The sequence below is a fragment of the Streptococcus salivarius genome, assembly GCF_002094975.1.
GTDB classification, from domain to species: Bacteria; Bacillota; Bacilli; order Lactobacillales; family Streptococcaceae; genus Streptococcus; species Streptococcus salivarius_D.
The window spans coordinates 1532573-1590243 of the sequence record NZ_CP015283.1; the positions used below are offsets into that span (position 1 = coordinate 1532573).

The window sequence follows — 57671 nt, forward strand, 5'->3', positions numbered from 1 at the left end:
TTTCGTAGCTGGAACAAAACACATCCGTGAAGCTATTCCATTCCCACGTATGTTGCACCGTATCAAACCATAAGTAAAATTCTTTAGGAGTGCAAAAGTATGAAAAGATGGTTACTTGGTCTTTTGGCCTTACTTTGTATGGTTTCAATGGTAGCTTGCATCAAGTCTGCTCCCTCACTAGAGGGTGAATGGCATGCACAAGATGCCTTAAAGAAGGATTATGCGATTGTTTTCAAGAAAGATAAGGTCAAGATTGGTGAGCAGGATTATAACTATACAGTGGATGGTCCCAAGTCTAAAGATGACTTTACCTATTATTCGCTTAAAGTAAAAGATCAGGGAAAAGAAACGTCTTATACAGTATTTTTCCCAACTAAATCCAAAGAGGTTGCTCTCTTTTTAGAACCAAATGATGAGAAAGAGCCCCTTAAGGGTCAAATGCTCTTTGCACTTAATAAAAAAGAGAAACCAGACTACTATAGCTATGTTAAAAAGTATATGAAATAAAAACGCCAACTGGCGTTTTTACTTTAAATTAAGGAGGTGAGGAAAATGTAGGCAACTCTAAGTAAGTCTTTTAGAAACAATCAAATTACATATTGAAAGTGAGAAAACGATGTTTAAAAGAACTTACAAAGGCAATATTCCACTTCTAGCAGGACTGGAATTCACATCTTATTTTGGAATCACCAGTTTTTGGATTTTATTTTTCATTCAGAATGGTCTTTCCTTACTTCAAATCGGTTTACTAGAAAGTATCTTTCATGGGACAAGTCTCTTGTGTGAGATTCCATCAGGTATGTTGGCCGATCGGTTTAGCTACAAGACCAATCTCTATTTGGCTCGCTTGGCCAGTATTGGATCCTCTGTCTTGATCTTACTTGGTCAGGGAAATTTTTGGATCTATGCGATTGCCATGATGGTCAATGCTTGGTCTTACAATTTTGACTCGGGGAGCAGTACGGCTTTCTTATATGATTCAGCAGTTGAAGCAGGTCAAAAGGACCGCTATCTTCAGATTTCTAGCTTTTTGTCTGGTGTGGCAGAAGTCACCCGAACTCTAGGTACAGTTGTTGCTGGTTTCTTTGTTCACGGAGCCTTGGCCTGGACCTATCATATTGCGATTGGCCTTTCATTAGTTTCCATTCTCTTGATTTTTCTGATGAAGGAGCCAGAAACTAAGAGTGATGAAAGAGATCGCTTAACCTTAAAACGGATATTGGTGGTGGTGAAACAAGAATGGCAGGAGAAACCGGTCTTATTTTACTGGATGCTCACCTATCAACTGCTAGGAACCATCATGTGTATGTTTTATTTTTACTACCAACAGAAAATCAGTGACCTAGCCAGTTGGCAAGTATCGCTCATCATGCTTGTTGGTAGTCTCTTAAATCTTCTAGCTGTTTATCTAGCTAGTCAAATCGGGAAAAAATGGAATAGCAATCAAGTCTTTCCAATTCTGGTTGCGCTGACAGGGTTGGCCTTGCTGTTGGTATGGTTGAGAACTCCATTCGCCTATCTAAGTGTTTATCTCTTGACCAATGCACTTTATGCGGTTTATCAACCCATTTACTACAATGATTTACAAGGCTATTTACCATCCAGTGTACGGGCAACCATGCTGAGCATCAATTCGATGATGTTTAGTCTATCCATGATTGTCATCTTCCCACTGACGGGTTGGTTCATCGATAGTTATGGATTTGTAGTAGTCTTTATCATCCTGGGCCTTGTAACGCTATTCTCTTTCCCTCTCTTACTGATTGGATTGTGGAAAATGGGCAAGATAATAAATAAAGGGACAAAGATGGATTAATATTCCAGACTTTTATTAGTCTACATAAGTTTAAATTGGATAATAGCATCTTGCTTAACAAAATCCGAACGAACTCTCTCTGCTGTGCAGGGAGAGTTTTTTTATCTGATAAATTGTGGTAAAGTAGGCACATCCTTTACAATAAGAATCGAGTCGTGTGAAATCTTTAGGTCAAATGCTCTTTGCACTTAATAAAAAAGATAAACCAGACTACTATAGCTATGTTAAAAAGTATCTGAAATAGTAGGAGAAGGATTAGCCTAGCGCTGATTCTTTTCTTTTTGGAATTATATATTTCAATTTTCAGAATATTTTGTTATAATAGCAACATATTAGTCAAAGGAGAACTATCATGGCAAAAACTATTCATACTGATAAAGCACCAGCAGCAATCGGACCTTATGTTCAAGGTAAAATCGTAGGCAATCTTTTGTTTGCTTCTGGTCAAGTGCCATTGTCACCAGAAACAGGTGAAATCATTGGTGAAACAATTCAAGAACAGACAGAACAAGTTCTTAAAAATGTTGGTGCTATTTTGGCAGAAGCAGGTACAGACTTTGATCACGTTGTTAAAACAACTTGCTTCCTAAGTGACATTAACGATTTCGTTCCATTTAACGAAGTGTATGCAACTGCCTTTACATCTGATTTCCCTGCACGTTCTGCGGTAGAAGTGGCACGTTTGCCAAAAGATGTTAAAATTGAAATCGAAGTTATCGCTGAGATTGATTAATGAAGAGAGCCTTGGCTCTTTTCTTTTTTTCTCAACTATGATAGACTATTAAAGATAAATCATTTTCGATGTTTGGGAGACACCATCGCTAAAAAAAACCATTACTGGCGTTTTTTTGGCTCCCCCAAGGGGCCTTTTTATGTGTCTCAGACATCACGAATAAAGAGGAATATTATGAAACGTCAATCAGCTTTGGTCGTCTTTAGTGGCGGTCAAGATTCTACTACTTGCCTATTTTGGGCTCTAAAACATTATGAAACAGTTGAATTAGTTACTTTTGCTTATGGACAACGTCATAGCTTGGAAATTGAAGTAGCTAAAGAGATTGCGCAAGAACAAGGGCTTAAACACCATGTTTTGGACATGTCTTTGCTTGGTCAAATTACTGAAAATGCTTTAACATCTGATATTGAGATTGAGGCAGAAGAAGGTGAAGTTCCTAATACCTTTGTGGACGGGCGTAACCATCTCTTCCTTTCTTTTGCAGCTGTTCTAGCTAAGCAACGTGGTATTACTGATATTGTTACGGGTGTTTGTGAGACAGACTTTTCTGGTTATCCAGACTGTCGTGATGTATTTGTCAAATCGCTTAATGTCACACTTAATCTAGCCATGGCCTATGATTTTGTTATCCAAACCCCACTCATGTGGTTGGATAAGGCTGAGACTTGGGCTTTGGCTGACCAACTAGGAGCTTTTGACTATGTTCGTGAAAAAACACTAACTTGCTATAACGGTATTATTGGAACTGGTTGCGGGGAATGCCCTGCCTGCCACTTACGTCAAAAAGGTCTTGAAAAATATCTAGCAGAAAGAGGAGAAGCTTAATGTTCTTTGCACCGAAAGAAATCAAAAAAGAAACAGGTGAGTCCTTGGTTTACAATCCTCACCGTACAATGGTTTCTAAAGAGTTTACTTTTGATGCTGCCCACCATCTCTTTAATTATGAAGGTAAATGTAAATCACTTCATGGTCATACCTACCATCTTCAGATTGCAGTAAGTGGCTACTTGGATGAGCGTGGCATGACCTATGATTTTGGTGACCTTAAGCGCATTTATAAGGACCATTTGGAACCTCACTTAGATCACCGTTATCTCAATGAGACATTGCCTTATATGAATACAACTGCGGAAAATATGGTTTTCTGGATTTTCCAGACGACGAGTCAACATTTGCCAGAGGAGAGAGGACTTCGTTTGGAATATGTGCGTCTTTATGAAACACCAACAGCCTTCGCAGAGTTTAGACGGGAGTGGTTGGATGACTAGAGAACGTGTACTCAAACTGCCAGTACTTGAAATTTTTGGACCGACCTTTCAAGGGGAAGGCCGAGCTATCGGGCAAAAGACCATGTTTGTAAGGACAGCAGGATGTGATTACCATTGTGATTGGTGTGATTCTGCCTTTACTTGGGATGGGTCAGAGAAGCCAACACGTATGACAGCTGATGAAGTTATTGAAGCTTTGGATGCGCTAGGAACTTACGACTATGTCACTCTTTCTGGAGGGAACCCAGCTCTTTTAGCGGCAAATATGGCTGAACTCGTTTCAAAACTCAAGGCTAGAGGAGTAACTTTGGCCGTTGAGACACAGGGTTCTCGCTGGCAGGAGTGGTTAAAGGATATTGATCAAGTAACCTTAAGTCCTAAACCACCATCATCCAAGATGGAAGTCAATATGGAAACCCTTGACTTTATTGTTTCACAACTTGATCCTGATAAAGTTACCTTTAAGGTTCCTGTTTTCGACGATGATGATTTAGCCTTTGCTAAAATGATTCAAGAACGTTATCAGCCAGATGTCATGTTTCTTTCGGCTGGTAATCCTGAACCGAAAGCAGAAGGTAATATTGTCCAACATCAATTAGATCGCCTCAAAGAGCTTTGGGAGACAGTAGCCGCTGACGACTCGTGGGGCAATGTGCGTGTTCTCCCTCAGCTTCATACTCTACTCTATGATAATGAGCGCGGTGTCTAATCTTCACATTCTATAAGCTTAGAATTGATAGTATTTTTACTTTTTTAATGATTAACATTAGAAATTTAGATTAAAAATTGACCACATAAAGGTCTATAAAAATTAACAGCAAAGGAAGAAAAATGTCACAACAAGAAGAAATGAAAAACCTCACTCTCCTTGGTAATAAGGAGACACCTTATATTTTTGAATACTCTCCACAAGTCTTGGAGTCTTTTGATAATCGTCATACTGATAATGATTACTTTATCAAATTCAACTGTCCAGAATTTACGTCACTTTGTCCTATTACTGGGCAACCTGATTTTGCCAGTATTTATATTTCTTATATTCCAGACCAGCTTTGCGTTGAGTCTAAATCTCTAAAGCTTTACCTATTTAGTTACCGTAATCACGGAGACTTCCATGAAAACTGTATTAATACCATTGGTAAAGATTTGGTGGAGCTTTTGAACCCTCGTTACTTGGAAGTTTGGGGTAAATTTACACCTCGCGGTGGTATCTCGATTGACCCTTATTATAATTACGGTCGTCCAGAAACTAAGTATGAAAAGATGGCAGAGCAACGTCTCTTTAATCACGATCTTTACCCAGAAAATATTGATAATCGTTAATATCATGCTAAAAGTCCTTATGCAAATAATGGGCTTTTTTTCTTGGTTAAACACCTGTCTTTAGGGCGTAAAAGAAACCTGATGAATTATTTTCTACAATGAAAAGTAAGGGTATTGTTAGTTTTTCATTGGTCTGTTCTTAGAAACTTCTATTATTAAAATAATTTGACAATAGAAGTTTTATTTCTTACAATTAAGGTGTAAATAGAAATGTAAGCGATTGCTTATAAAAGGTATATTTGTTTTTAAAAAAGGGGACGAAAACAATGAGAAAAAGTTTACGTTTAATTTCGTGTGCTGTTCTGGGGGCAGCCATACTAGCACCAACGGTTGTTGGTAATAATCGTGCACAGGCCGATAGTTATTATGGCCGAGGTTACTATAATAACTATTCTTATAATCCATGGTATAACAACTATTATCCAAACTATGGTTATAACTACGGATACAATGGCTATTATCCAGGCTATAATTACAATTATGGCTATAACTACGGTTACAATAATTACTATCCAAACTATAACTATGGCTATAATTATAACTATGATTATGGCTATAACAACTATAATCCTGGTTACAACAACTACAACGAATCAGGTACTTACCGCTATAGCAATGGCTATTTGTACTACATCTTGAGTGATGGTAGCTACTATGTTAACTATAACGGTCGTTGGGTTCGTGGTGGTGACTATAATAACAACAATAGTGGTTCTAACAATACACCAACGACAGGTTATGAGGTTTTGAGAAATGACCCTCACTACCGTTATGAAAATGGTACTCACTATTATTTGAAAGATAATGGCGATTATTACTATTATTCAAATGGTAAGTGGGTACTTGTTAAGGCTTCAAGCACAGATTCTGAAGCTCCAACAACTTCAACTGTAGATTCAACGTCATCAGCAAGCTCAGAAGCACCATCAACCGTAGGTTCAACTTCATCTGCAAGTTCAGAAGCGGCCTCAACCGTTGCCTCAACTTCATCTGCAAGTTCAGAAGGGGCCTCAACAATAGATTCAACCTCAGTGGGTAGCTCAGAAGGGGCTTCAACAGTAGATTCAACTTCAGCGGGTAGCTCAGAAGGAGCCTCAACAGTAGATTCAACATCGTCTGCAAGTTCAGAAGTAGCTTCAACTGTAGATTCAACGTCATCAGCAAGCTCAGAAGTAGCTTCAACTGTAGATTCAACTTCATCAGCAAGTTCAGAAGTAGCCTCAACAGTAGATTCAACTTCAGTGGGTAGCTCAGAAGGAGCTTCAACAGTAGATTCAACCTCAGTGGGTAGCTCAGAAGGGGCTTCAACAGTAGATTCAACTTCAGAAGCAGTATCGACTGGTAACTCAAGCTCTGCTGTAACGTCTGAATCTTCTTCAGCAGCAACTTCAGAGACAGGTTCAACATCAGAAACAAGTTCTGAAGCTCCTGAACTTGAAAAACCACCATATGCGCCTGAAACAAACATTGACTATGATAAGTTGCCAAAACCAACATTGCCACCAACAGATTATCGTATGTACTCAGATCCACGATTTGTAGATGACAACGGTACATATTATTACCGTGTGGCTATGACTGATGAAGAAAATGCGCGTGGTATCGATGGTTACTACAAATGGGTTGATGGAAAGTGGAAACTCTACAATGCTACTGCCAATGATGACCCTGAGCTTGACCCAGACTTCCACAAACCAGCAGGAAACGATGAATACATGTATGATGATAACGCTTCAAGTGTTAAATTGTATTCTGAAAATGTCGTTGGTACTGGTAAAGCAGGTGAAGCTTTGCCATTCCAAAATGTGGATGAATTCAAAGATTATGTTATCAAGAATCTTGCTCCAAAATTCTTAGATAATTCTGGTTGGGATTGTAAGGTAACTTGGGAAATTGAAGATGTTGATAACTTCAATGCTTCTAAAGGCAGTGCTTGGGCACGTGATTATGTGATTACAGCCAACCTTAAGAGTGGTGTTGATGACAAAGATTATAAAGACGTTGAATTTGGTTATGTTAAATTTGTTTATCATGTAGAACCAACTGAAAACTCTGATTATGTTGAAGTGGACTCAGCTAAGGCTGCCTTTAATGAAATCAATGCTCAACGTACAGCTGCCGGTTTACCAGCGCTTACATGGTCTGATGATCTTTACAATAGCACAACTCTTCCACACGCCAAAGATATTTCACATACTTACAACAGTGACGGTATTGTTTACCGTCGTGAATCTGATGGTTCAGTTGTTGCAAATAAATGGTTGAGCAGTGGTATTCGTGAACTTCTCATGAGTCCAGATGCTACTCAAGCTGCAGTGGCTTGTGTTGTCGCAGGTGATGGTACTTACTACTGGACTTTGAATTACCAATAAGAAGATGTTAAATTAATTGTCCCAATAATGAGGAGTCTGAGGTTAGTCTTGGACTCTTTTCCTTTATCTATTGAACGTTTAAGCTTTCAATATGGTATAATAGAGCCTAGAAAGAAGGCGAAAATATGCAGGTTAAGAGAGTTCAGGATTATATCTCTAAAGAGTGGTTCGATGAAACCGATGGCTCCTATTTCGAACGTCTAAATAGTCGTTTGCAAATACTTTTGAAAAAAAGATTACCCTGATTTAAGAGGACATGATTTTATTAGTAATATCAGTCTTTTGGATTATAGGTTAGTTTTTCTTGATGAAGTTATTGCTAATGCTAATGAGAAAAACGAACATGTTCGGGAAACCGTTCACGATGTGACCAAGAGTTTATTGTACGAGGATCAAGACATCCAAGAACAATTGGATAGTAGGATCACTTTTGGTCAAAAAGTAGCGGATGAAGTGGCCCGATTTGGTGGATCTTGGACTTTTATCTTGTCATTCGTTGCTTTTATGGCTATTTGGATGGGGCTTAATGTTGTTCAACCTTTTGGGATTGCCTTTGATAAGTATCCATTTATTCTGTTGAATCTGGCCTTGTCCACTTTAGCGGCCGTTCAGGCACCATTGATTATGATGAGTCAGAATCGAGCATCGGATTATGACCGTTTACAAGCGAGTAACGACTATCACGTCAATACCCAGTCTAAGGAAGAAATTCGACTTCTTCATGAAAAAATTGACCACTTGGTTCAACAAGACCAATCAGATCTTCTGACAATTCAAAAATTGCAGACAGAAATGATTATGGGGGTTAGCCAACAAGTTGAGAAGATGTCAGACGATATTCGTGCCTTGAAAGAAGAAAGACTAGAAAGGGAGTCTCATGGGAACGAAAAAAATTAATTTAGTTGTTGTAACAGGGATGAGTGGTGCAGGTAAGACTGTGGCCATTCAATCCTTTGAGGATATTGGATACTTCACCATTGATAATATGCCACCTTCTTTGGTACCTAAGGTTATCGAATTGGTAAAACATAGTGAAGAGACAGATAAGATTGCTCTTGTCATTGATATGCGCAGTCGCTTGTTCTTCGATGAGATCAACGATATTCTGGATAAATTGGAAAGCAATGAGGAACTTAATTTCAAGATTCTATTCTTGGATGCCACGGATGGTGAATTGGTTTCTCGCTATAAAGAGACACGTCGTAGTCACCCACTGGCAGCAGATGGCCGTGTTTTGGATGGCATCAAGCTAGAGCGTGAGCTTTTGTCACCGCTTAAGAGTTTGAGTCAGAACGTGGTTGATACGACAGAATTAACACCACGCCAGCTGCGTAAGGCTATTTCTGAACAGTTCTCATCTGAACAAGACCAATCTTCTTTCCGTATTGAAGTTGTGAGTTTTGGTTTTAAATATGGATTGCCATTGGATGCAGATTTGGTTTTTGATGTTCGTTTCTTGCCAAATCCTTATTATGATCCTGCACTTCGTAACCTCACAGGTTTGGATAAAGAGGTTTTTGATTATGTCATGAACCATAAGGAATCAGAAGAGTTTTACAATCACTTGACACAGCTTATTAAACCAATCTTGCCTGGCTACAAAAGAGAAGGTAAGTCTGTTCTCACTATTGCTGTTGGGTGTACAGGTGGTCAGCACCGTAGTGTAGCTTTTGCACATCGTCTGGCCCAAGATTTAAAAAATGATTGGACAGTCAATGAAACACATCGTGATAAGGATCGACGTAAGGAGACAGTGAATCGTTCATGAGAAAACCAAGAATTACAGTAATAGGTGGGGGAACTGGTATCCCAGTCATTCTTCGTAGTTTGCGTTATAAGGATGTTGATATCACTGCTGTGGTAACTGTAGCTGATGATGGCGGTTCTTCGGGAGATTTGCGTGATATCATGCAACTGACACCTCCAGGGGATTTGCGTAATGTTTTGGTAGCTATGAGTGATATGCCTAAACTTTATGAAAGAGTTTTCCAATATCGTTTTGATAAAACCGATGGTGCTTTGGCTGGTCATCCACTCGGAAATCTAATCATCGCTGGAATTTCAGAAATGCAGGGCTCTACCTATAATGCCATGCAGCTTCTGACGAAATTTTTCCACGTTACAGGCAAAATTTATCCTGCTAGTGAGACAGCCTTGACGCTTCATGCCGTTTTTCAAGATGGTCATGAAGTAGCAGGGGAGAGTAGTATTGCCCAGTACGATGGCATGATTGAGCGCGTTTATGTGACCAATACCTATAATGATGAAGAGCCTAAGGCCAGTCGTAAGGTTGTAGATGCTATTATGAATAGTGATATGATTGTTTTAGGTCCTGGATCTCTTTATACATCGATTTTGCCCAACCTGGTGATACCAGAGATTCGTCAGGCTCTTATCGAGACCAAGGCTGATGTCACGTACATTTGTAATATTATGACTCAGTACGGAGAAACGGAGCAATTCTCAGATGCCGACCATGTGGCTGTTCTTAATCGTCATCTTGGCTCTGATGTGATTGACAATGTCTTAGTTAACATCAAGAAAGTGCCTAAGGAATACATGGCTAGTAATAAATTTGATGAATACCTTGTTCAGGTTGAGCATGATTTTGAGGGCTTACGTCGTGAAGCTAAAACAGTTGTGTCTTCTAATTTTTTGCGACTTGAAAATGGTGGTGCCTTCCACCATGGTGACTTGGTAGTGGATGAGCTCATGCATCTAGTGAGGAACAAGTCATGAGTTTCACAATTAAGGTTAAAGAAGAGATAATTGCTGCTTCAAGCAAAGACAAGGCTGAGTTGTCAGCATTGATTAAGATGTCTGGTTCGGTTGGATTGACTAATCAAGGCTTGACTCTTTCCATCTCAACAGAAAATGCAAAGATTGCGCGACATATCTACCAATTAATGGAAAGTCGTTATCAGAGTAATCCTGAATTGAGACATCACAACAAGACTAATCTCAAGAAAAATCGTGTTTACACGGTTTTTGTCGCTGACCATGTCAATGATATTTTGTCCGATTTACAATTGGCAGATTCTTTCTTTGGCTTTGAAACAGGTATTGAAACATCAGTAATGGAAGATGACGAAGCTGGAAGATCCTATTTACGAGGCGCTTTTTTGGCGACTGGAACAGTACGTGATCCTGAAAAGGGACGTTATCAATTAGAAATTTTTTCCGTTTACCAAGACCATGCAGAGGATTTAGCTTCTCTCATGAAAAAATTTATGCTCGATGCCAAGGTTTTGAGTCATAAAAATGGTTTTGTGACCTATCTTCAAAAAGCTGAGGACATTATGGATTTTCTCCTTGTTATTGGTGCAATGAATTCTAAGGATGTCTTCGAAGAGGTCAAAATTATGCGAGAAACCAGAAATGATCTGAATCGTGCCAATAATGCGGAAACAGCTAATATTGCTAGAACGATTAGTGCTAGCATGAAAACAATTAATAATATTATCAAGATTATGGATACGGTTGGCTTGGAGATTTTACCGGTGGAGCTGCGCCAAATTGCCCAACTTCGTATTGCCAACCCAGATTACTCTATCCAGCAGATTGCAGATAGTATAGAACCTCCTCTGACCAAGAGTGGTGTTAACCATCGTCTCAGAAAAATCAATAAGATTGCGGACGATTTGTAAGTAGAAAGGAAGCTTTTATGGCTTGTACAACGATTTTAGTAGGTAAGAAAGCCTCATATGACGGCTCTACCATGATTGCACGTACTGAGGATTCTCAATCAGGCGTTTTTACGCCTAAAGAATTTCTCGTCGTGCCCCCTGAAGACCAACCGCGTCATTACCAGTCTGTGCTTAGCAATTTTTCAATTGATTTGCCAGATAATCCTCTACGTTATACTTCTGTCCCAGATGCGCTTGGGAAAGACGGTATTTGGGGTGAAGCTGGTATTAACTCAGCTAATGTTGCCATGAGTGCAACAGAAACAATCACGACCAATGCGCGTGTTCTCGGTGCAGATCCTCTTGTTAAAGATGGTTTTGGAGAAGAGGATATGTTGACTTTGGTCTTGCCATATATCAAGACGGCGCGTGAAGGTGTCCTTCGTTTGGGACAACTCCTTGAAACTTACGGAACTTATGAGTCAAATGGTATTGCTTTTTCAGACACTGAAGAAATTTGGTGGTTGGAAACAATTGGTGGTCACCATTGGATTGCAAGACGTGTTCCAGACGATGCCTATGTAACTAACCCAAACCAACTTGGTATCGATCACTATGAGTTTGAAAATCCAGACGACTATCTTGCCTCACCAGACATTCGAAACTTCATTAATAAACATCACCTAGATTTGACTTATTCTAATGAACACTTTAATCCACGTTATGCTTTTGGTAGCCAACGAGATAAGGATCGTCATTATAATACACCACGTGCCTGGGCTATGCAGAAATTTTTGAACCCAGAAAAAGACTATGATCCAAAATCATTCTTTATTCCATGGTGCCAAAAACCATACCGTAAAATTACAGTTGAAGATGTTAAATACGTTTTGAGTCTTCATTACCAAGATACACCTTATGACCCTTATGGACCTCAAGGAGATGCGGTAAGTCAACGCCAATTCCGTCCAATCGGTATTAACCGTACTAGTCAAACAGCTCTCTTGCAAATGCGTCCTAACAAACCATCAGAAACAACTGGTATTCAGTGGTTAGCCTATGGATCAATGCCATTCGGTACAATGGTGCCATTCTGGACTCAGGTCGGAACAACACCTGCTTATTTCCGTCAAACAACTGATAAAGTAGATACAGGTAATTTCTACTGGAGTAATCGCTTGATTGCTGCTATCTGTGATCCTCATTTCCAACAGCATGAAGCTGATTTAGATGCCTATGTAGAAACAACTATGGCTCTTGGCCATGCCATGATTAATCATGTTGATACCGCTTTGGCTAATGATGAAAGTATTGATTTTGAAGCAGAAAATCAAAAAATTAGTGATAAGATTCAGTCAGAAACAGATAAACTATTGGCAAAAGTCTTAGATGATGCAAGTAACTTGATGACCAATCGTTTTTCTATGAGTGATTAAAGTCATCAAAAAAGCCTTTCCATAAAATTGGAAAGGTTTTTTAGTATTCTAAACATTACTTGTTTTCTTCATCTAGTTTCGAGAGAATCTGATAAAGTGTAATGAAAAAGAAAAGATTGACTGAAATGAGAAGGCCTGATGCCCATGGCAAATCGCTTTCTAAATTTCGAAGAGGTGAATTCCAAGCAAAGTGTGCCGCAAAAGCACCGCAAGCATAAAGAATACCAATAAGACTGTACTTGGAATTAATGAGTTTTTGACGTGAACGCCATATAAGGACTAGCCCTATAGCAAGGAAGGACGTGTAAAGCCAGTGAGACGATACAGCACCAATAGTTCGACCAAGAATCCCTGAAACCGTATAAGAAAAACCATCAGGCAAATCTGAAAGAATATAGGAGAAATCTTCACTAATCTGGAAGCCAAGACCTGCCGTAATAGCGACAAGCAAGAGCCCCTTGTAACTTTTTGTTGGCACCATATAGATAGCAAAGAGAAAAGCAGCTAGTTTGAGGGGTTCTTCAACTAGGGGGGCCATAAGGGCATCCTCAAAGCGGTAGAAGAAACTCTTTGAAGAAAGATGAGCAGTCACCCAGTCGTGAGAAATGGTATTGGCATAACCAGCTATCCATCCTGTAATAAAGACTCCACCAATTAGAGCAAATATGAGAACAAGTGGTTTCACCTGCCATCTCTTACCTAAGTATCGAACCAGAAATATTCCTGGTAGGATATAACATAAGGCAATTAGTGTTGATAGTCCAATAATACCGTATGCTGAACCAGACAAGGCACCTGAGGTGTATGATTGTGTATCATAAGTCAGGCCAATGGATGCAAGCAATAAAAAAAGATATAGGGTTAATTTACGAAACATGTATAACCTACTTTCCAAATGATATTTCCAGTATATCAAATAATTCTTTTTCATCGAAATATTTCAATTTTTTTATTTTAGTACTTGCAAAATAAATGAAGTGTGATATACTTAACCAGTAAACTATTAACTGGTTAAGTATTTTGAAAGGAATATCATGAAAAAGAAACGCATTTTTGGCCTAGCAGGAATAGCAGCAGTTGTTTTAGCTGCTGGTGCAGGTATTTATTATACGACTAGTCACCACGGTTCAAAAGGAAATAGCGACTTGAAGGTTGTGACCAGCTTTTACCCTGTTTATGAATTTACAAAGCAGGTTGTTGGCGATGAGGGAGAGGTGTCTTATCTTATTCCCGCTGGTAGTGAAGCCCACGATTTTCAACCATCTACTAAGAATGTCGCTGACATTGAAAAAGCAGATACTTTCGTCTACCTAAATGAAAATATGGAAACCTGGGTTCCAAAAGTTGAAAAGTCTATCAACACTAAAAATACAAAAATCATTAAGGCAAGTCAAGGCATGGTTCTCTTACCTGGAATAGAGGAAGAAGATCATGATCACGGTGGAGAAGAGCATCACCACGAATATGATCCTCATGTTTGGCTCTCACCTAAACGTTCTCAAAAATTAGTTGAAACTATTAGGGACGGTTTGATTGCTCAACACCCAGATAAAAAAGCAGTCTTTACAACCAATGCTGAGAAATACCTTAAAAAATTAAAGACTTTGGATAAGGAGTATACTGAAGCCTTAAGTCAAGCGAAACAGAAAAGTTTTGTTACCCAGCACTCAGCTTTTGCCTACCTTGCTTTAGATTACGGTTTGACACAAGTACCAATTTCAGGTGTTTCAGCTGAATCTGATCCATCTGCAAAACGTATCGCTAGCCTTTCTAAGTATGTCAAAGAATATGACATTAACTATATCTACTTTGAGGAAAATGCTTCAAGTAGCGTTGCCAAAACCTTAGCTAATGAAGTAGGAGTTAAGACAGCAGTTTTAAATCCAATTGAATCACTAACTAAGGAACAGTTGAAAAAAGGTGAAGATTATGTCAGTGTTATGACTGAGAACCTAAAGAATCTTCGTTTAACAACAGATGTTGAAGGGAAAGCTATCCAACCTGAAACAGGAAGTGATGATAAGAAAACAGTCCAAAATGGTTACTTTGATGATAAAGATGTTAAAGATAGAGAACTTTCTGATTGGTCTGGTGAGTGGCAATCGGTCTATCCTTACCTCCAAGATGGTACTTTAGATCAAGTATTTGAATACAAATCTCTATTGAATAAGGATAAAACCGCACAAGAGTACAAAGAATACTACACTAAGGGCTATCAAACAGATGTTTCTAAAATTGCTATTGATGGTAAAAAGATGACCATGACTTTCACAAAGAATGATGGAAGTAGCGTGACACACACTTATCGTTATGATGGTTATAAGATTTTGACTTATGCTTCTGGTAAAAAAGGTGTCCGTTATCTCTTCACAGCAACTGACAGTCAAGCTGCTGACAATCCTTACCAATATGTCCAATTTTCAGATCATCAAATAGATCCAACAACTTCAGCACATTTCCATATTTTCTTTGGTAATAGTAGCCAAGATGAGATTCTAAAAGAGATGGATAATTGGCCAACTTACTATCCTGGAAAACTTAGTGGTTTGGAAATTGCCCAAGAAATGGTTAGTCATTAATACTAGAATTGCACTCATTCGTGAGTGTTTTTCTTTTTTTAAAAAATCTTTCATTTCTTAAACTCTTAGAAAATTGCTAGTGTCATTATTTTTAAACAGAAATTTAAAGCATGGTATTTTTTCTAAAAAAATCCTGTAAAAAATTAAATAATTACTACATTTTTTCATTCTTTAGTGGTACAATAATAGTACGATTTTCAGATGACCAGGAGAGACCCATGAACCAGTATTTAGTAGCGATACATTATATTCAACTGCTTCAAGCAGAACTCGATATTCTAAATCATGATGCACGCTTGCTTTTTGATTTAAAGATTGAACCGAATCTTGCTAAACGAGAGCTTGCTGACTTGAAAGTATCCCTATCTAAATTATCTGACAAAAACCTTTATATCGAAGGTACAATCTGGTATCAACCAAGTTTGTTTGCAATCATTGATCAAAATTTAGGGGTTATTGATGACTGGCTCAAGGAATTAGATGACTTCTTTGAATTTACCTATAGTACAACAGTTTTTACTGTTTTGAAAGAAAATGAAAATCGAAGTTACGACTTATTACTTGGTCTCTATAGCCGTCTTGAATACGTTATTTCAGAAATAAAAAATTGCCGTTAGTCCTTAACGGTTTTTAGTTTGTAATGGATTTACAATTTAGATTATAAACATCAAATAATTTGACAAAATCTCCAAATATATGTAGAATAAATTTGATAACGCTCTAATAAAAAGATTCTTAAATTAAAGGAAAATAATGAAGAAGTGAGTAATCAGGGGTTGAAATCAGGGGATTTTTTGAAATATTATTTGGTGAGCCTTAGTTCACTTAGTGTTTTGTGCCTTATTTTTTATGGACTCTATTCTCTAAACGGGCTTATGCCTTTGTCTTTAGATGGTTCTTCACATATTGATGTGAAACATTATTCTGGACAGGCACCTACATCAGTAAAAAAAGACGGTGTTTATAGGGTTCAGGATATTAGCGGTGAAACTAAAAGTTATCAAGTTGATTTGAAAGTAACAAACGATGGGGACAAGGTTATTCAAACCTATGTCTTTGAGTATAAAAAATGATTCTATAATAAAAACTCACAAACTTAGCAAGATTGTGAGTTTTTTAGATGTCTTTTACCAAAGTCCTAATACCTTTTGCATGAGAAGAGAAGCAAGACTGATTAATAACCAACAGACTCCTCCCACTAGAAGTGCTGAGCCTCCTTTAGTGATTAGTTTTTTGAGATTTGTTTGGAAACCAATAGCTGTCATTGCCATAATAATCATAAATTTCGAAAGGTCTTTTAAAGGTGAAAAGACGGCAGGTGTTACACCGAGTGACATTGAAACAGTTGTAATCAGTGAGGCCAAAAGGAACCAAAGGATAAAGTTAGGCACTGCTTTGGTTAGCGAGAATGCTTCCTTTGTATTGTTCTTTCGCGACTGCCATACAGAAAGCCCAAGAGTTATAGGGATGATAGCAAGTGTTCGAGTCAACTTAACAATTGTCGCCTGCTCCAGAATGGATGTTCCATAATTTCGAAAGGTCTTTTAAAGGTGAAAAGACGGCAGGTGTTACACCGAGTGACATTGAAACAGTTGTAATCAGTGAGGCCAAAAGGAACCAAAGGATAAAGTTAGGCACTGCTTTGGTTAGCGAGAATGCTTCCTTTGTATTGTTCTTTCGCGACTGCCATACAGAAAGCCCAAGAGTTATAGGGATGATAGCAAGTGTTCGAGTCAACTTAACAATTGTCGCCTGCTCCAGAATGGATGTTCCATGTAAGCTATCCCAGGAACTAGCTGTAGCAGTTACAGAAGAAGTATCGTTGACAGCTGTTCCAGCAAATATGGCAAAGCCTTGATTACTAAGTCCCAACCAGGATCCCAAGTGAGGGAAGAGTAAAGCCGCTAAGATGTTAAAAAAGAAAATTACAGAGATTGCTGTTGCAATAGATTCATCTTTAGCCTTGATTACAGGAGCGGTTGCAGCGATAGCAGATCCCCCACAAATAGAGGAACCAACACCTACTAAAGTAGCAATTTCACTATCTAGCTTGAACACGCGATGGACGACATAAGCAGTAAGCAGTGCCGTAGTAATAGTCACTAGAATAATGGGAAGTGATGTTACGCCAACCTTAAAGACTTGGGAAAGATTTAGTCCAAATCCAAGAAGAACAACAGCGTATTGTAATACTTTTTTAGAAGTGAATTGCATTCCTGTTTTAAGTTTCTGAGAATCTCTTAGAATAATTCCTAGCAGAAGACCTATAAATAAACCAAGGACAGGCCCACCAATAATAGGGAATAAGTTTCCAAGGAACCATGCTAGGAGAGATATAAGTATTGCAATACTTAATCCGGGTAAGAATTCTTTTATTTTCATTCATCTATCTCCTTAAAATTTGACTATATTATAGCTTATTATAAATATGATGTAAAGGTGATGTTTGCTTTATTTATCAAGGAAAATAGTTCTGAAAGTTGCGACTTGTCAGTTTTTCTGATAGAATAGTATTAAAATATTATAATCAAAAATCTTATGAAGGAAGGGTTGTATGTATCGTCATTTAAAGAAGTATATGATTTTTACCGTGGGAGCTTTTATGTGTTCACTTTTTTTGGTTCTAGCTTTTACAACAGATAGAAAAAATGATAACAGTGTTAATGCTAAAGCTGAAGCTGCTTACAATCAAACTACGACGGCTTTTATTGATAATATCGGAGAGACTGCTAGACAGATTGGTCAAGATTACAATATCTATGCTTCTGTTCTAATTGCTCAAGCCATTCTGGAATCAAATTCAGGTCAGTCAGGTCTGAGTCAAGCTCCTTATTACAACTTCTTCGGGATTAAAGGCACTTATAATGGGAATTCTGTGACCATGCGTACATGGGAAGACGATGGTACAGGGAAGACTTATGAGATTGATGAACCTTTCCGTTCTTATGGAAGTCTAAGCGATTCTTTAGCCGATTATGCTGCTTTGATGACGTCATCAACTTATGCTGGCACATGGAAATCAAATACAAGTAGTTATGCAGATGCCACTCAAGCATTGACAGGAACTTATGCAACTGACAGTCTTTACGCTTCTAAATTAAATAGCATTATTGCATACTATGGTTTGACTGCCTATGATCAAGCTCCAGTTACCCAAGCAACTGGTTCAACAAGTGGCCTTGTTTGGAACAGCTATAGGGGCTCATATACAGATGCTGAGACCTTATCTATAGATGAGGCTTGGGCAAGCTATAAAAATTATAAATAACAATGAGAGTCGAAAGGCTCTTTTTTTGTGCACTAAATTGGACAGTTTGGGTGATAAAAAGTCCCCAACATTAACATTCTGTGCTGGGGACTAACATCTATTAGTTGTCAAAAGTGACTTCTTTAACGAGGTTATCTAGGAATTTTTCTCCCATTTTAGAGAGGGTTGCCTTTTCATGCTTCAAGTAAACAATATCAATTTCATCATCAATATCAAGCGGGATAGAGACAATGTTATCTCCATTCAAATTACTATTTAAAATACCTGTAGCAATGGTGTAACCATCCAAACCAATTAATAGGTTGAAGAGTGTCGCGCGGTCTGAAACCACGATGGATTTTTTATGGGGAATCTGAGAGAGGATTTCTTCAGAATAGTAGAAGGAATTATGAATCCCTTGGTCGTAACTAAGGTATGGGAAGTCTTCTAAATCTTCTAAAGAAACAACTTCATGCTTAGCCAAGGGATTTGACTTGCTGACAAAGATATGTGGTCTAGCTTTGAAGAGACTGGTATATGTGAGACGGTTGTCGTCAAACATCTTAGTCAAGACATCTCGGTTATAGCTGTTAAGGAAGAGAACACCAATTTCTGAACGGAAGTTCTTAACGTCCTCAATAATTTCGTAAGTACGTGTTTCACGTAAGAAGAGTTCGTAACGTGTCATATCAGCTCTTTTGAGAAGTGAGACGAAAGCATTGACAACAAAAGCGTAGTGTTGAGAGGAAACACTAAACAATTCACGTGTTTCTGTGTGACTCTTGTAACGTTCTTCCAAGAGATTCGTTTGTTCCACTACCTGACGGGCATAAGAGAGAAATTCAACGCCATCCTTGGTTAAGGTGATTCCTTTAGGGTTACGGATAAAGATATCAATTCCCATTTCTCTTTCCAAGTCACGAACAGCATTTGAAAGACTTGGTTGTGTGATGAAAAGTTGTTTTGCGGCTTCATTCATTGAGCCGGTTTCGACGATTTTGATAATATAATGTAATTGTTGAATTCGCATAGCCTTATTATAGCATATTTTAAGGATTATTCCTTAGGATAAGAGGCGAGTAAAAGGTCTTTTTAGGACTATACCAATTTTTATACTTGACAATGTCAAATATATGGAATATACTGTCCTCGTCAAGCTTTTTAAAGAGCTTATTGACTATACCAATTTTAAATAAAGGAGACATGACCTCTTTGATTTGAGGTTATTATTAAAAATATGTGTGGAATTGTTGGTGTTGTAGGTAACACAAATGCAACTGATATCTTGACTCAAGGACTTGAAAAGCTAGAATACCGTGGTTATGATTCAGCTGGTATCTTTGTAGCTGGCGATGCATCTAGTCAATTAGTTAAGGCTGTTGGCCGTATTGCGGAACTTGCTGCTAAAACTGAAGGAGTAGAAGGTACAGCCGGTATTGGACATACTCGTTGGGCAACTCATGGTAAACCAACAGAGGACAATGCTCACCCACACCGCTCAGAAACAGAACGTTTCGTTTTGGTTCACAATGGTGTTATTGAAAACTATCTTGAAATTAAAGAAGAATACCTTTCTGGTCACCATTTCAAAGGTCAAACCGATACTGAAATTGCAGTTCACTTGATTGGAAAATTTGTTGAAGAAGATGGTTTGTCAACTCTTGAAGCATTCAAGAAAGCTCTTCACATTATCCGTGGATCATATGCCTTTGCCCTCATGGATTCTGAAGATGCCTCAACAATTTACGTGGCAAAAAACAAATCACCACTTTTGATTGGTCTTGGTGATGGCTATAACATGGTCTGCTCAGATGCCATGGCTATGATTCGCGAAACTAATCAATACATGGAAATTCACGATCAAGAGTTAGTTATCGTGAAAGCTGATAGTGTTGAAGTTCAAGACTATGATGGCAATGTAAAAGAACGTGATAGCTATACAGCTGAACTTGACCTATCTGATATTGGTAAAGGCACATACCCTTACTACATGCTCAAAGAAATCGATGAGCAACCAACAGTGATGCGTAAGCTTATCCAAGCCTACACAGATGATAAGGGGCAAGTGACTGTAGATGCTGATATTATCAAGGCTGTTCAAGAGGCTGATCGTATCTATATTCTTGCGGCAGGAACATCATATCATGCTGGTTTTGCTTCTAAGAAGATGCTCGAAGAGTTGACAGATACACCAGTTGAGCTTGGTATTTCTTCTGAGTGGGGTTATGGTATGCCACTCCTTAGCAAGAAACCTCTCTTTGTTTTTATTAGCCAATCAGGTGAAACAGCAGATAGCCGTCAGGTTCTTGTTAAAGCTAACGAGTTGGGTATTCCAAGTTTGACAGTGACAAACGTTCCGGGATCTACTCTTTCTCGTGAAGCTGACCATACAATGCTTCTTCATGCTGGCCCAGAAATTGCCGTAGCTTCTACTAAAGCTTACACTGCTCAAATTGCAGCTCTTGCCTTCTTGGCTAAAGCAGTCGGTGAAGCGAATGGTAATGAAAAAGCTAAAGCATTTGACTTGGTACATGAATTGTCACTTGTAGCACAATCTATCGAATCAACACTCTCTGAAAAAGAAGTTATTGATGAGAAAGTAGCAGCTCTTCTTGCAGAAACACGTAATGCTTTCTATATTGGTCGTGGTCAAGATTACTACGTTGCTATGGAAGCTAGTCTTAAATTGAAAGAAATCTCATATATTCAATGTGAAGGTTTTGCAGCAGGTGAGTTGAAACACGGAACGATTGCTTTGATCGAAGATGGTACACCTGTTATTGCCCTCTTGTCTGACGCTGTTCTTGCTAGCCACACTCGTGGTAATATCCAAGAGGTAGCAGCACGTGGTGCTAAAGTGTTGACTATTGCTGAGGAAAATATTGCTAAAGAAGGCGATGACATCGTTCTTAATAACGTTCACCCTTACTTGTCACCAATTTCAATGGTTGTACCGACACAATTGATTGCTTATTTTGCAACACTCCATCGTGGACTCGACGTCGATAAACCACGTAACTTGGCTAAATCAGTTACTGTTGAATAAAAATACCAACATCTCTTACAGTGTAAGGGATGTTGTTTGTTTTTATCGTTTTCACCCTTGCTTAATTGAGAAATCTAAAGTAGAATAGTATCTATATCACAATCTTAGGAGAGAATTATGTCATTACCAAATTGTCCAAAATGTAACTCAGAGTATGTTTATGAAGATGGAATCTTGCTTGTATGTCCTGAATGTGCCTATGAGTGGGATCCAAACGAAGTTGCAGAAGAAGAAGGACTTGTGGTTCTTGATAGCAATGGCACACGTCTTGCTGACGGTGACACTGTTACAGTTATCAAAGATTTGAAAGTTAAAGGTGCGCCAAAAGATATTAAACAAGGTACACGTGTTAAAAATATTCGTTTGGTTGAAGGTGACCACAACATTGATTGTAAGATTGATGGTTTTGGTGCTATGAAACTTAAATCTGAATTTGTTAAGAAAATCTAAAATAAGCTTTAGGGACACTAGACTTAAGTATAGTTTGTTTCTTAGGACCGATTATTTAAGTCTCTCAGGAGTGTGACTATGAACTCATTTAAAAAGTGGGTCTAGTCGCACTCCTTTTTACTATTTTCAAAATCTTATATCATTTTTTTAAAAAATTTGGTATAATATTCAGTAATACTAAATAATTATAGGAGTTTATATGTCATACGTTTTGGAAGTATTACCAGCCCTTTTGAACGGTGCGGTAGTCACACTTCAAGTATTCTTCATTGTTATCGTACTGTCGATTCCATTAGGGATTGTACTTGCTTTCTTAATGCAGATTAAATTCAAACCTTTAAATTGGTTACTAACCCTTTATGTTTGGATTATGCGTGGAACGCCCCTCCTTTTACAATTGATCTTCGTTTATTATGTTCTTCCAAGTGTTGGGATTGTCTTTGACCGTCTGCCAGCTGCTATTCTTGCTTTTACGCTTAATTATGCAGCTTATTTCGCAGAGATTTTCCGTGGAGGAATCTTGGCTATTCCGAAAGGACAATACGAAGCAGCGAAAATGCTTAAACTTAGTCCTTTCCAAACTATCCGCTACATTATCCTTCCTCAGGTGGTCAAGATTGTCTTGCCAAGTATTTTTAACGAGATTATTAACTTGGTTAAGGATTCATCATTGGTTTATGTGCTTGGGGTTGGAGACCTTCTTTTGGAAAGTCGTACCGCTGCGAACCGTGATGCGACCCTAGCACCGATGTTTGTGGCTGGGGCTATCTATCTTATCCTTGTGGGTGTGGTGACTGTGGCTTCGAAACACATCGAAAAGAAATTCAACTATTATAAATAGGAGACCTTATGTTAGAATTAAAAAATATTTCCAAGCAATTTGGTCAACACAAAATTTTTGATAACTATAACCTAACTGTCGAAGAAGGGAAAATCTTAGCTATTGTCGGACCATCTGGTGGTGGTAAAACGACTCTCTTACGTATGTTAGCAGGACTTGAAACCATTGATTCAGGGCAAATTATTTATGAAAATGAAGAGATTCCTTTGGATCAGATGGAAAGTCGTAACTTGCTAGGTTTTGTCTTCCAAGATTTCCAACTGTTTCCGCACCTGACAGTCTTAGACAACCTAACACTTTCGCCAATTAAGACGATGGGAATGTCTAAGGAAGATGCCCAGAAAAAAGCTCAAGCCCTACTTGACCGTTTAGGTCTGGGAGCTCACGGAAATGCTTATCCTTACTCTCTTTCTGGGGGACAAAAACAACGTGTTGCATTTGCGCGTGCTATGATGATTGATCCGAAAATTGTCGGTTATGATGAACCAACATCAGCTCTTGACCCTGAGTTGCGTCAAGAAGTTGAGAAATTGATTTTGCAGAATCGTGAGACTGGGATTACGCAAATCGTTATCACTCACGATATGCAGTTTGCACAGCACATCGCCGACGAGATTGTCACTATCAATCCAAAATAGTGAGGATTTTCCATGAAAAAAATAGTAAAAACGATTTTTCTAGGCTGTCTTGTCATTTTGCCTTTGTTTGCGCTATCAGCTTGTAGCTCGCGCTCACATTTTGCAACTCAGAAAGACCAGTGGCAAACCTATACCAAAGAAAAGAAAATCAAAATTGGTTTTGATGCGACCTTTGTTCCTATGGGATATGAGGAAAAGGATGGTAGCTATGTTGGTTTTGATATTGATCTTGCCACTGCAGTTTTTAAATTGTATGGTATTGATGTCGAATGGCAGGCTATTGACTGGGATATGAAAGAAACAGAACTGAAGAATGGGACAATTGACCTCATTTGGAATGGTTACTCGGTCACGGATGAGCGTAAGCAGTCTGCAGACTTTACAGTGCCTTATATGGTCAATGAACAAGTACTGGTAACCAAAAAGTCTTCGGGAATTGATTCTGTTGCAGGAATGGCAGGTAAGACCTTAGGTGCCCAAGCAGGCTCTTCCGGTTATGATGCTTTCAATGCTTCACCGAAGATTTTGAAGGATATCGTCGCCAACCAAAAAGCAGTCCAATATTCGACCTTTACTCAGGCCTTGATTGACCTTGATAGTGGACGTATTGACGGCCTATTGATTGACCGTGTGTATGCTAATTACTACTTAGAAAAATCAGGAGTTCTGGATCAGTATAACGTTATGCCTGCTGGTTACGAGGGTGAAAGCTTTGCTGTAGGTGCTCGTAAGGCAGATAAGACACTGATCAAAAAAATCAATCAAGGATTTAGAACTCTTTATAAAAATGGAGAATTCCAAAAGATTTCTGACAAATGGTTTGGCGAAGATGTTGCCACCGACCAAGTTAAAGGGAAAAAATAGAAGGATAACAACATTCTAGAAGGGATGTTGTTATTTTTTTGTGGAAAATACTTGAAATAAAACAAGTTATATTTTATACTAATGTTAGTTTATAAACTAACGAAAGGGCAAGCATGGGATATTTTGATTATTCAAGAGAACCGCAAAGTGATATTGCTTTTGTAGATATGAAATCTTTCTATGCGAGTGTAGAGTGTGTTGAACGTGGGTTGCACCCTCTTAAGACTTCTCTATGTGTGATGAGTAGGGCTGAAAATGCTAATGGCTTGATACTAGCCTCCTCGCCCATATTTAAGCAGGTTTTTGGTAAGTCAAATGTTAGTCGTTCTTATGACTTACCTTTTGACATTCATTCTCGTAAGTTTCACTATTATAATGCCAAAAAGCAGGGACTTCCAACGGATAGAGATTTTGTAGATTACATCGAATCTTGGGCCAAAGTTACCTTTATCGTTCCTCCTAGAATGGATCTCTATATAAAAAAGAATATTCAGATTCAACACATTTTCCAGAATTATGCCAGTGTTGAAGATATTCTTCCCTATTCCATTGATGAGGGTTTCATTGATCTCACGTCGTCACTGAATTACTTTATTCCCGATAGGACAGTTACAAGAAAAGATAAGTTAGATATGATTTCAGGGCGTATTCAAAGAGATATTTGGAGGGAAACAGGTATTTACTCGACAGTTGGGATGTCTAATAGCAATCCCTTATTGGCCAAGTTAGCTCTTGATAATGAGGCCAAACATACGGCTACTATGAGAGCCAACTGGTCCTATGAAGATGTCGAGACTAAGGTTTGGAATATCCCCCATATGACCGATTTCTGGGGGATTGGAAAGCGGATGGAGAAGCGTTTAAACAAGTTGGGGATTTTCTCTATTCGAGAACTTGCTAATAGCAATCCTGATACTCTTAAAAAGGAGTTAGGTATTGTGGGTTTAGATCTTTTTTTTCATGCCAACGGTATCGATGAGAGTAATGTTCATAAACCTTATAAACCAAAGTCACATGGCTTAGGGAATTCCCAAATCTTGCCACGAGACTATGAGCGTCAAGCTGATATTGAATTGATTCTAAGAGAGATGGCAGAACAGGTAGCTATTAGGTTAAGACGAGCCCATAAGAAAGCTTGTCAAGTTTCCATTAGTATTGGGTTTTCAAAGTTAGAGGGCAAGCGTTCGCTACAAGCACAGATGAAGATTGAACCTGCTAATAATACAAGAGTACTAATAAGCCATGTCATTGAACTCTTTAGGAAGAAATATCAAGGAGGGGCTGTTCGAAGTGTCAGTGTCTCTTATGCAAATTTTGTAGATGAAAGGCTTCAAATTATTTCTTTATTTGATAATCCAGATGACATTGATAAAGAAGAAAGACTTCAGGCAGCTATAGATAGTATTCGACAGGAATTTGGCTTTACGACAATTCAAAAAGCAACTGCTTTACAGGAGGCATCTAGAAGTCTTGCTCGAAGTAAGCTTATTGGTGGACACTCTGCTGGAGGATTAGATGGCTTAAAATGATAGACCGTAGTTACCTTCCCTTTCAATCAGCTAGGGAACATCAAGATAGGGGAATGATGAAGTGGATGGGCTTTTTCTTATCAGAACATACAAGTTCCCTACATGAAGATAAGACTAAAGAAAATTTTAGGAGTCATTTGGATGATTTAGAGAAGTTTACTTTATTAAACCAGCTTTATTCAGGTCAATTATTGGGAAATTTCCAGATAAAGGATCAAGGTAGGCGCTGTAGATGTAGTGGCTATGTGGTCGACTTGGGTTTTAATCAAGTTATCATAAAATCTTGCAAGCGATATAAATGTATTCGAACAAAGGATATATTAGAAATTAGTTTGGGGGTTGAAAACATAGATGAGGAAGAGAAAAATTTATGATGATAAATTTCAAATTGATTATTTTTCTGATAGCTATTTAAAATTTGAAGAAGACTTTTATCGCTATTCTGCCATGGATATTCCCTTAACCTTTTTGACGGATGATATTATGAGGGAGCTAGCTATCAGTCAAAAGAATTATTTTCTATTAAATAAAGAGAATGCCAGAGATGGACGCAATCAGTATTTCCATTTTGAAGTCAGCCTAGTTGATTCCAAGACACTTGTGAGACAGTATAGATATCTTGGAAATGATTGAACCTTAGCAATATCAGCAGCAGAAATAGTACTTATTGAACTATTGAACTTGTATAGAGAGTTTTGCAAGCTAAGAAATTCTTTATGTAAGCGCTATAATGAAGGTGTTAAAAGTTGTCATATGGAGGTAATTAAGATGAGAGCAGTTGTTGTTAATCAAGCAAGTACAGGTGTTGAAGTTGTTGATCATGAAAAACCAGCAGTAGTTGGTCATGGTCAAGCTTTGGTTAAAGTTGAGTACTGTGGCGTTTGCCATACTGACCTTCATGTAGCTCATGGAGACTTTGGCCAAGTACCAGGTCGTATACTAGGCCACGAAGGAATTGGTATTGTTGAAGAAGTTGGCGAAGGTGTTGAGACACTTAAAAAAGGTGATCGCGTATCAATTGCTTGGTTCTTCGAAGGATGTGGCCACTGTGAATATTGTACAACTGGTCGTGAAACACTCTGTCGTTCTGTAAAAAATGCTGGTTATAGTGTTGATGGTGGTATGAGTGACTATGCTTTGGTTACTGCTGACTATGCTGTGAAAGTTCCAGAAGGACTTAATCCAGCTCAAGCTTCATCTATTACTTGTGCGGGAGTTACAACATATAAAGCTATTAAAGAAGCTAAAGTTGAACCTGGTCAATGGGTAGCTATTTATGGTGCTGGAGGACTAGGTAACTTGGCTATTCAATATGCTAAGAAGGTTTTCAATGCACGAGTAGTAGCTGTTGATATCAACCAAGATAAACTTGATTTGGCTAAAGAATCTGGCGCTGATTTAGTGGTGAACGGTAAAGAAGTTGAAGATGTAGCAGGCTATATCCAAGAAAAAACTGGTGGTACACACAGTGCTGTTGTAACAGCGGTTTCTAAGGTTGCTTTCAACCAGGCTATCGATAGTGTACGTGCTGGTGGAACAGTCGTTGCGGTTGGTCTCCCATCTGAATATATGGAGCTCTCAATTGTCAAAACAGTTCTAGATGGTATCCGTGTTGTTGGATCTCTTGTAGGTACACGTAAAGACTTAGAAGAAGCCTTCGACTTCGGTGCACAAGGATTGGTAGTACCGGTTGTTGAAACTGTTCCTGTTGATACAGCGGTAGAAGTCTTTGATCAAATGGAAAAAGGTGAAATTCAAGGACGTAAAGTATTGGATTTCACTAAGTAAACATATCTCACTCAATATTATCGTGATTATTTGAAGAGTGGTGTGGTATAAGTCACTTAAATCATTTTTTGAAAGTGGTCTAGTAGAGAAACACCATCGATATATTTGTATCGATGGTGTTTTTGTTAGTTTATAATTTCATTAAAACGTATACTGTCCAGCACAAAAAACAGAGTTTAAGATAGATATGCATCAATGTCTTAACTGGAAAACACCTTATGAAGTATTCTATGGGGAAAGTATGCACTTAATTTGACAATTCAAGGGAAATAAAAAGACAATACTATATAATAAGTCTAGAGGCGAACTATATGAAGTATCTGAAATATAGTTTCAATTTTTTGAAAGTATAAGAAATAAGAAAATCTGTCAAAATGCTTTTAAAGCAACGATATAATACTGAAAATATAGATATTGAAAAAATCAAAGGGAATCTTCCAAATCAAGGGGTTATCTTAAATGACTAACATAACATTTTCACAAGTTCAAAAGAGTTTTCACAAGAAGTTGGTGTTAGACATTCCTGATTTTCAAGCGGATTCAGGTGAAATCTTCTCCATCGTTGGTGGCAATGGTGCCGGTAAATCGACTTTTATCAAGCTCTTGGCAGGGATTTTTTTGCAGGATAAGGGCGAGGTTCGTGTCTATGGCGTTTCTAATCGCTCCAAGAAAATCCACTCGCTGGTCAAGTTTGTCTTGGAGAGCGGGCAGGGGTTGTACAGTTATTTGACAGCTATGGAAAATCTCCAATATTTTCTAGGCTTGAATGGGATTGCCTTGTCTCATATCAAGGCAGAGGTGGATATCTTGTGTGACCAGCTGGCGTTTACCCCTTATAAGGACACGCTGGTTTCAGAACTGTCCCAGGGCAACCGTCAGAAATTGACCTTAATCTTAGCTTTAGTACAGAAACCGAAAGTACTCTGTTTGGATGAGCCGACTAATGGGCTAGATTTGCTGGCAAAAAAACAGCTGATGACTCTTTTGCAGGATTATGCTCGTTATCATCAAGCAAGTATTTTCATCACCAGTCATGACGCTAGTTTTATCGAGAAGGTCAGCACTCGGGTGGTGGTAATTCAGGAGGGGCGGCTTTATCGTGAAGGAACCTTTGAGGAGATTTTTGGTAATGTCCACCAGCATGAAGTCTATCACTTGCTTCTAGCTAAGAGTGCAGAAAGTGTACTGAGGCAAAGCTTTCCTGAGCTGGACTACAAGGTGCTTGATGATGGGATTTCGGTAGAGACCAGAAATCCAGACCTTTATCGGCTATTGCTAGAAGAAACGGAAGTCTTGCAGTTCACCCGAGAATCTGCCTCTTTGGAAGATTTGCTGTATGAGGTGCTCAAATGATGCTATCAGCGATTGGGCGAGAGTTTAGTCGTCAACTCAGCGAATACAAACAGTTCAAAGTCAATCTTCTCTTTGCCAACCTGGGAATTTTCTTTCTAGTTACGGGTTTTCTGACCTATTTTGACAGCCAGCAAGATACTTTTGAGTTGTTTATCTTGCTTTTTACTTGGTATTTTTCTAGCCACAGTATCACCCATCCAACCTATTTTATCGAGGATGAGATTGCAGACCGCACCATTATCAACGTGATTCAGAGTCGGCGGAGCATCTTTGGCATGCTTTTTATCAAAATTATCGTACAGATTTTGTTGGACTTGGTCAAGGCCATTCCTTTGTTTTGCTTGGTTGCCTTGGTTCAGCAGATTGCCTTTCCTACTGACTGGGTCGTTACATTTGTTACTTTTCTTCTGTCCTTTGTGGTTATTGCGTCCCTTTATGGTCTAGGCTTTCTCTTTGCCAGTTTTTCCTTTGTCTTTACAAAAATTTCCAGTATTACTAGCCTCCTTGCTTACGGGATTCTCTTTTTGGCTGGTTTTCAGGAACAATCGAGTCATTTGATTGCTACTTTAACTCGTTTCTTGCCTTTTCATCTCTTGGTGAGTTTTATCCGCCAACCAAGTTGGTTCGTTCTTTTATTATTACTGGGATACGGTTTGATTTACTGGCTTTTGGGTTACTTGTGCTTTCAAACTTGTTTGACCTATGCCAAAAAGAAGGGAAGTTTGTTCCATGTATAATGAAGTGAAGCGATTTTATCTCTTTCGCAAGAGACGCTGGGCGGATACCCTGTTTGACACCCTCTACCACGTCATTTTCATTCTTGGTTTTTATAGCCTTTTGAGGGGAAATTCTGACTTTCAGTTGTCCTATTTCTATTATTATTTCATCTTGACCCATGTGGTTTCCTTGGGAAATGAAGAGTTGGAGTACGAGATTCGGTCTGGGCAATCTTTTGGCACCCAGTATGCTTTGCAATCAGTGTATAGAATTTACCTGCAACGAGCAGTGGTTTACTTTGTTTGGTTGTCTTTGATTTTCTGGATTGCTTTACTTTTGATTCATCAGAGCTTACCAACTCATTTTTCTTTGAAGGTCATCAGTTTCCAAGGACTGCTCGTAGTACTGATTGGTTTCCTGATTTTCCTTGGCTATTATCTTGTCATGATTCGACTGACCATCCGTTTCCAACGGATTTCAGTCTTGGTAGATTTTCTAAACACCGTGCTCTTATTCTACTCAGGACTCGTCTTTCCAGTGGTGAGTTTTGGGAATTTGAAGAAATTATTTGATGGGATTATAAGAAATTAAGGATTCTTTTTCAATACAGAGTCCTTTTTCTATTGAGATCTTCTCTTAATTCCTATCCTCTGAGACGGTGAAGGTGATAAACTCCCACTTACAGTGGACAGTGAAAATACTATAATTCACTAGAAGTGAATTGCCGCCCAAAAGAAGTCCAAAATCTGTTGAAAAAACTAAGAGTAGTTCAACTCTATCTAAACGAAGAGAAGTCTGTGATTATCTTGCTAGAAGATATAAGATTGGTCAAACAACCATTAAATGATGAATCTGTAAGCATAAGCAAGATGTTTTTTTATTTGATAAATTGTAAAATATAGTGCAACAAAAAACTCATAGCTTTTCATTGGTGTAAACTGTAAGTAATCACATAAACAGAACTCGAGGAAAAACTATGAGCTACTCTCATCTTAAAAGCAAAAATTTTTCTGACCCCGTATCATTGCTTATTGGTTTATTTTTTAAATAAGATATAAAAAATCCCCACCAGAAAGAAATTCTGGTGGGGTATTTGGTGGGGAACCAAATATAATTAATTAGATTTTAGCGTTTTAAAACAATTCAAAATGCTGTTAAATCAATCAAGTCACTTTAAATTAGGTTTATATTTTATTCCCACTCTACAGTTGCAGGTGGTTTACTTGTAATATCGTAGACGATACGGTTAACGTGGTCAACTTCGTTAACGATACGTACAGAAATCTTTTGAAGAACTTCCCATGGAAGCTTTGCAAAGTCAGCTGTCATACCGTCAATTGAAGTGATAGCACGGATAGCGATAGTGTAGTCATAAGTACGGCCATCACCCATAACACCGACAGAGCGAACGCCTGTGTTAACAGTGAAGTATTGCCATACATCACGATCAAGACCAGCTTTGGCAATTTCTTCGCGAAGGATAGCATCAGACTCACGAACAGTTTCAAGTTTCTCTTCAGTGATTTCACCCATAACACGGATGGCAAGTCCTGGTCCTGGGAAAGGTTGACGCCAAACAACTTCGTCAGGCATTCCCATCTCAGTACCAAGGGCACGTACTTCATCTTTAAAGAGGGTATTAAGTGGTTCAATCAATTCAAACTGCATATCTTCTGGAAGACCACCAACATTGTGGTGAGATTTGATTGTTTGGGCTGTCTCAGTACCTGATTCAATAATATCAGTGTAGAGTGTTCCTTGAGCTAGGAAGTCTACACCTTTAAGTTTGCTTGCTTCGTCATCAAAGACGTAAACAAACTCGTTACCGATGATTTTACGTTTTTTCTCAGGATCGTCAACACCAGCCAAGAGATCTAGGAAGCGTTTAGAAGCATCAACACGGATAATGTTAAGGCCAAATTTACCTCCAAGCATCTCCATAACTTGGTCACCTTCACCTTTACGGAGAAGACCGTGGTCAACGAAGATACATGTCAATTGATCTCCGATAGCTTTTTGCAAAAGGACACCAACAACAGATGAGTCAACCCCACCTGAGAGGCCAAGAAGGACTTTACGGTCACCAACTGTTTCACGGATTTGTGCAATTTGCATATCTACGAAGTTAGCCATTGACCAGTCACCTTTGGCACCACAGATACCGAAAGCGAAGTTTTTCAAGATATCGTTACCATATACAGAGTGACGAACTTCTGGGTGGAATTGGATACCGTAGAAGTTTTTCTCAGTATTTTCCATTGCGGCGAATGGGCAATCTACTGAGTCACCAACAAGATGGAAACCTTCTGGAATTTCTGTAACAGCATCACCGTGGCTCATAAGAACGACTTGTTCTTCAGGAGTTCCTGCAAAGAGTTCTGATTGGGCACGAAGGCGAAGTGTTGATTGGCCATACTCACGGTTACCAGCTTCACCAGCAGGAACAACTTTACCACCAAGTTTGTGGGTCAACAGTTGCATTCCGTAACAGATACCAAGAATTGGAATACCAAGTTCAAAAATTTCTTCGTCAATACCAAAGGCATCTTCGGCATAAACAGAGTTAGGACCACCCGAAAGTACGATACCGATAGGATCGATGGCACGGACTTCATCAGCGGTAATTTTATGGCTTTTCAATTCAGAGAAAACGCCAAATTCACGAATACGACGTGCAATCAGCTGATTGTATTGGCTACCATAGTCTAGAACAATGATTTTCTGCACATCATTCAAAGTAGAAATGTCAGTCATTATTACCCTTTCTTTTTACGTCACAAATGGACTCTTATGCAATCATTGTATCACAATTTTAAGGACTTAGCACCTAGATTTATACGATAAACTGTAAGTCTTGTCGTCACCTTTACAATTCTATTAGTTTTTTTGTAAAATAGGGGTAAAGAAGGGGGTATTAGATGCTACCAGCATATATTCGCATACATGATAAGATTAAGGCAGATGTTGATGACGGCACTTGGAAAATCGGGCAACGTCTCCCTAGCGAGCGAGATCTTTGCGACACTTTTGATGTGAGTCGTATGACTGTGCGTCAGGCCATAACACTTTTAGTAGATGAGGGGATTTTAGAGCGTAAGCCAGGCAGTGGTACTTTTGTGGCTAGCAGTCGAGTTAAGGAAAAGATGCGTGGAACCACGAGTTTCACAGAGATTGTTAAATCTCAAGGTAAGAAACCGTCTAGTGAGCTTATTTCATATAAACGTGTGCATCCCAATGAATTTGAAATCAAAAATTTAGGTGTCTTACCACAGTCCTATGTGATTCGTATGGAACGTGTTCGCTTTGCGGATGATCTTCCAGTTGCCTATGAGATTGCCAGTATCCCTGAGAAAATTATCCGAGGTTTTAAGGAGTCAGAAATTACGGAACATTTCTTCAAGACACTGACCGATAATGGCTATGAAATAGGGAAAAGTCAGCAGACCATATCAGCTAGTTTGGCCAATAGTAGTTTAGCCAAGCATCTCAAGGTTAAGACTGGTGATGCTCTCTTGAGTCTGACACAGATTTCCTTCCTCCAAGACGGTCAGGCTTTCGAATATGTTCGAAGTTACTACGTTGGTGACCGTTTTGAATTTTATTTGGAGAACAATTAGAAGTCACTACTTTTTTCTGCACAAGAATCGTGCTAACACCATGATTTTATGATAAAATGAAGCTTATGGAAATTGAAAAAACCAATCGCATGAATGCCCTTTTTGAGTTCTATGCTGCACTTTTGACAGATAAGCAGATGAACTATATTGAGCTCTATTATGCGGATGATTACAGTTTGGCAGAAATTGCCGAGGAATTTGGTGTAAGTCGTCAGGCAGTATATGATAACATCAAGCGTACTGAGAAGATTTTAGAAGCTTACGAGATGAAATTACATATGTATTCAGATTACATCGTTCGTAACCAAATTTTTGATGATATCATGGAAAAATATCCAGACGATAGCTATCTTCAGGAACAAATTGCTGTGCTCAGCAGCATTGATAATAGAGATTAGATTCAAGCAGAAAGTAAGAGAGGAAATGATATATGGCTTTTGAAAGCTTAACGGAACGCTTGCAAGGCGTTTTCAAAAATTTAAGACGTAAAGGAAAACTTTCAGAGAAAGAAGTTCAAGAAGTCACTAAAGAGATTCGTTTGGCACTTCTTGAAGCAGACGTAGCGCTACCAGTCGTTAAGACATTTATTAAACGTGTTCGTGAACGTGCTGTAGGTCACGAAATCATTGATACTCTTGATGCTTCACAACAAATTATCAAGATTGTTAATGAAGAATTGACAGAGATTCTTGGGTCTGAAACATCTGAAATTGAGAAATCTCCAAAGATTCCAACAATCATTATGATGGTGGGTCTCCAAGGGGCTGGTAAGACAACCTTTGCTGGTAAATTAGCTAATAAGTTGATCAAGGAACAAGAAGCCCGTCCAATGATGATTGCGGCGGACATCTATCGTCCAGCAGCCATTGATCAGTTGAAGACTTTGGGGCAACAAATCAATGTTCCTGTTTTTGATATGGGAACAGAGACACCAGCAGTTGAGATTGTCAAAAATGGTTTGGAACAAGCGCGTGCCAATAAGAATGACTATGTCTTGATTGATACGGCTGGTCGTTTGCAGATTGACGAGACTCTCATGCAAGAGTTGCATGATATCAAGGACTTTGCTCATCCAAACGAAATTCTCTTGGTTGTGGATAGCATGATTGGTCAAGAAGCTGCTAACGTTGCCAAGGAATTCAACGAACAGTTAGATATCACTGGTGTTGTTCTTACTAAAATTGATGGGGACACACGTGGTGGTGCGGCTCTTTCTATTCGTGAGATTACCGGCAAGCCAATCAAATTTACGGGTACTGGTGAGAAAATTACGGATATCGAGACTTTCCACCCAGACCGTATGTCAAGTCGTATTTTGGGTATGGGTGACCTTCTTACCCTTATCGAAAAAGCTTCTCAAGAGTACGATGAGAAAAAATCTCTTGAGTTGGCTGAAAAGATGCGTGAAAACACTTTTGACTTCAATGACTTCATTGACCAATTAGACCAGGTACAAAATATGGGTCCAATGGAGGATTTGCTCAAGATGTTGCCAGGTATGGCTAACAATCCAGCCTTGGCTAATGTTAAAGTAGATGAGAAACAGATTGCGCGCAAACGTGCCATCGTATCATCTATGACACCTGAAGAACGTGAAAATCCAGATCTTTTGACGCCAAGTCGTCGTCGTCGTATTGCCAATGGTTCAGGGAATACCTTCATCGAAGTAAACAAGTTTATTAAAGACTTCAACCAGGCAAAACAAATGATGCAAGGTGTTATGTCTGGTGATATGGAGCAAATGATGCGTCAAATGGGTCTTAACCCAAATAATCTGCCAAAAAACATGCCAAATATGCCGGATATGGGTAATATGGACATGTCTGCTCTTGAAGGCATGATGGGTGGCGCTGGTATGCCAGATCTTGGAAATATGGATCTTAGCCAAATGCTTGGTGGTGGCCTTAAAGGTAAGGTTGGTTCATTTGCCATGAAACATGCGATGAAGCGTCAAGCTAATAAGATGAAAAAAGCTAAGAAAAAACGTAAATAAGAAACTTAGAACGCTAGGGCATTTTGCTCTAGTGTTTTTTTGAAAAATATTGACTTATATAACTATACACTGTAATATACTAATGTGTATACAGTAAAAAGGAGTAAATTATGAAACCTAAAAAGAGAATTCAAGAAATGACCTTTGCAGCTTTATTAACTGCAATTGCTATCCTTATCCCAAGTATCATGCCAATTAAACTAATCATCCCACCGGCTTCGTATACTTTGGGGAGTCATGTTCCAATATTTCTAGCTATGTTTATATCTCCCTGGGTAACTGCTTTTGTTATCTTAGCTTCTAGTTTGGGATACTTTATGGCTGGCTATCCGATTGTGGTTGTTTTTAGAGCCTTTTCACATATTATATTTGGCTTTTTAGGCGCACTCTATTTGAAAAAATTTCCACAAACGATAGAAAACCATAAATCATCATTACTTTTCAACTTTATTTTAGGACTTATCCATGCCATAGGTGAAGTTCTTGCTTGCGTGATTTTTTATTCCGTAACAGGAGAGGATTTCCAAAAACTATTCTATGTTCTCTTTGTTTTAGTTGGTTTTGGCACTATTGTCCATAGTATGATAGACTATGTTATAGCATTAACGATTTTCAAAAGTATTCGAAAAATACGCTAATTGAAAGAGGGATGGTTGGTCTATGGCTTCAAATCGAAAACAAGAATTATTGGCACTCTTAAAGGGAGCTAAAGAGGCAATGAATGGACAGAGTTTGGCGGAGCATTTTGGTGTGACACGTCAAATCATTGTTCAAGATATTGCCCTCTTGCGTGCAGATGGTGCCCAGATTATTTCAACTAATAGGGGATATATCTATAAAAGTAGCGATGACAATTCTTATGTACATCGACTATTTAAGGTGAATCATAAAGTGTCCGATATGGAGGATGAGCTTTTGGCTATTGTTGATAATGGAGGCCGTATTCAAAATATCATGATAGATCATCCAGTTTATGGAGAAATTCAGACTTTGTTGAAATTGACTTGTCGTCGAGATGTTAGTCATTTTTTAGACCAAGCCTCGTCAAATGACTTTCGCCCCTTATCTGATTTGACAAACGGTGTTCATTATCATCTTGTCGAAGCAGATAGTGAGCAAGATATAGATTATATTGAAGAGGCACTTAACCATCTAGGATTTTTAGTTAAATAATGAGATAAAAGAGAAATGTAAAAGTAGTTAGTTTCACTTGAAAACAACTGCTTTTTTTGATAAACTTATGTTAGTTTATTAACTTACGGAGGTAGCCATGTTTTCAGGACAAAGACTTAAGGAAATTCGAGAAGCACAAGGAATGAGCCAAGCATCAGTAGCTAAGCATCTAGGAATTTCACGCTCCTCTTATTTTAATTGGGAAAATGGTAAGACGAAACCCAATCAAAAGAACCTTTCGGTTTTGGCCGAACTTTTTGGTGTAGCTGAGACTTATTTTCTGTCTGAACATGAGATTGTAGAAGTCTACTTGGAACTAAATGAGGAAAATCGCCAAGAAGCTTTGCGACTCACTAAGGCTCTCCTAGAAGAGCAAGAAACAGAAAAGCAAAAAGCACCTGTTATTCCCCTTTACTCATACAAAGTTTTCGAGCGTTTATCAGCCGGAACTGGTTACACTTACTTTGGTGATGGCAATTATGATGAAGTTTTCTATGATGAAGAATTGGATCATGATTTTGCATCATGGGTATTTGGAGACTCTATGGAACCTACCTACCTAAATGGTGAAGTAGTGCTAATCAAACAAACAGGTTTTGATTATGATGGAGCTGTTTATGCTGTAGACTGGGATGGTCAAACCTATATCAAAAAGGTCTATCGTGAGGAGGACGGGCTTCGTTTAGTTTCTCTTAATAAACGTTATGGTGATAAGTTTGCACCCTATGACGAAGATCCCCGAATCATCGGTAAAATTGTCGGTAACTTTATGCCGGTTGAGGCTTAGTCAACTTTTATCGATTGGGCATCTTAAACTAAATCTGATATAATATAAGTAAAGTAAAGCCAAGTCTTTGGCTTTTTTTAAAGAGTTTAAATCATATTTTACTAAGAAAATAAAGAGGAGAGATAAACATGGCTACTATTCAATGGTTCCCTGGTCACATGTCCAAAGCCCGTCGACAAGTTCAGGAAAATCTTAAGCATGTGGATTTTGTAACAATTTTAGTGGATGCACGTTTGCCACTGTCAAGTCAAAATCCCATGCTGACTAAAATTGTTGGCGATAAACCAAAGCTTTTAATTCTCAATAAGGCTGACCTTGCTGATAGTAATCGTACAAAAGAGTGGCGTAGCTATTTTGAGAGTCAAGGAATTAAAACCTTGGCCATCAACTCCAAGGAACAATCTACAGTTAAATTGGTGACAGACGCTGCTAAGAGTCTTATGGCTGACAAGATTCAACGACTACGTGAACGCGGTATCCAGAAAGAGACCTTGCGAACCATGATTATTGGGATTCCAAATGCTGGGAAATCTACCTTGATGAATCGTTTGGCTGGTAAAAAAATTGCCGTTGTAGGAAATAAACCTGGTGTGACAAAAGGTCAACAGTGGTTGAAGTCTAATAAGGACTTGGAAATTCTGGATACTCCGGGGATTTTGTGGCCTAAGTTTGAAGATGAATTGGTCGGTTTGAAACTTGCTTTGACAGGTGCCATCAAGGACCAGCTATTGCCAATGGATGAGGTTACAATTTTTGGACTTAACTATTTTAAAACTTACTATCCTGAACGTTTAGAGGAACGCTTTAAAGGGATTGACCTTGAAGAAGAGGCACCAGAAATCATTATGGAAATGACTCGAAAACTTGGCTTCCGTGAAGATTATGACCGTTTCTATAATCTATTTGTCAAAGAAGTTCGTGATGGAAAACTAGGACGTTACACACTTGATATTGTTGGGGTCGATACTGATGGCGACAATTAAAGAAGTCAAAGAGCAATTGGCCACTTTGACAGACCTTGACGATCACCGATGGACAAGTTTTGAGGAAGATAGTCGAGCTGGTGTACAGACTGCCATTAAGCAACGCCGTAAAGCTATCCTAGCTGATATTGCTGAGGAAGAACGCTTAGAGATGATGCTCAGTTATGAAAAATCGCTTTATGCTCAGGGAGTTGAACTCATTGCAGGTGTTGATGAAGTTGGACGTGGTCCTTTGGCCGGACCAGTAGTGGCTGCAGCGGTTATCTTACCAAAGTTTTGCAAAATAAAAGGTCTCAATGACAGTAAAAAAATACCAAAATCAAAACATGAAGCTATTTATAAGCAGGTGATGAAGGAAGCGGTAGCTGTTGGGATTGGTATTAAGGACAATCATGTGATTGACGATGTCAATATTTATGAAGCAACCAAGCTTGCTATGGCTGAAGCTATTGAAAAACTTAGTCCCAAACCTGAACATTTGTTAATTGATGCCATGACTTTGGACCTACCAATAGGACAAACATCAATTATAAAAGGGGATGCTAATTCTTTATCAATTGCGGCAGCTTCTATCGTAGCAAAGGTAACCCGTGATAAGATGATGGCTGATTATGATCAGGAGTTTCCTGGTTACGCATTTGCCAAAAATGCAGGTTATGGTACCAAGGATCATTTGTCTGGCATAGATAAATTTGGTGTTACTCCAATTCATAGAAGAAGCTTTGAACCCATAAAGTCAATAATAAAAAGTAGGTGAAGTGGTGTGATTTTAGCTATTGATATTGGAGGAACCTTTATCAAGTTTGGGTTAGTTGATGATGATTTTAAGATTAGCAATCAATCTAAAGTGTCAACTCCAACAACGTTAGACGACTTTTGGTTGACTTTAGAGCATATTGTCTCGTCTCAAAAGGATATCATTTCTGGGATTGCCATTGCGTGCCCTGGAGAAATCAATAGTAAATGTGGCTTCATTTTCAAGGGCGGTCTTATCCCTTATTTAACGGCTATTCCTCTTGGGTCACGATTGACTAAAACATTCCAACTCCCTGTAAAGGTTATTAATGATGCTGATTCGGCAGCTTTGGCTGAAGCCAGATATGGAAGTCTACAAGACTTAGATTGTGGGGCTGCCTTGGTTTTAGGTACGGGTGTTGGTTTAGGACTTGTTTCACAGAAAGAGTTGCTATCACCTCTGTCAGTCACCCAATATCTGAGAGCTCCAAGTCCCCAAAGCATGAATCAAACCTCTCTGCCCTTCCAGTGGGAATTGTTTATGCATGGCTTAGTAAGTCTTGTCGATAATAAGGGGTCTGCAGTAGGCTTTATTCATGAAGCCAGTCAATTACTTGGGTTAAATCAAGACGACGGTCCAGCCGTATTCTCAGCTATAGAGGGAAATCAATCGGAAGAGCTAAATCTTTTATTTAAAGACTATTGTCATGAAATTGCTGTTCTTGTGCTAAATTTACAGAGCTTCTTTAGGCTGGAGAAAGTTGTTATCGGTGGTGGTATCAGTAGGCAAGGTACTTTAATAGAAGGAGTATGCAATGCCTATGAGGAGTTATTTAAGGATAAGTCTGAATTAGGTCTTGAGCCTATGACTATTCAAGCTTGTCATTTCCATAACGATAGTAACCTACTAGGAGCGGCGTCTTATTTTGCCTCTGAAATTGATTTGTAATCACGGAAGTTCCATAATGGAGCTTTTTTCTTTTCTGTTACGAATAATGAAAAGGAGGTATCTATATGAATAATTTTGAACTTTTTAAACTTAAAGCCGCTGGGTTGACGAATTTAAATATCTTAAATATTTTGGACTATCAAAAGACTCAAGATAGAAAATTGAGTTTACGTGATATGGCAGTGGTATCCAAGTCTAAAAATGCCGTTCTTTTTATGGAAAAATACAAGAGTTTAGATATTAAGCAACTCAAAGAACAATTCGACCATTTTCCTACGTTATCGATTTTTGATAAAGAATATCCCATTGAGCTGAAGCATACCTATAATCCTCCTGTCCTCCTTTATTATCAGGGGAATCTTGATTTACTGAGTAAACCAAAGCTAGCTGTTGTTGGGGCAAGAAAGTGTTCTGAAACAGGCAAACAGTCTGTCCGTAAAATTGTTAGTGAACTTGGGAATCACTTTACTATTGTGAGTGGATTGGCGCGTGGGATTGATACTTGTGCGCATATGGAGGCCTTGAAAAATAAGGGAAACACTATTGCAGTTATCGGGACAGGACTTGATGTTTATTATCCTAAAGAAAATAAAGCTTTGCAGGACTATATGGCCAAAAATCATTTAGTTCTTACAGAATATGGACCAGGTGAGCAGCCTCTCAAGTACCACTTTCCTGAACGCAATCGGATTATTTCTGGATTGTGTCAAGGAGTTATGGTTGTAGAAGCTAAGCTTCGCTCAGGAAGTCTGATTACTTGTGAGCGTGCCATGGAAGAAGGTAGAGATGTTTTTGCTATTCCAGGAAATATTTTAGATGGAAAGTCAGATGGATGCCATCACTTAATTCAGGAGGGTGCAAAGTGCATTACGACAGGGTTTGACATCCTTTCAGAGTTTTCTTGAAAATCAAACTTCTCCTATAGAGATAAAGTTTTTTATTGACAGTTAAAGAAAAGGAAGGTATCATGTTAGTTGCTCGGTCCAAGATGTTTCATTTTTTAATGTCTTGTGACTAGATTTTAGACAGATTAGTGGCGCAGCCAGTTTATAACATTATAAGGAAATAGTCTATGGCGACAGCAACGACAACAAAAACGAAAACTAAAACAACAAAGAAAACGACAGCCAAAAAGGCGACTAAAAAGAGAGCGACACCAAAGAAAAATTTGGTCATCGTGGAGTCTCCTGCTAAAGCGAAAACGATTGAGAAGTATCTTGGCCGCAACTATAAAGTTGTAGCCTCTGTTGGGCATATTCGTGATTTGAAAAAATCAAGTATGTCTATTGATTTTGAAAACAACTACGAACCTCAGTACATTAATATTCGTGGTAAGGGACCTCTTATCAATGAATTGAAGAAAGAAGCTAAAAAAGCCAAGCAAGTCTTTCTCGCAAGTGACCCGGACCGTGAAGGGGAAGCCATTTCATGGCATTTGTCACATATTCTTGGATTAGAGCCAGATGATAAGAATCGTGTCGTTTTTAACGAAATCACTAAAGATGCAGTAAAAAATGCCTTTGTAGAGCCACGCGCCATTGACATGGACTTGGTAGATGCTCAGCAAGCTCGTCGTGTCTTGGACCGTATTGTGGGTTACTCTATTTCACCGCTTCTATGGAAGAAGGTTAAGAAAGGTCTTTCTGCAGGTCGTGTACAATCAGTAGCGCTTAAGCTTATTATTGACCGTGAAAATGAAATTAAGGCCTTTAAACCAGAAGAATACTGGACTATTGATGGTGCCTTTAAGAAGGGTGCTAAGAAGTTTCAGGCTAGCTTCTATGGCTTAGATGGTAAAAAGCTTAAGCTCAACAATAATGAGGATGTTCAAGCCGTTCTCTCTCGTATCACAAGTGATGACTTTAACGTAGATAAAGTAGAGAAAAAAGAACGCCGTCGTAATGCGCCATTGCCATATACAACTTCATCTCTCCAACAGGATGCTGCTAATAAGATTAACTTCCGAACACGTAAGACCATGATGGTTGCTCAACAGTTGTATGAAGGAATTAATTTGGGTTCAGGAGCTCAAGGTTTGATTACCTATATGCGTACGGACTCTACACGTATCAGTCCAGTGGCACAAAACCAGGCTGCTGAATTTATTACAGAACGCTTTGGTTCTAAGTATTCAAAACATGGCAGCAAGGTGAAAAATAGTTCGGGAGCACAAGACGCCCATGAGGCTATTCGTCCGTCAAATGTTTTCCAAACACCAGAAAGCATCGCTAAGTATTTGGATAAGGATCAGCTTAAGCTCTATACTCTTATCTGGAATCGTTTTGTAGCGAGTCAAATGACAGCTGCAGTATTTGATACGATGAAGGTGACCTTGTCTCAAAACGGAGTCATTTTCACTGCAAATGGTAGCCAAATCAAGTTCGATGGTTATATGGCCGTTTACAACGATTCTGATAAGAACAAAATGCTTCCTGATATGGCAGAAGGTGATACGGTTAAGAAGGTTGTGACAACGCCTGAACAACACTTCACGCAACCACCTGCCCGCTATTCTGAAGCGACTCTGATTAAGACGCTGGAAGAAAATGGTGTTGGTCGTCCGTCAACTTATGCACCGACACTTGATGTTATTCAACGTCGTTACTATGTTAAATTAGTAGCTAAACGTTTTGAACCAACAGAACTTGGTGAAATCGTTAATAGCTTAATCGTCGAATTCTTCCCTGACATCGTGGATGTTAAATTCACTGCCGAGATGGAAGGAAAACTCGATAAAGTTGAAATCGGTAAAGAGCAGTGGCAAAAGGTTATTGATGAGTTCTTCAAACCTTTCCAAAAAGAATTGGAAAAAGCTGAAGAAGGTATTGAAAAAATCCAAATCAAGGATGAGCCAGCTGGTTTTGATTGTGACCTCTGTGGTCACCCAATGGTCATCAAACTTGGTCGATATGGTAAGTTTTATGCATGTAGTAACTTCCCAGATTGTCACAATACTAAAGCCATAACCAAAGAAATTGGCGTTACTTGTCCAACCTGTGGTAAAGGTCAGGTCATCGAACGTAAGACAAAACGAAATCGTGTCTTCTATGGTTGTGATCGCTATCCTGACTGTGAATTTACATCGTGGGATATCCCTGTTGGACGTAACTGTCCTAAATCAGGCGATTATCTTGTCGAGAAGAAAGTCCGTGGTGGCGGCAAGCAAGTTATCTGTAGTAACGAAGAGTGTGACTACAAAGAATCTATTGTTAAATAAAAAGAAAGCTATCTCAAGTTAAGTCCTGAGATAGTTTTTTTGTATTTTATCAAAAAACTGATACTTTCCTTAAATTTGTTTTTTATACTAAGGATGGAAAGAAAGGAGATTAAGTGGTTTTCTGATATTAGATAAATATAAGCTTATATTGAAAACAGAACTATTCTAAAAGAGGTGTACAAATGCAAATAACTGTTAAACAACTTTCAAAATCCTACAAAGATAAGACTATTTTAGACAACATCACATTTACAATTGAATCTGGAACAGTTTCTGGTCTATTAGGAGTAAATGGTGCTGGTAAGTCAACTCTGATGAAAATTCTTTTTGGTTTAGTCCAAAAAAGTAGTGGAGAAATTCGATTTGATGGATCATCCAAAAACAAACATTTATTAGGTGCATTAATCGAAGCACCTGCAATTTATCACAATCTTTCAGCTTTTGATAATCTAAAAACAAAAGCGTTGTTATATGATATTCCTGATTCCAAAATTTTTGAAACCTTAGAAATAATTGGACTTTCAAATACTGGAAAGAAAAAAGCCGGTAAATTTTCATTAGGTATGAAGCAGCGACTTGGGATTGGTATGGCTATTTTAACTGATCCCCAATTTTTAATTCTAGATGAGCCTACTAATGGACTTGATCCTGATGGAATTAATGAACTGCTAGACCTTATTCGTTCCTTAAAAGCAGAAGGAATGACAATTCTAGTTTCCAGTCATCAACTTCTAGAAATTAGTAAGGTTGCTGATCATATTCTTATTCTCGATAAAGGTAAGATTCAATATGATGGTGAAAACAAAAATGTAGATAGTCTTGAGAGACTCTTCTTTAAAATTGTTCATGGGGGTTAGTGATATGCAAAAGATATTCTATTCGGAATTGCTCAAATTACGACATTTAGGAACTACTAAATTCTTAATCATCATACCATTTTTAACCGTTCTTATAGCCTTTTTAATGGGAGGGTTACAGATTTTTGTTCCTTTCTCGGTTTATTGGTGGGAAGCTATCTTTTTATATCTTGTAAATGGTCTTTTGTTTATAGTCGATAGACGTTTAGAAGACCAGGCTGGGCATTTTCAAAATGTTACAAATGGATATTTCACTTGGAAAATTATCTTGATGAAAATGGTGCTTATAGGAATGAGGACATTGATTTCTAGTTTATTCTTACTTGCTTTCCTCAGTCTCGTTGCATTTATTTACACAGGTTTTATTCCAATAAATATTCCTAAAACAGCTATTTCCTTAATCTTAATTTGGATGACAACTTTATGGAACATTCCTTTACTTTACCTAATGTCTAAATACATGAGTCAATTCATCCTATTAGTTCTTAATACATTGGTTTGTCTTTTAATAGCACCCTTTATTGCTCAGAGTCCACTTTGGTTCGTTTTCCCCTATACTTATCACTATAAAATAGCTCAATTTTTATTAAATCTTAAACCATCGGGGGATATTATTGTAAATACGAATCATACTAGCATTCTTCAAGTGTTACTTACGATGATACTATCAATAGTAGTGACATTGTTTTTATCTTTTTCACTTCAAAGGAGGCAATTAAATGCTAAGGAGTGAGTTACTAAAATTTAAGAATACTTTCGGTCTTTATCTTATTCTCAGTTTTGCTGTCTTAGAGATCATTACAATTCCAATGTATGTGAGCTTCGTTCCTAATGGTTTTTCTCTAACTAATTTAGCCATATTATCTTTTTTATGCTATCCGCTATTGACATCATTTTTGTCAATTTTAGGGATTGAACAAGAAAAACACGCTAATCATTATCAAGAAATATCGAGTTATCCTAAGCAAAGACGTTTATGGTTGGCTAAACTTTTAATATCAGACATAGTCCTTAGCCTACCTTCTTTATTCAGTTGGCTTATCATAAACCTCCTTCTTATGAATAGTGTTAATGGATTTGTAGTAAGTCTATCAAGTTGGATGTTAATAGTCTTTCTTAATCATTTTCACTACTTTATACAAGTGAGTCTGAACAGTGTTAGTAATATTATAATCTCTATGGTTGAAATTATTTTTATTATTTTTGCTAGTAATAAAGTTTTCTTGTCTACTCATTGGCTTCCTATTGCTTTACCTTTCAATAGCCTTATCCTTAGTGATTGGAGCCAACTCAATTCCCTTCCTTTATGGATTGTTGGGGTGACTTTGTTATTTATATGTTTAATAGATTATAGAACCAAAAAATAATATAAGAAATAACATAGATAGTGTATTAGTCTTTCGTGGTTATCCTAAAATTTGGTTAGTAGTTTGTCGGAAAAGTAAACTATGTTAGTTAATTTGTTTTTTATACTAAGGATGAAAAGAAAGGAGAGTTATTATGAAACGTTTTAGTCTATCAGGTTTCCAACTCAAATATATAGCCCTAATTACTATGGTATTCGACCATATTCAATATTTTTTTGAATATACAGGAAAAATACCCATTTGGTTTACTATGATTGGGAGATTAGCGGCCCCCTTATTTCTATTTGCTGTGATTGAAGGTTTCGTCCATACACACAATCGAAAAAAATACTTCCTAAGGATTTATGCTTTAGCTATTTTGATGGGATTGATTCAGTTTGGATTTTATAATTTTTTACATCCTCTTGTAAGGCCAGATGGTTTCTTTCCACAAAATATGATGTTGTCATCATTCGTTATCTTGCTCGTTGCTCTTCAAGGTATCGCTTGGATTCAAGAAAGGAAATATCTAAAAGGAATCCCAACCTTACTTTTTCCAATATTACTCCCATTGCTAATGTTGCCTTTTTATCTGCTAAGTGTGAACAAACCTATGTTAGGTTTTCTACTTAAATTACTCAATTTTACAGTGCTACCAGTTCATACATTTATCAGCGATGGAGGAACGTGGTTACTTTTGACTGGTATCGCTATGTATCTTTGTCACAAGAATCTTAAGAAAGAAGTGCTTGCTTTTGTGAGTGTTAGTCTAGTTTGGGCACTAATAGCGATTGTTCTAAGTAGACCTTCTTTTCACGATTTAATGTTTAAATACATTGAATGGATGGAAATATTTGCAGCTCCCTTAATGCTTTGTTATAACGGTCAAAGAGGTAAAGGGTCAAAATATTTGTTCTATGTCTTTTACCCAACACATATTTATCTACTTTACGCCTTGTCAGTTATCTTCTATAGATGATATGATAAGGGTACTTTGTATGAAAGGAGAGGTTATGGCTCAGATACTTGTCGTTGATGATCAGGAAGATATTGTTCAATTTGTTGTAAAGGCTTTAGAGCTCCAAAATCATAAGGTGACGGGGCTTACAAGTGTTTTAGATTTGGATAAGAACTCGTTGCCACGGTTTGACTTGATTTTACTGGATATTATGATGCCTGATGTTGACGGTCTCCAGTTTTGTCATGACATTCGGGATCAGGTGGATTGTCCTATACTCTTTATTACAGCTAAAACACAAGAGGCAGATATTGTCCAGGGGTTGACTTATGGTGCAGATGATTATATTTGTAAGCCATTTGGGATTAAAGAACTTCAAGCGCGTGTGGCTGCTCACTTGAGACGTGAACATCGTGAGCGCCACCATAAGCTATTAATTGAAAATATTCAGTTTGATTTGTCTGCTCAGGAGCTTTATGTTGAGAATCAGTTGTTAGATTTGACTAGGTCAGAATATCGTATTTGTCAGTTTCTGGCTGAAAATAAGGGCCAAGTCTTTTCCAAAGAGCAAATCTACACGCATTTGTACGGCTATGAGGATAAAGGGAGTCCGACAGCAGTGGCTGAACATATCAAAAATATCCGTGCAAAGCTCAAAAATGTTGGGCAAAATCCTATTGAAACAGTCTGGGGGATTGGTTACAAGTGGCACTAATTAAAAAACGAGAACACTCTCTAAGAACAATCTTATTATCTTATGTCGTCAGTCTTACAGTTCTATCAGCAATCAGTAGCCTGCTTATTTTGTCTTTGTTCAGCTTGTCTTATCGTTTTGGCGTTGTGTTTCCAGCAAATCAGGTAGAAAGTGATTTGTCTGCTGTCAGGAATGAAATTGAAACTTCTAAGGTATTTAATCCAGATGTCTTGCCCGATGGTACTCGCTATGTCTTTTTGACTAGAGATTTTAAGCTTAAAAAGTCTAACATGCCAGTTAACTTGCAAGAAGAATCCTTACTAAATTACCAATTCAAGAATGCTCACGGTGGAATATACGGCTATTTTCAGTCTTTTGAACGGTCAGATGGCATAGTCATTGTCAATTATCAACTATCACCTCGGTACCGTAATGAGTGGATGAACCAGCATTTTCCCAATGCTGATCTATTGATGATTGGCTCAATGATGGTGTCTATCCTACTCATATTTATTACTTTAACTTTTTACTATGCTAGTAAATTGAGTCGAGAGTTGAGACCAATATTGAAGGCAACAGAGAAAATAGCAGAGCAAGACTTGGATTTTCAAACGTCCAAATCTAAAATTACTGAGTTTAACCAGGTTTTAAATGGTTTGGATCATATGCGAGTAGCACTTCGTGAGTCTTTGATGGAAAATTGGAAGTCAGAGCAAGATAAACAAAATCAGATTTCTGCCCTGACACATGATTTAAAGACACCACTGTCAGTCGCCCGCGGGAATGCAGAACTCTTAGCTATGACCTCCTTAGATGCAGAACAGACGGATTTGTTAGAGCATTTTCAAAAAGGGATTGCACAGGTTGATGCTTATGTGAGAGAGTTGTCTGAACTCAACAAAACGAGTTTGAAGAAAACCTTGACGCTTGAAGAAATTCCAGTTAAGGAATTTATTGAAGACATTTACGATCAAAGCTTGTCATTAGCTCAAACGAAACAAATCAATGTGGTATTTGACAAGAAGGAAATTGAGAAAGAAACCATAGGCAATTGGGACAGGTCCTTGTTGAATCGAGCTTTTATGAATATCGTTTCGAATGCGGTAGAGCATACGCCTAGTGGTAGTCAGTTGCTCTTAACTGCTAGGGTAGAAGATGATGAATTCAAGTTTATCTGCCTTGATTCTGGTCCTGGATTTTCCCTTGAATCACTTGAAAAGGCCACTCAGCTCTTTTATCAAGAGGATAAAAGTAGACAGAGCCGCAATCATAGTGGACTTGGTCTGACTATTGCTAATGATATTATTCGCTTACACCACGGTAGTCTTTCTCTTTCAAATGACAATGGCACAGGTGGTGCTAGAGTGACTATCATTTTACCCCTTTAAATACAGATGACTCCTAGTCGCCAGATGAGGAGTTTTTTGCTATACTACTAAGAGTAAAATGAAGAAAGATTTGTGGGGGCAGGATTCTATCTTGTTCCCGAAGAGGTATTAGTGTCATGTCTCAATCAAAAGCAGATTATATTAACGTGATTGGAGCTGGTTTGGCCGGATCCGAGGCGGCTTATCAGATTGCCAAACGTGGTATTCCAGTAAAACTTTATGAAATGCGTGGGGTCAAAGCAACACCACAGCATAAGACAACAAATTTTGCAGAATTGGTTTGCTCTAACTCTTTCCGTGGAGATAGTTTGACCAATGCTGTTGGGCTTCTTAAAGAAGAAATGCGTCGCTTGGACTCTATCATTATGCGTAATGGAGAAGCTCACCGTGTGCCAGCTGGTGGTGCCATGGCGGTGGACCGTGAAGGTTATGCAGAAGCTGTTACAGCGGAAATTGAAAATCATCCATTAATTGAAGTTATCCGTGAAGAAATCACAGAAATTCCTGATGATGCCATTACAGTTATTGCCTCAGGACCATTGACTTCTGATGCTCTAGCTGAAAAAATTCATGAGCTTAACGGTGGAGATGGCTTCTATTTCTATGATGCCGCTGCACCAATCGTTGATAAAGCGACTATCGATATGAACAAGGTTTACCTTAAGTCACGCTATGACAAGGGTGAAGCAGCTTATCTAAACTGTCCAATGACTAAGGAAGAGTTCATGGCTTTCCATGAGGCCTTGACAACAGCTGAAGAAGCTCCTTTGAATTCCTTTGAAAAAGAAAAGTATTTCGAAGGGTGTATGCCTATCGAGGTCATGGCTAAACGTGGCATTAAGACAATGCTCTATGGCCCTATGAAACCAGTTGGTTTGGAGTATCCTGAGGATTATAAAGGACCACGTGACGGTGATTTCAAGACACCTTATGCGGTTGTTCAGCTTCGTCAGGACAATGCGGCTGGTAGCCTCTACAATATCGTTGGTTTCCAAACCCACCTCAAATGGGGCGAGCAAAAGCGTGTCTTCCAAATGATTCCAGGACTTGAAAATGCTGAATTTGTACGTTATGGGGTTATGCACCGTAACTCTTACATGGATTCGCCAAATTTGTTAAAACAAACCTTCCAATCAAAATCAAACCCTAATTTGTTCTTTGCAGGGCAAATGACCGGTGTTGAAGGTTATGTTGAATCAGCTGCTTCAGGTTTGGTTGCTGGAATCAATGCTGCCCGTCTCTTTAAGGGTGAAGAAGAAGTCATCTTCCCTCACACAACAGCTATCGGTAGTCTTCCATACTATGTGACTCACGCTGAAAGTAAACATTTCCAACCAATGAATGTTAACTTCGGTATTATCAAAGAGTTGGAAGGTCCACGTATTCGTGACAAGAAAGAGCGTTACGAAAAAATTGCTGAGCGTGCTCTTAAAGATTTACAACCTTTTATTCAAGCTTAGTCAACATTAAAATCCCTTACCGAATGCGGTAAGGGATTTTTCAGATCTAAAAGTATTCAATTAACCAAAGAATTTCTTAGCGATATCTTGACCTTGTTTAATTTTAGCCCATTGTTGTGGTGTTGCCAATTCATTACCTGAGTCACATGAGGCGAAACCACATTGGTGAGAAAGGAAGAGACGCTCTTTAGGAAGGATTTGACTAGCTTTTTCAAGCAAGTCAAGAACACGTTCTTCGTCATCAAGTTCAGTTGTTTTAGATGACAAAAGTCCTAGTACAACTTCAGCCTTGCTGTCTTTGAGGGCTTCGAGAGCCTTGATGTCGCCAGCAGTATCGCTGTCCCATTCAAGGAAGAAGCGATCATAGTGTTGCTCTGCCAAGAACTTCTTAGCAATGGCTTCGTAAGTTCCTTCGGCAGCAGAACGGCTTTCATAGTTACCACGACAGTTGTGTGTCCAAACCGTTAAACCAAGTTCGTGAGCATAGTCTACAACCTCGTTATTGATAGCTACAAACTCATCAGCCAATTCTGCCAAATCAGAATTAGCTTCCGCAAAGAAACTTGCAGGGTTTGATGGGTCAAAGAGTTCCCAGAGACAGTCATCAAATTGAACGATTTTTCCACCTACTGCCTTGTATTCTTCCAAGAATTCTTTATAGGCATTAATCAAACCTTTTTTGAGGTCTTCATTAGTTTCATAGACTTGCCCAGGACCAGCCAAACGGTCAAAGATAGCAAGTTCAGTATAAGCATGAGCTGGACCCCAGATAGTTTGTTTAGTATCTTCATCACCAGCTTCAGCTTTAACCAATTTATAGATATCTAGATAATGGTGGTTTTTACCTGAGAGTGGTTCAGTGATACGAATACCAATATCTTTACGAGTCTCATATTGTCCGCCATCGTGGTCTTTGAATGTATAACCGTGCTCAGCAATGTAGCGTTCAATACCTTTGAGACCCCAGACAAAGTCCAAGTGCCACATAGAACGCCCAAACTCACCATCAGTAAGAATATCAATACCGTTAGCCTGTTGGTCAGCCACAATTTGCTTAATATCTGCAGTTTCAGTTTCTTGATAACCGTGGAGGGCATCGTAGAAAGGATACTGGATATCGTCACGGTGCTCGATTTCGTCCTTGTATTTACGGAGATCTGCAGGACGAAGGAGAGAACCAACTAATTGAAATTTAGATTTTGTCATAAGATTCACCTCAAAATAAGATTTTACAACTATAATACTTTTTATTTATTTCGATTGAAAATAGTTATTTTCTTTCTGTGGGTATAGTTTAAGACTATATAAGGTTTTGGTCTGCAAAATGATACTTCCTATAGTAGAATGAAAAGAAAACAATGAAGGTTGGGAACATGCAAAAAACATTTTTTATTATTAAACCAGATGCTGTAAAACGACACTTGATGTGACAAGTTATTGATCGTATTGAACGTCGTGGCTTCATTATTGAACGAATGGAAATGCTGACACTTGATGAAGAACGACTTAAAGAACATTATGCTCAATTGGTTGATAAACCTTTTTTCCCTAGCATTGCAGAATTCATGATGAGTGGTCCATCAGTGATTGGTATTATTTCTGGTTCAGGTGTTATCAAGTCATGGCGTGATATGATGGGAGCAACTAATCCAGGCGATGCTGCACCTGGAACGATTCGTGGAGACTTTGCAACAGCACCAGATGGTGACATGATTCCAAATATTGTTCATGGCTCTGATTCAGATGAATCTGCGGCTCGAGAAATTAAGATTTGGTTTGGTGAGTAGGATGGATTTAAAGCTGGTTTATTTAATTAAAACACTTTAACTAAAAGGAGTTGTAGAATGAGCAACAGCGATAACTTTTGCTGTTGCAGTTGATGTGTCTATATAAACGTGAGCAACTGTCTTTTTGACACTAACAATTCTACTCAATATTATTACGAAAATTCGTAGGTGATATCGTTGTTAAACTTAACTTTTTGGCTGTTTATGGTGGTACTTAATTTGCTCTTCGTAGGTTTGTGGTACAATACAAACTTCGGTATATGACTTGAACGATTCAGGTACTATAGTAAATATCAAGGTACCGGTTACTGTTAAGACTTCAATATTGTTTGATATTCTACATTAAGTAGGAAAAAACGCTAATAATAACGATGATTTGTTAGTGATAAATGTTAGCATTTTTTAAGAAGTTCCATTACTAAGTTTTTAGCCTAAGATATAAAAACTAATGACTTTCTAAAATCTTTGGTTTTAGGATTTTTTTATTTCTTGAAAATCACTAGTCATGCTAGTGATTTCAAAAAACTTCTAGTAATGTGTCAAAAAATGTCACAATGGAATTGAAAGTCTTTCATCTAAATATAGATATCAAATTATTTATGAAAAGTACTGAGCAATTATTAGTCAACTCTTTCATTTATTTTGCAACAAAAAGAGTGTAGAATACATGAGGTTGGGTCTTGTGCATGTTAATCAATATCTCCAAAACTAAGCATTTTATCAGTTAGGGGGAGCTTAAAAGTGTAAGAGTAACCTACTGGTATAGTTACCCGTAGGGATGAGTAGTTTTAAGTGATAATTATAAATAGTCTAAGCTCTGAACTACACTCCAAGAGTTAGATTTTTCTGTCTAACTTTTGGAGGTCAGTACAATTATAGTTGATTTTTTTCATAATCTTTCCAATAAAAATATTAAAGCGAATCAATCTATCTATTATAAAATTAAACCTTCTATTTGTAATGTCAACACTATTCACAATAGGATTTTGTCTATCAAATACTTTGATATTAAAAAGTATTTGAATTTAAGAATCTAATAGAGTTTAAAGGAATGGGTATTTTTATGAGATATCTCAAATTGACATGGTTCTTTCTTTTGTTAGAATATGAGCATAACTAAATATAGAAGGACGTAATTTAAATGGGGAAAAAGGAATTACAACGTTATTCACTCAGGAAGTCTAGCCTTGGTGCGGCTTCTGTTCTTTTGGGGACTGCAGTTCTTGCAGTAGGAGGTTCAAATGCAAGCGCTGATGAAGTTGCAACAACTACAGATTCAGCAACACCAGCAGTTGAAGCAACAGATGCTGTTGAAGAAAGCACTTCTGCCGTAGCAGATTCAACTGAAAAGAAAGTTGTTAACGTTACTGAGGAAGGTAACACAACTGTTACAACGAGTGAAGTAACAAATACAAGCTTAGAAGCTGCAAAAACAGCTGCAACTAACGAAGGGGTTGAGGTTAAGGAAGAACCTGCTCAAACCAAAGAAACTGTTGAAGCAGCTGCTGCAGATAATAAAGCACAAGCAGAGAAAATCAATACAGTCGTTTCTGATTATAAAGCGGCTAAAGAACAATACAAGTCAGATAAAGCTGACTATGATAAAGCAAAAGCAAACTATGATGCAAAATTAGCTGAGAAAGCACTTGCTGATAAAACAAATGCTGAAGCTCAGGCTAAATATGATACTGAAAAAACAGCTTATGATAAAGCTTCAGAGCAATACCAAATTGCTAAGCAAGCTTATGACTCAGCTCTTTCAGAGTACAAGACTAAGAAAGTTACTTATGATGCTAAGGTAGCAGAAAAAGAAGCCGCTGATAAAGAAAATGCGCTTTCTGCAGCTAAATACCAAGCAGAATTGGCAACATATAACCAAGCAAAAGCTGATTATGAAGCAGCTCTTGCTCAGTACAATAGCGATAAAGCCAAATACAATGCTGAAAAAGCTAACTATGATAATAAAGTAGCTGAAAAAGTTGTTACGGAAAAACGTAACGCTGAAGCTGAAGCTAAATATCAAACTGAGCTAGCAGCATACAATGAAGCAAAAGCTAAATATGATGTAGAAAAAGCAGCATATGACAAGAATCTTGAACTTTATAACGCTAAGAAAACAGCTTATGAAGCAGATCTTGAAACAAAACAAGCTATTGAAAAATACAATGCAGATGCTAAAGCTAAGTACGAAGTAGCCTTGGTTGTCTACAATGAGCAAAAAGCTAAATATGACCTAGAGTACCTTGAGTATCAAAACAAATTAGCTGTCTACCAAACAGCACTTAAACAATACCAAGATGCTAAAACAGCTTACGATAAATACATGAATGATCCTGTATATCGTAACCTTAAAGATGCTGAAGTTGTTCAAGAATTGACTTTCCAACGTGAAAACGATGCGACACACAAAGTTGAAGGTGTAAGCAACTACTTGACAAAAGAAGCACAAGAGCGTCTTAACACAAGTAATGTTTTCCAATATGACTCTAACAAGTTACAAGCATCTGACATTGTTTCAAATAGCCCTTGGACAAACACTGAAGACGAGTGGATTCAAGTTAAAGAAGGTGACAAATTTGTTGTTACTTATGATGGTTTGAACCAATCAAGCATGCTTGTTGAGAATGAAGCATCAGCAATCAAACGTGTTGTATACCGTTACGAAATCGTTAGCCTTCCATCAAACGACGGAAAAGGTATCGCGAAAATCAGTAAGGATCCAACAGTAACTATGACAGTTGGAGCGTCAACTGATCAAGATAAACCGGTTAAAGTAGCTGTAGATGTTGAGTTTTACGATAAAGATGGTAAAATGTTCAACCTTAGTGAGCGTAATGCTATCGTAGCACTTAACTCACTTAACCACTGGAACGGTGCAGCTTATGTTGAAACATCTGAGCGCCCACGTCCACTTACAGTAGAAGCGAAAGACGTTAATGGTAATACTGTTCGCGGTACTTACAATCCTTACGCAGATGGTTCTACTTTGGCAATCCAAAACGGTGAAGTTGTTACAAAATCTGGTTACGCAGATTTTGGTGGAGCTACTGTTAACGTTTCAGATGAGAACCCACTTAAGGTAGTGGTTCCTATCTCTGACTGGAATGGTTCAGAATGGGTTGTCTCACGTGAAATTCCAACTGATGTAACAACTCTTAATGCTTCAGGTAGTGGTAATGGCCACGCTCTTGGTAACCAAGATTATACGTTTGGTGATAAAGATGATGTTATTGGTTCATACAGTGTTTCTGCTGAAACTGGTTTGATTACATTCACACCTAAGAAAAAATACCAATCAACACGCCACCAAGAATATGTAAATATTGGTGATAACCAATTCATCGCTATTCCAAAATCATCAGTTACTTATGATGCTGCTACTAAAGAAGTAACATCAGTCAATGATAACCAATACATTGACCACGGTGCAGTCTTTAATGGTGAGACAACATCAGAATTGACAGGTTGGGATAACGCTGATTCACCTTACCTCTACTATGGAGGTGCAGGTATCAAGATGACTAATGGTCACTTGGTATTTACTGCTGAAGGTGCAAATGCTGATGGTGCACCAACAGTTTATTGGTTCGCAATCAACTCTAACCTTGGTTTGCCTAAGAATCCAGGTGAAAAACCTGAAGAACCTAAGGCACCAACACCACCAACAGCACCGGTTAAACCAGTGGTTAAAACAGTTGGTATCAATCCACAAGAACCAACACCACCAACACCTCCAAAAGAGCCAGTGGCACCAACGCCACCAACACCAAAAGTGGTTGAAGTTCCTGGTAAACCACAAGAACCAACACCTCCAAAAGAGCCAGTGGCACCAACGCCACCAACACCAAAAGTGGTTGAAGTTCCTGGTAAACCACAAGAACCAACACCACCAACAGGTCCAACGGCACCAACGCCACCAACACCAAAAGTAGTTGAAGTTCCTGCTAAACCAGTAGAACCTAAAACTCCTGAAAAACCAAGTGTTGTATGGCACAAGAACTATGTCGTTGAGAGAGAGTCTCACGTGGTACCACCAACTCCACCGACTACTCCACAAACACCACCAACACCTGTTACTCCTCCAACTCCAGTGACACCACCAACTACACCAACTCCAGATACTGAAGTTCCTGTAGTGCCTCAAGCTGAGTTGCCACAAACTGGTGAGCACACTAGCAATGCTGGATTGATTGGACTTCTTTCAATGATTTTTGCAGCCTTTGTAGGATTCTTCAAACGTCGTAAAGAAGATTAAGTGGTGCTATTAAATTAGTTCCCCATCAAAACTAGATTCTATTTAGGATCTAGTTTTTATTTTTGCTCGGTTTTCCTCCCTCATTTCATTTCTATTTACTGGTGAAACATGTTATAATTGTCTTGAACGACTATTATAGAAAGATGCAAGGAGACGAGCATGGAAGAACTTAAGAAAATCGCTGGTGTAACCGCTGCCAAATATGTTGAAGATGGAATGGTTGTTGGACTCGGTACAGGGTCAACAGCTTACTTCTTCGTAGAGGAAATTGGCCGTCGTATTAAGGAAGAAGGTCTTAGTGTTGTTGGTGTAACGACATCAAGTCAAACCACTAAACAAGCTGAGGGCTTAGGCATTCCTTTGAAGGCAGTGGATGACATTGACAGTATTGATGTTACTGTTGATGGAGCCGACGAAGTAGACCCTCAACTCAACGGGATTAAAGGTGGCGGTGGTGCCCTTTTGATGGAAAAAATTGTCGCTACACCTACAAAAGAATATATCTGGGTGGTTGATGAGTCTAAAATGGTTGATCAATTAGGTGCTTTCAAATTACCAGTTGAAGTGGTTCAATATGGTGCTGATCGTCTGTATCGTGTCTTTGAGTCGAAGGGTTATAAGCCATCATTCCGACTTACGGAGCAAGGTGACCGCTTTGTTACAGATATGAAGAACTATATCATCGATCTTGATTTAGGTAAGATTGAAAATCCAGTAGCTCTTGGTGAAGAACTAAAAGCTATGACAGGGGTTGTTGATCATGGATTGTTCAATGGCATGGTTAACAAAGTCATCGTTGCAGGAAAAGACGGTGTTAAGGTCGTTGAAGTTAAGGCCTAGTCCGATTTTTATTCCCCTCACTTTTAATGAGGAAAACTAATTAATTATTTTCAAACTATTAAATAATATAGAAAGGCAAGAGGTAATTTCGAAAAGATTTTAGCTCTTTGTGGTGTTATTATGTCCAAATTTAACCGAATGCATTTAGTCGTTCTTGATTCAGTAGGAATTGGTGCTGCTCCAGATGCCAATGACTTTGTCAATGCAGGTGTGCCAGACGGTGCTTCAGATACCCTTGGTCACATCTCTAAATCTGTAGGATTGAATGTGCCAAATATGGCTAAGCTTGGTCTAGGAAATATTCCTCGTGAAACACCTTTGAAAACAGTACCAGCAGAAAGCAACCCAACTGGTTATGCAACAAAATTGCAGGAAGTGTCTCTTGGTAAAGATACGATGACTGGCCACTGGGAAATCATGGGTCTCAATATTACTGAACCTTTTGATACTTTCTGGAACGGATTCCCAGAAGAAATTCTCACTAAAATTGAAGAATTCTCAGGCCGTAAAGTCATTCGTGAAGCTAATAAACCATACTCAGGTACAGCTGTTATTGAAGACTTTGGACCTCGTCAAATGGAAACTGGTGAATTGATTATTTACACTTCAGCTGACCCAGTTCTTCAAATTGCTGCACACGAAGACGTTATCCCTTTGGATGAGTTGTATCGTATTTGTGAATATGCGCGTTCAATTACTCTTGAGCGTCCAGCTCTTCTAGGGCGTATCATTGCGCGTCCTTACGTTGGTGAGCCTGGAAACTTCACTCGTACATCTAACCGTCGTGATTTGGCTGTCTCACCATTTGAACCAACTGTTTTGGATAAATTGAATGAAGCTGGTATCGATACTTATGCCGTTGGTAAAATCAATGATATTTTCAACGGAGCTGGTATCAACCATGATATGGGACACAACAAATCAAATAGTCACGGTATTGATAATTTGATTAAAGCTATGACTTCTGAAGACTTCAAACATGGTTTCTCATTCACAAACTTGG

The 57671-nt window shown here is 38.4% G+C and carries 53 protein-coding genes and 4 pseudogenes (2 of these 57 running past the window's edge); 51 read left to right on the forward strand and 6 right to left on the reverse strand.

Annotated elements, in window-relative coordinates:
• The 14 genes and pseudogenes from asnS to V471_RS07210 all read left to right on the forward strand — a co-directional run.
• Positions 1–73, forward strand: partial view of an asparagine--tRNA ligase gene (asnS, locus tag V471_RS07145; protein ID WP_002891115.1) — the end only. The gene continues 1274 nt to the left of window position 1, outside the view; the window shows 73 of its 1347 coding nt (coding positions 1275–1347); its start codon lies beyond the left edge, outside the window; the stop codon is at positions 71–73.
• Between the two features lie 26 nt (positions 74–99).
• Positions 100–507 (forward strand): hypothetical protein, encoded by a 408-nt coding sequence (locus tag V471_RS07150; protein WP_013990480.1) that lies wholly within the window; start codon positions 100–102, stop codon positions 505–507.
• Between the two features lie 109 nt (positions 508–616).
• Complete coding sequence (locus V471_RS07155) at positions 617–1816, forward strand: MFS transporter (RefSeq protein WP_013990481.1); 1200 nt, start codon at positions 617–619, stop codon at positions 1814–1816.
• A gap of 352 nt (positions 1817–2168) precedes the next feature.
• Positions 2169–2549, forward strand: a complete 381-nt coding sequence (locus V471_RS07160; protein ID WP_002891112.1) for a RidA family protein — start codon at positions 2169–2171, stop codon at positions 2547–2549.
• A gap of 174 nt (positions 2550–2723) precedes the next feature.
• Positions 2724–3377 (forward strand): 7-cyano-7-deazaguanine synthase QueC, encoded by a 654-nt coding sequence (gene queC / locus V471_RS07165; protein WP_004182407.1) that lies wholly within the window; start codon positions 2724–2726, stop codon positions 3375–3377.
• A complete protein-coding gene (gene queD / locus V471_RS07170; RefSeq protein ID WP_045768642.1) occupies positions 3377–3820 on the forward strand; it encodes a 6-carboxytetrahydropterin synthase QueD in 444 nt (147 codons plus the stop codon). The genes queC and queD overlap by 1 nt, the downstream gene beginning before the upstream one ends.
• Positions 3813–4529, forward strand: coding sequence for a 7-carboxy-7-deazaguanine synthase QueE (queE, locus tag V471_RS07175; protein ID WP_004182409.1), 717 nt, complete (start codon positions 3813–3815; stop codon positions 4527–4529). The genes queD and queE overlap by 8 nt, the downstream gene beginning before the upstream one ends.
• A 122-nt stretch (positions 4530–4651) precedes the next feature.
• Positions 4652–5143 (forward strand): preQ(1) synthase, encoded by a 492-nt coding sequence (gene queF / locus V471_RS07180; protein ID WP_003097375.1) that lies wholly within the window; start codon positions 4652–4654, stop codon positions 5141–5143.
• A 266-nt stretch (positions 5144–5409) separates the two neighbouring features.
• Positions 5410–7515 (forward strand): CAP domain-containing protein, encoded by a 2106-nt coding sequence (locus tag V471_RS07185; protein ID WP_084871340.1) that lies wholly within the window; start codon positions 5410–5412, stop codon positions 7513–7515.
• 125 nt (positions 7516–7640) lie between these two features.
• Positions 7641–8412: pseudogene (locus V471_RS07190) on the forward strand (DUF1003 domain-containing protein).
• On the forward strand, positions 8393–9283 hold the full coding sequence (gene rapZ / locus V471_RS07195) for an RNase adapter RapZ (protein WP_004182413.1): 891 nt from the start codon (positions 8393–8395) through the stop codon (positions 9281–9283). Before V471_RS07190 ends, rapZ begins: the two are co-directional and overlap by 20 nt.
• Positions 9280–10254 (forward strand): YvcK family protein, encoded by a 975-nt coding sequence (locus V471_RS07200; RefSeq protein ID WP_004182414.1) that lies wholly within the window; start codon positions 9280–9282, stop codon positions 10252–10254. The genes rapZ and V471_RS07200 overlap by 4 nt, the downstream gene beginning before the upstream one ends.
• Positions 10251–11162: a DNA-binding protein WhiA gene (gene whiA / locus V471_RS07205; protein ID WP_002891101.1), complete on the forward strand. Its 912-nt coding sequence runs from the start codon at positions 10251–10253 to the stop codon at positions 11160–11162. The genes V471_RS07200 and whiA overlap by 4 nt, the downstream gene beginning before the upstream one ends.
• A 17-nt stretch (positions 11163–11179) precedes the next feature.
• Positions 11180–12577, forward strand: coding sequence for a C69 family dipeptidase (locus tag V471_RS07210; RefSeq protein ID WP_070849698.1), 1398 nt, complete (start codon positions 11180–11182; stop codon positions 12575–12577).
• A gap of 55 nt (positions 12578–12632) precedes the next feature.
• On the opposite strand, the gene V471_RS07215 is transcribed toward V471_RS07210, so the two are convergent.
• Positions 12633–13454, reverse strand: a complete 822-nt coding sequence (locus V471_RS07215) for a PrsW family intramembrane metalloprotease (protein ID WP_049553749.1) — start codon at positions 13452–13454, stop codon at positions 12633–12635.
• 157 nt (positions 13455–13611) lie between these two features.
• Here V471_RS07215 and V471_RS07220 point away from each other — a divergent pair, with 157 nt between their 5' ends.
• The 3 genes from V471_RS07220 to V471_RS11395 all read left to right on the forward strand — a co-directional run bounded on the left by V471_RS07220 (position 13612) and on the right by V471_RS11395 (position 16229).
• Complete coding sequence (locus V471_RS07220; protein ID WP_004182417.1) at positions 13612–15156, forward strand: metal ABC transporter solute-binding protein, Zn/Mn family; 1545 nt, start codon at positions 13612–13614, stop codon at positions 15154–15156.
• Between the two features lie 218 nt (positions 15157–15374).
• Positions 15375–15773, forward strand: coding sequence for a hypothetical protein (locus V471_RS07225; protein ID WP_004182418.1), 399 nt, complete (start codon positions 15375–15377; stop codon positions 15771–15773).
• 144 nt (positions 15774–15917) lie between these two features.
• Positions 15918–16229 carry a hypothetical protein gene (locus V471_RS11395; RefSeq protein WP_013990490.1) on the forward strand — a complete coding sequence of 104 codons (312 nt, stop codon included), beginning with the start codon at positions 15918–15920 and terminating at the stop codon, positions 16227–16229.
• A 54-nt stretch (positions 16230–16283) separates the two neighbouring features.
• Here the strand turns inward: V471_RS11395 and V471_RS07235 are convergent.
• Positions 16284–16685, reverse strand: a pseudogene (locus V471_RS07235) (putative sulfate exporter family transporter); the annotation flags it as partial.
• A 1-nt stretch (position 16686) separates the two neighbouring features.
• Positions 16687–17538 (reverse strand): annotated as a pseudogene (locus V471_RS07240) (YeiH family protein); the annotation flags it as partial.
• A 172-nt stretch (positions 17539–17710) separates the two neighbouring features.
• Between V471_RS07240 and V471_RS07245 the strand changes: the two are divergent.
• Positions 17711–18424, forward strand: a complete 714-nt coding sequence (locus V471_RS07245; RefSeq protein ID WP_013990492.1) for a glycoside hydrolase family 73 protein — start codon at positions 17711–17713, stop codon at positions 18422–18424.
• A gap of 100 nt (positions 18425–18524) precedes the next feature.
• Here V471_RS07245 and V471_RS07250 read toward each other — a convergent pair whose 3' ends face one another.
• Positions 18525–19433, reverse strand: a complete 909-nt coding sequence (locus V471_RS07250) for a LysR family transcriptional regulator (protein ID WP_002891090.1) — start codon at positions 19431–19433, stop codon at positions 18525–18527.
• A gap of 207 nt (positions 19434–19640) precedes the next feature.
• Here V471_RS07250 and glmS point away from each other — a divergent pair, with 207 nt between their 5' ends.
• From glmS to V471_RS07315, 12 genes are all read left to right on the forward strand, one after another.
• Positions 19641–21449 (forward strand): glutamine--fructose-6-phosphate transaminase (isomerizing), encoded by a 1809-nt coding sequence (gene glmS / locus V471_RS07255; protein ID WP_045768647.1) that lies wholly within the window; start codon positions 19641–19643, stop codon positions 21447–21449.
• A 117-nt stretch (positions 21450–21566) separates the two neighbouring features.
• A complete protein-coding gene (locus tag V471_RS07260; RefSeq protein WP_002891088.1) occupies positions 21567–21899 on the forward strand; it encodes a zinc ribbon domain-containing protein YjdM in 333 nt (110 codons plus the stop codon).
• Positions 21900–22098: 199 nt separating this feature from the next.
• Entirely contained in the window at positions 22099–22740 is a 642-nt protein-coding gene (locus V471_RS07265) for an amino acid ABC transporter permease (RefSeq protein WP_002891087.1), read from the forward strand.
• 8 nt (positions 22741–22748) lie between these two features.
• Positions 22749–23378 carry an amino acid ABC transporter ATP-binding protein gene (locus V471_RS07270; protein ID WP_002891086.1) on the forward strand — a complete coding sequence of 210 codons (630 nt, stop codon included), beginning with the start codon at positions 22749–22751 and terminating at the stop codon, positions 23376–23378.
• Positions 23379–23390: 12 nt separating this feature from the next.
• Positions 23391–24242: an amino acid ABC transporter substrate-binding protein gene (locus V471_RS07275; RefSeq protein ID WP_004182424.1), complete on the forward strand. Its 852-nt coding sequence runs from the start codon at positions 23391–23393 to the stop codon at positions 24240–24242.
• Positions 24243–24355: 113 nt separating this feature from the next.
• Positions 24356–25771 carry a Y-family DNA polymerase gene (locus V471_RS07280; protein ID WP_070849707.1) on the forward strand — a complete coding sequence of 472 codons (1416 nt, stop codon included), beginning with the start codon at positions 24356–24358 and terminating at the stop codon, positions 25769–25771.
• The gene (locus V471_RS07285) at positions 25768–26145 is read left to right on the forward strand and encodes a hypothetical protein (RefSeq protein ID WP_070578503.1); all 378 of its coding nucleotides are present in this window, start codon (positions 25768–25770) and stop codon (positions 26143–26145) included. Before V471_RS07280 ends, V471_RS07285 begins: the two co-directional genes overlap by 4 nt.
• Positions 26123–26404: a DUF5960 family protein gene (locus V471_RS07290; RefSeq protein ID WP_045772402.1), complete on the forward strand. Its 282-nt coding sequence runs from the start codon at positions 26123–26125 to the stop codon at positions 26402–26404. The genes V471_RS07285 and V471_RS07290 overlap by 23 nt, the downstream gene beginning before the upstream one ends.
• Positions 26405–26539: 135 nt before the next feature.
• The gene (gene adhP / locus V471_RS07295) at positions 26540–27559 is read left to right on the forward strand and encodes an alcohol dehydrogenase AdhP (protein WP_045772403.1); all 1020 of its coding nucleotides are present in this window, start codon (positions 26540–26542) and stop codon (positions 27557–27559) included.
• Between the two features lie 459 nt (positions 27560–28018).
• On the forward strand, positions 28019–28912 hold the full coding sequence (locus V471_RS07305; RefSeq protein ID WP_014633060.1) for an ABC transporter ATP-binding protein: 894 nt from the start codon (positions 28019–28021) through the stop codon (positions 28910–28912).
• Entirely contained in the window at positions 28909–29649 is a 741-nt protein-coding gene (locus tag V471_RS07310; protein ID WP_013990505.1) for a hypothetical protein, read from the forward strand. The genes V471_RS07305 and V471_RS07310 overlap by 4 nt, the downstream gene beginning before the upstream one ends.
• A complete protein-coding gene (locus V471_RS07315) occupies positions 29642–30220 on the forward strand; it encodes a hypothetical protein (protein WP_070849709.1) in 579 nt (192 codons plus the stop codon). The genes V471_RS07310 and V471_RS07315 overlap by 8 nt, the downstream gene beginning before the upstream one ends.
• 600 nt (positions 30221–30820) lie before the next feature.
• On the opposite strand, the gene guaA is transcribed toward V471_RS07315, so the two are convergent.
• A complete protein-coding gene (guaA, locus tag V471_RS07320; protein WP_002883901.1) occupies positions 30821–32383 on the reverse strand; it encodes a glutamine-hydrolyzing GMP synthase in 1563 nt (520 codons plus the stop codon).
• A 164-nt stretch (positions 32384–32547) separates the two neighbouring features.
• Between guaA and V471_RS07325 the strand changes: the two genes are divergently transcribed.
• The 17 genes from V471_RS07325 to trmFO all read left to right on the forward strand — a co-directional run bounded on the left by V471_RS07325 (position 32548) and on the right by trmFO (position 49786).
• Positions 32548–33246: a GntR family transcriptional regulator gene (locus tag V471_RS07325; protein WP_002883912.1), complete on the forward strand. Its 699-nt coding sequence runs from the start codon at positions 32548–32550 to the stop codon at positions 33244–33246.
• 65 nt (positions 33247–33311) lie between these two features.
• On the forward strand, positions 33312–33644 hold the full coding sequence (locus V471_RS07330) for a putative DNA-binding protein (RefSeq protein ID WP_049553743.1): 333 nt from the start codon (positions 33312–33314) through the stop codon (positions 33642–33644).
• A 32-nt stretch (positions 33645–33676) separates the two neighbouring features.
• A complete protein-coding gene (gene ffh, locus V471_RS07335; protein ID WP_002883924.1) occupies positions 33677–35239 on the forward strand; it encodes a signal recognition particle protein in 1563 nt (520 codons plus the stop codon).
• A 110-nt stretch (positions 35240–35349) separates the two neighbouring features.
• Positions 35350–35877, forward strand: a complete 528-nt coding sequence (locus V471_RS07340; RefSeq protein ID WP_049553742.1) for an ECF transporter S component — start codon at positions 35350–35352, stop codon at positions 35875–35877.
• A gap of 22 nt (positions 35878–35899) precedes the next feature.
• Positions 35900–36412 carry a transcription repressor NadR gene (locus tag V471_RS07345; RefSeq protein ID WP_049553741.1) on the forward strand — a complete coding sequence of 171 codons (513 nt, stop codon included), beginning with the start codon at positions 35900–35902 and terminating at the stop codon, positions 36410–36412.
• Between the two features lie 97 nt (positions 36413–36509).
• Positions 36510–37199: an XRE family transcriptional regulator gene (locus V471_RS07350; RefSeq protein WP_049553740.1), complete on the forward strand. Its 690-nt coding sequence runs from the start codon at positions 36510–36512 to the stop codon at positions 37197–37199.
• 128 nt (positions 37200–37327) lie between these two features.
• A complete protein-coding gene (ylqF, locus tag V471_RS07355; RefSeq protein ID WP_014634567.1) occupies positions 37328–38182 on the forward strand; it encodes a ribosome biogenesis GTPase YlqF in 855 nt (284 codons plus the stop codon).
• On the forward strand, positions 38169–38939 hold the full coding sequence (locus tag V471_RS07360; RefSeq protein ID WP_084871341.1) for a ribonuclease HII: 771 nt from the start codon (positions 38169–38171) through the stop codon (positions 38937–38939). The genes ylqF and V471_RS07360 overlap by 14 nt, the downstream gene beginning before the upstream one ends.
• A 6-nt stretch (positions 38940–38945) precedes the next feature.
• Positions 38946–39866, forward strand: coding sequence for an ROK family protein (locus tag V471_RS07365; protein WP_049553738.1), 921 nt, complete (start codon positions 38946–38948; stop codon positions 39864–39866).
• A gap of 65 nt (positions 39867–39931) precedes the next feature.
• Positions 39932–40771 (forward strand): DNA-processing protein DprA, encoded by an 840-nt coding sequence (dprA, locus tag V471_RS07370; RefSeq protein WP_070847319.1) that lies wholly within the window; start codon positions 39932–39934, stop codon positions 40769–40771.
• A 167-nt stretch (positions 40772–40938) separates the two neighbouring features.
• A complete protein-coding gene (topA, locus tag V471_RS07375) occupies positions 40939–43083 on the forward strand; it encodes a type I DNA topoisomerase (protein WP_004182436.1) in 2145 nt (714 codons plus the stop codon).
• Positions 43084–43265: 182 nt separating this feature from the next.
• Positions 43266–43940, forward strand: a complete 675-nt coding sequence (locus V471_RS07380; protein WP_004182437.1) for an ABC transporter ATP-binding protein — start codon at positions 43266–43268, stop codon at positions 43938–43940.
• 4 nt (positions 43941–43944) lie between these two features.
• A complete protein-coding gene (locus V471_RS07385) occupies positions 43945–44673 on the forward strand; it encodes a lantibiotic immunity ABC transporter MutE/EpiE family permease subunit (RefSeq protein ID WP_229039796.1) in 729 nt (242 codons plus the stop codon).
• 767 nt (positions 44674–45440) lie between these two features.
• Positions 45441–46265: a TraX family protein gene (locus V471_RS07395; RefSeq protein WP_004182440.1), complete on the forward strand. Its 825-nt coding sequence runs from the start codon at positions 45441–45443 to the stop codon at positions 46263–46265.
• Positions 46266–46299: 34 nt separating this feature from the next.
• The gene (locus V471_RS07400; RefSeq protein WP_004182441.1) at positions 46300–46959 is read left to right on the forward strand and encodes a response regulator transcription factor; all 660 of its coding nucleotides are present in this window, start codon (positions 46300–46302) and stop codon (positions 46957–46959) included.
• The gene (locus V471_RS07405; RefSeq protein WP_111686572.1) at positions 46950–48326 is read left to right on the forward strand and encodes a HAMP domain-containing sensor histidine kinase; all 1377 of its coding nucleotides are present in this window, start codon (positions 46950–46952) and stop codon (positions 48324–48326) included. Before V471_RS07400 ends, V471_RS07405 begins: the two co-directional genes overlap by 10 nt.
• Before the next feature lie 116 nt (positions 48327–48442).
• On the forward strand, positions 48443–49786 hold the full coding sequence (gene trmFO, locus V471_RS07410; protein WP_013990517.1) for a methylenetetrahydrofolate--tRNA-(uracil(54)-C(5))-methyltransferase (FADH(2)-oxidizing) TrmFO: 1344 nt from the start codon (positions 48443–48445) through the stop codon (positions 49784–49786).
• 60 nt (positions 49787–49846) lie between these two features.
• On the opposite strand, the gene V471_RS07415 is transcribed toward trmFO, so the two are convergent.
• Positions 49847–50992, reverse strand: a complete 1146-nt coding sequence (locus tag V471_RS07415; RefSeq protein WP_004182444.1) for a cobalamin-independent methionine synthase II family protein — start codon at positions 50990–50992, stop codon at positions 49847–49849.
• 167 nt (positions 50993–51159) lie between these two features.
• On the opposite strand from V471_RS07415, the pseudogene ndk reads away from it, so the two are divergent.
• The 4 genes and pseudogenes from ndk to V471_RS07435 all read left to right on the forward strand — a co-directional run.
• Positions 51160–51573: pseudogene (ndk, locus tag V471_RS07420) on the forward strand (nucleoside-diphosphate kinase).
• Positions 51574–52714: 1141 nt separating this feature from the next.
• Positions 52715–55828, forward strand: coding sequence for an LPXTG cell wall anchor domain-containing protein (locus V471_RS07425; RefSeq protein WP_084871343.1), 3114 nt, complete (start codon positions 52715–52717; stop codon positions 55826–55828).
• A gap of 159 nt (positions 55829–55987) precedes the next feature.
• Positions 55988–56668 (forward strand): ribose-5-phosphate isomerase RpiA, encoded by a 681-nt coding sequence (gene rpiA / locus V471_RS07430; RefSeq protein WP_002884973.1) that lies wholly within the window; start codon positions 55988–55990, stop codon positions 56666–56668.
• A 120-nt stretch (positions 56669–56788) separates the two neighbouring features.
• A protein-coding gene (locus V471_RS07435; RefSeq protein WP_004182447.1) for a phosphopentomutase crosses the window boundary here: on the forward strand, positions 56789–57671 show its 5' portion. 329 nt of this gene lie beyond the right edge of the window; only the first 883 of its 1212 coding nucleotides appear in the window; it begins with the start codon at positions 56789–56791; its stop codon lies beyond the right edge, outside the window.

Excerpts from the sequence above, each read along its gene's own strand:
- V471_RS07350 (WP_049553740.1), top strand. The coding sequence starts at position 36,510 with ATGTTTTCAGGACAAAGACTTAAGGAAATTCGAGAAGCACAAGGAATG.
- V471_RS07385 (WP_229039796.1), top strand. The coding sequence starts at position 43,945 with ATGCAAAAGATATTCTATTCGGAATTGCTCAAATTACGACATTTAGGA.
- guaA (WP_002883901.1), bottom strand. The coding sequence starts at position 32,383 with ATGACTGACATTTCTACTTTGAATGATGTGCAGAAAATCATTGTTCTA.
- V471_RS07250 (WP_002891090.1), bottom strand. The coding sequence starts at position 19,433 with ATGCGAATTCAACAATTACATTATATTATCAAAATCGTCGAAACCGGC.
- rapZ (WP_004182413.1), top strand. The coding sequence starts at position 8,393 with ATGGGAACGAAAAAAATTAATTTAGTTGTTGTAACAGGGATGAGTGGT.
- V471_RS07155 (WP_013990481.1), top strand. The coding sequence starts at position 617 with ATGTTTAAAAGAACTTACAAAGGCAATATTCCACTTCTAGCAGGACTG.
- adhP (WP_045772403.1), top strand. The coding sequence starts at position 26,540 with ATGAGAGCAGTTGTTGTTAATCAAGCAAGTACAGGTGTTGAAGTTGTT.
- queD (WP_045768642.1), top strand. The coding sequence starts at position 3,377 with ATGTTCTTTGCACCGAAAGAAATCAAAAAAGAAACAGGTGAGTCCTTG.
- V471_RS07185 (WP_084871340.1), top strand. The coding sequence starts at position 5,410 with ATGAGAAAAAGTTTACGTTTAATTTCGTGTGCTGTTCTGGGGGCAGCC.
- V471_RS07380 (WP_004182437.1), top strand. The coding sequence starts at position 43,266 with ATGCAAATAACTGTTAAACAACTTTCAAAATCCTACAAAGATAAGACT.
- V471_RS07315 (WP_070849709.1), top strand. The coding sequence starts at position 29,642 with ATGTATAATGAAGTGAAGCGATTTTATCTCTTTCGCAAGAGACGCTGG.
- queF (WP_003097375.1), top strand. The coding sequence starts at position 4,652 with ATGTCACAACAAGAAGAAATGAAAAACCTCACTCTCCTTGGTAATAAG.
- whiA (WP_002891101.1), top strand. The coding sequence starts at position 10,251 with ATGAGTTTCACAATTAAGGTTAAAGAAGAGATAATTGCTGCTTCAAGC.
- V471_RS07260 (WP_002891088.1), top strand. The coding sequence starts at position 21,567 with ATGTCATTACCAAATTGTCCAAAATGTAACTCAGAGTATGTTTATGAA.
- queC (WP_004182407.1), top strand. The coding sequence starts at position 2,724 with ATGAAACGTCAATCAGCTTTGGTCGTCTTTAGTGGCGGTCAAGATTCT.
- V471_RS07325 (WP_002883912.1), top strand. The coding sequence starts at position 32,548 with ATGCTACCAGCATATATTCGCATACATGATAAGATTAAGGCAGATGTT.
- V471_RS07340 (WP_049553742.1), top strand. The coding sequence starts at position 35,350 with ATGAAACCTAAAAAGAGAATTCAAGAAATGACCTTTGCAGCTTTATTA.
- ffh (WP_002883924.1), top strand. The coding sequence starts at position 33,677 with ATGGCTTTTGAAAGCTTAACGGAACGCTTGCAAGGCGTTTTCAAAAAT.
- V471_RS07290 (WP_045772402.1), top strand. The coding sequence starts at position 26,123 with ATGAGGAAGAGAAAAATTTATGATGATAAATTTCAAATTGATTATTTT.
- V471_RS07265 (WP_002891087.1), top strand. The coding sequence starts at position 22,099 with ATGTCATACGTTTTGGAAGTATTACCAGCCCTTTTGAACGGTGCGGTA.
- V471_RS07305 (WP_014633060.1), top strand. The coding sequence starts at position 28,019 with ATGACTAACATAACATTTTCACAAGTTCAAAAGAGTTTTCACAAGAAG.
- V471_RS07245 (WP_013990492.1), top strand. The coding sequence starts at position 17,711 with ATGTATCGTCATTTAAAGAAGTATATGATTTTTACCGTGGGAGCTTTT.
- trmFO (WP_013990517.1), top strand. The coding sequence starts at position 48,443 with ATGTCTCAATCAAAAGCAGATTATATTAACGTGATTGGAGCTGGTTTG.
- V471_RS07345 (WP_049553741.1), top strand. The coding sequence starts at position 35,900 with ATGGCTTCAAATCGAAAACAAGAATTATTGGCACTCTTAAAGGGAGCT.
- V471_RS07220 (WP_004182417.1), top strand. The coding sequence starts at position 13,612 with ATGAAAAAGAAACGCATTTTTGGCCTAGCAGGAATAGCAGCAGTTGTT.
- ylqF (WP_014634567.1), top strand. The coding sequence starts at position 37,328 with ATGGCTACTATTCAATGGTTCCCTGGTCACATGTCCAAAGCCCGTCGA.
- V471_RS07415 (WP_004182444.1), bottom strand. The coding sequence starts at position 50,992 with ATGACAAAATCTAAATTTCAATTAGTTGGTTCTCTCCTTCGTCCTGCA.
- V471_RS07150 (WP_013990480.1), top strand. The coding sequence starts at position 100 with ATGAAAAGATGGTTACTTGGTCTTTTGGCCTTACTTTGTATGGTTTCA.
- V471_RS07210 (WP_070849698.1), top strand. The coding sequence starts at position 11,180 with ATGGCTTGTACAACGATTTTAGTAGGTAAGAAAGCCTCATATGACGGC.
- V471_RS07280 (WP_070849707.1), top strand. The coding sequence starts at position 24,356 with ATGGGATATTTTGATTATTCAAGAGAACCGCAAAGTGATATTGCTTTT.
- V471_RS07160 (WP_002891112.1), top strand. The coding sequence starts at position 2,169 with ATGGCAAAAACTATTCATACTGATAAAGCACCAGCAGCAATCGGACCT.
- V471_RS07275 (WP_004182424.1), top strand. The coding sequence starts at position 23,391 with ATGAAAAAAATAGTAAAAACGATTTTTCTAGGCTGTCTTGTCATTTTG.
- V471_RS07215 (WP_049553749.1), bottom strand. The coding sequence starts at position 13,454 with ATGTTTCGTAAATTAACCCTATATCTTTTTTTATTGCTTGCATCCATT.
- rpiA (WP_002884973.1), top strand. The coding sequence starts at position 55,988 with ATGGAAGAACTTAAGAAAATCGCTGGTGTAACCGCTGCCAAATATGTT.
- V471_RS07425 (WP_084871343.1), top strand. The coding sequence starts at position 52,715 with ATGGGGAAAAAGGAATTACAACGTTATTCACTCAGGAAGTCTAGCCTT.
- V471_RS07395 (WP_004182440.1), top strand. The coding sequence starts at position 45,441 with ATGAAACGTTTTAGTCTATCAGGTTTCCAACTCAAATATATAGCCCTA.
- topA (WP_004182436.1), top strand. The coding sequence starts at position 40,939 with ATGGCGACAGCAACGACAACAAAAACGAAAACTAAAACAACAAAGAAA.
- V471_RS07225 (WP_004182418.1), top strand. The coding sequence starts at position 15,375 with ATGAACCAGTATTTAGTAGCGATACATTATATTCAACTGCTTCAAGCA.
- V471_RS07310 (WP_013990505.1), top strand. The coding sequence starts at position 28,909 with ATGATGCTATCAGCGATTGGGCGAGAGTTTAGTCGTCAACTCAGCGAA.
- V471_RS07400 (WP_004182441.1), top strand. The coding sequence starts at position 46,300 with ATGGCTCAGATACTTGTCGTTGATGATCAGGAAGATATTGTTCAATTT.
- V471_RS07285 (WP_070578503.1), top strand. The coding sequence starts at position 25,768 with ATGATAGACCGTAGTTACCTTCCCTTTCAATCAGCTAGGGAACATCAA.
- queE (WP_004182409.1), top strand. The coding sequence starts at position 3,813 with ATGACTAGAGAACGTGTACTCAAACTGCCAGTACTTGAAATTTTTGGA.
- V471_RS07330 (WP_049553743.1), top strand. The coding sequence starts at position 33,312 with ATGGAAATTGAAAAAACCAATCGCATGAATGCCCTTTTTGAGTTCTAT.
- V471_RS07360 (WP_084871341.1), top strand. The coding sequence starts at position 38,169 with ATGGCGACAATTAAAGAAGTCAAAGAGCAATTGGCCACTTTGACAGAC.
- dprA (WP_070847319.1), top strand. The coding sequence starts at position 39,932 with ATGAATAATTTTGAACTTTTTAAACTTAAAGCCGCTGGGTTGACGAAT.
- V471_RS07270 (WP_002891086.1), top strand. The coding sequence starts at position 22,749 with ATGTTAGAATTAAAAAATATTTCCAAGCAATTTGGTCAACACAAAATT.
- glmS (WP_045768647.1), top strand. The coding sequence starts at position 19,641 with ATGTGTGGAATTGTTGGTGTTGTAGGTAACACAAATGCAACTGATATC.
- V471_RS07200 (WP_004182414.1), top strand. The coding sequence starts at position 9,280 with ATGAGAAAACCAAGAATTACAGTAATAGGTGGGGGAACTGGTATCCCA.